The organism is Streptomyces pyxinicus, from assembly GCF_024753135.1.
Lineage (GTDB): Bacteria > Actinomycetota > Actinomycetes > Streptomycetales > Streptomycetaceae > Streptomyces > Streptomyces pyxinicus.
Genome location: NZ_JANUGP010000004.1, coordinates 229,697 through 286,685, shown reverse-complemented (window position 1 = coordinate 286,685; position 56,989 = coordinate 229,697). Strand labels below are relative to the sequence as shown.

Genomic DNA, 56,989 nt, shown 5'->3' with positions numbered 1-56,989 from the left:
GGGCGACGTCTCCGGACAGGCCCGGCATGTACTGGTACACCGGCACCGGCGGGAGCCCGGCCTCGGCCAGCGCCTTGTTGTATTGCGCGAGTTCCTCGGCGAACGGGTTGTCCGGGGTGTGGCACAACACGTCGACGAGCGGTACCAGCCACAGGTCACAGGCCAAAAGAGGACTCCTCGCATCGGCAGCGCATGATCACGCACGCAGCAGGTGGTCAGGGCAGGGTAGTCGCTGCGGCCCGGGCGCGGCTGCCCCCCGGACCGTACCGGTCACTTACCCGGCCGCCAGCTCTTCCAGCAGCGTCAGCGCGTGCGCGTTGGCGGCGGCGACGACCGCGCGCGCGGCCTGGGCGTCGCGGCGGGCCAGCGCGTCCACCAGGTCCGGGTGCCCGGCCCACAGCCGGCCGCGCAGCTCGGGCAGGCGCAGCAGGTGCTGGACGGCGCAGACCCAGGACCGCACGCGCAGCCGGTCCAGGAAGTCGCCGAGATGGGGGTTGCCGAACAGGGCGCTCAGCTCGCGCCAGAAGCGCAGGTCGTAGCCGATCAGGACGGTGAGGTCGCCGGCCGCGGCGGCCCGGGCGGCCTCCTCGCCCCGGCGCCGCACGGTGGCCAGCGCCGCCGCCGTACGCGGGTCACCGGCCGGGGTGGCGAAGGCCGGGTGGCCCGCGGTGAGGGCCCGGAACATGCCCTCCGTGACCAGGCCCCGGGCCTCCAGCATGCTCCGGTAGTCGGCGAGGGAGTACTCGGGCACCCGGAACCCGCGGTGCTGGTCGGCCTCCAGGATGCCCTGCGCCGACAGGTCCACCAGCGCCTCGCGCACCGGGGTGGCCGAGACGCCGTACTGGTCGGCTATCTCCTTCACGGTGAACGCCCGGCCCGGCCGCAGCCGCCCGGCCAGCACCTCGTCCCGGAGCGCGTCCGCGATCTGCTGGCGCAGCGTGCTGCGGGTGACGGGGCCGGTGCCGGGCATGGCCGGATTCTCCTCACACGTGTGGGTGACGTACTCGCACGTATTCACCAACGTCTACGAGCACGTCACCTTACGCGTTCGGCCCCCGCCGGCGGCAGGTCCGTACCTGCCGCCGCCGGTACCGGTCCGGACCCGCTACACCGTGTACTCGTCGGCCACCGTGAGCGCGGCGTCAAGGGCGGCCAGGCCCTCCTTCAGCTCGGCCTCGGTCGCGTTGCACGGCGGCACGACATGCGTCCGGTTCATGTTCACGAAGGGCCACAGGCCGTGCTTCTTCGCGGCACCGGCGAAGGCGGCCATCGGCGCGTTCGCGTCGCCGGCCGCGTTGTACGGCACCAGCGGCTCCCGGGTCACCCGGTCCCTGACCAGCTCAAGCGCCCAGAACATGCCGACACCGCGCACCTCGCCGACGCTCGGGTGCCGGGCGGCCAGCTCCGCGAGGGCCGGGCCGACCACGCTCGCGCCGAGCCGCCTGGCGTTCTCCACGACGCCCTCCTCGGCCATCGCGTTGATCGTGGCGACGGCCGCGGCGCAGGCCAGCGGGTGCCCCGAGTAGGTCAGCCCGCCCGGGTAGGGCCGCTTGCCGAAGGTCTCCGCGATCTCTGGCGAGATGGCGACCCCGCCGAGCGGCACATAGCCCGAGTTGACCCCCTTGGCGAAGGTCATCAGGTCCGGGACGACGCCGAACAGGTCGGCCGCGAACCACTCGCCGGTACGGCCGAAACCGGCCATCACCTCGTCCAGGACGAAGACGATCCCGTACGTGTCGCAGAGCGCGCGCACGCCGGCCAGGTAGCCGGGCGGCGGGACCATGATCCCGGCCGTGCCGGGGATGGTCTCCAGGATGATCGCGGCGATCGTCGACGGGCCCTCGAAGGCGATCGTCGTCTCCAGGTGCTCCAGGGCCCGCGCGGTCTCCTGCTCCTCGGTCTCCGCGTAGAAGCGGGAGCGGTAGAGGAACGGCGCCCAGAAGTGGACGACCCCGGCGCTGCCGTTGTCGGAGGCCCAGCGGCGCGGGTCGCCGGTGAGGTTCACGGCCTGCTGGGTGCCGCCGTGGTACGAGCGGTACGCCGAGAGCACCTTCGGGCGGCCCGTGTGCAGCCGGGCCATGCGCACCGCGTGCTCGACGGCGTCCGCGCCGCCGTTGGTGAAGAAGATCTTGTCCAGGTCGCCGGGGGTCCGCTCGGCGATCAGCCGGGCCGCCTCCGAGCGGGCCTCCACGGCGAAGGCGGGCGCGAAGGTCGTCATCCGCGCGGCCTGCTCCTGGATCGCCGCGACGACCTTCGGGTGCTGGTAGCCGATGTTGGTGAACACGAGCCCGCTGGTGAAGTCCAGGTACCGCGTGCCGTCGTAGTCCCAGAAGTACGACCCCTCGGCGCCGGCGACGGCGAGCGGGTCGATGAGGTCCTGCGCGGACCAGGAGTGGAAGACGTGCGCGCGGTCCGCGGCCTTCACTGCGGCGCCGGCGTCGGGGTTGGGCTGAGGGGTCATGCCCGCGAGCGTAAATGTCCGCGATGCGGAAGGGGTATCGGCGTCCTGTTCCGTGGGCGGGGGCAATCCGCGACAGGTTGTCGACGGTGCGCGACGGCGGGGGCGGGCAGGGTACGGGGCTGCTGGGGCTTCCGGGCCGTTACGCAACCGTGGAGGCCTCGGCCCCGCGCCGGTCCGTACGGCCGCACTATCCTCGGTCCGTTGCGAGACCTGTGCGGAACCTCTGGGGAGAAGGCGGCGCGAGGTGGAGAGACTCGGGGCGGGGGATCCGTCGCGCATCGGGGCGTACCGGCTGCTCGGCCGGCTGGGCGCGGGCGGCATGGGGAACGTGTACCTGGCCCGGTCGGACCGGGGCCGTACCGTCGCCGTGAAGCTGGTCCGCGCGGAGCTGGCCGAGCGGGAGGAGTTCCGGGCCCGGTTCCGGCAGGAGGTGGGGGCCGCGCGCCGGGTCGGCGGGTACTGGACCGCGCCGGTGCTGGACGCGGACACCGAGGCGGCCGTGCCGTGGGTGGCCACCGGGTACGTGGCCGGGCCGAGCCTCCAGCAGGTCGTGGGGCACGACCACGGGGCGCTGCCCGAGCGGTCGGTACGGATCCTCGCGGCCGGGCTCGCGCACGCGCTCCAGGACATCCACGCGGCCGGGATCGTGCACCGGGACCTCAAGCCGTCCAACGTGCTGGTCACCATCGACGGGCCCCGGGTCATCGACTTCGGCATCGCGCGGGCGCTGGAGACGACCTCGGCGGGCGAGGAGGGGCTCACCCGGACCGGGTCGCTGGTCGGTTCGCCCGGGTTCATGGCGCCGGAACAGGTGCGCGGGGACCGGATCACACCGGCCTGCGACGTGTTCTGCCTGGGCTCGGTCCTGGCCTACGCGGCCACCGGGGCACTGCCGTTCGGCTCCGCCGACAGCGGGGTGCACGCCCTGATGTTCCGGATAGCCCAGGAGGAACCGGACCTCACGGGGGTGCCGGAGGGCATCGCCGAACTGGTCCGGCACTGCCTGCGCAAGGACCCCGGCGCCCGTCCGTCGCTGCCCGCGATCCTGGAGCGGACCGGGGCGCAGGACACCGTCTCCGGCGGCCGCTCCCTGGACCCGTGGCTCCCGAGCACCCTGGTGGCCCAGCTCGGCCGCCACGCGGTACGACTCCTGGACACGGAGGACCCGGAGGGGGCTGAGGCGGGGGCCGGGGTGGGGGTGGTGCCGGGCGCCGGCGCGGGCGGGGCCGGCGCCGGGTCCGGGCCCGGCGCCGGGTTCGGATTCGGTTTCCCACCCTCGCCGCCTGTGCGGGACGCGTCGCCGGGTGCGGGTGGCCCTGGCGGGGGGTTCTCGCAGTCGGCGGGTGCGAGTGCGAGTGCGGGTGCGGGTGCTGGCGCGAGCGGGGCGGGTGCCGGGTTCGGGTTGCCGTCCTCGCCGCCTGTGCGGGGTTCGTCGCCGGGTGCGGGTGGCCCTGGCGGGGGGTTCTCGCCGTCGGCGGGTGCGGGTGCTGCCGAGGGTGGGGGCGGCTCCGGTGCTTTCGCGGGGAAGGGTGACGGCGGTGCCGAGCACGGGGCGGTCTCGGACGACGGGGCCGGTCCTTCGCCCACCGTCGTCGGGCAGTGGGGCCCGCCTCCTGCCCCGGACGGGTACGGGTACCCCCGGCAGCGCTCCCAGCCGTGGGGCACGTACCCCTACGACGACGGCGGGCTCGGCACCGGGCAGGAGCCCGAGCGGCGCGACCGGCGCTCCACCGCGCTGCTCGTCGCGGCCGCCCTGGTCGTGGCGGTCGGCGCCGGGGGCACGGTGTACGCGCTGATGCGGAACGGGGCCGCCACGGACGGCAGCAGCGGCGGCGGTACGGCGAGTCCCGCGCCGGTCTCCTCCTCCGCGCCGGCGGAGGGCGGGGCCTCGGGGCCGCCGACGCGGGAGACTCCGTCCCCCTCAGGGTCCGTCCCGGACGCCTACCTGGGCACGTGGGAGACCACGATCGGCGGGGCCGGCACCCGCGAGCTGACCATCCGGCAGGGCGAGGTGGGCGACGCCGTACTGACGCTGGTCGCGGACGGCTCCACCGAGGGCGGCGGGTCGTACCACTGCGTCTTCGAGGCGACGCTCAGCGAACGGCCGGACGGGCAGGGGCCGTTGGAGATCGGTCCGTCCACCGTCACCAGCGGCCGCCCGGCGTCCTCCTGCGCACCGGGCGAGCCGACCGAGGTCACCCTCCTCCCGGACGGCACCCTCAAGCGCACCAAGCGGAACGGCGGCGAGAGCCTGACGTACACCAAGCGGTGAGCACGGCTAGCGTGGCTCCGGAGGGCGTTGGCGGGGCATGTTCGGGCGGTTGCCGTTGGGCGGGGGGAGGGGGAGGCGGCCGAGGTGAGTGCCGTGGTCCTGGCGGGGGACCGTGGCCGGGGCCGTCTGGAGGGCGAGGGGGGCCGGACCGGTGCGGAACTGCACCATCCAGTCGGTCGTCTCCGTGCGGACCAGCTCGGTGACGTCCTCCGAGAAGCGCCGCAGCACGCCCAGGCACCGCTCCGCCGCCTCGCTCGCCGTGCCCTCCGCCGGACCCAGCATCTCGCGCGCGCTCTCCGCCGCCCAGTCGAACTGGAGGGCCTCAAGGCGCCGCTGCACGGCCTGGGCCGTCGCCACGTCCCGCATCCAGCCGGACGTGACCCCGAAGAACCGGTCGACGCCGACGCAGGCGGCCCCCAGCAGCAGGGCGAGGCAGCCCCAGGGCGCCACGCCGGGCACCACGCCGGTCAGGTCCAGCAGCGGCAGCGCGGCACCGGCGACCGCGCCCGCCGCCGCGCCGGCCCGCAGCACCCGGGCCGTACGCCGCTTCCACACCCGGTCGCGCAGGTACCAGGCCGCCGTCCGCAGCGCCCCGTGCTCCACCCAGCGGTACAGCTCGTCGAGCCGCTCGGCGGGCTCGCCCCAGTCGCCGAGCGGGACGTACCGCCCGGTCAGGTCGCCCGGCCGGGGCCCGGCCGCACCCTCGCCCCCGTGCTGAGGGGGGTTCTCGGGCTGCATCTCCGGCTGACCCACCCGGCTCTCCCAACTGATCCACGACCGTCACACCGCGTGACATTCCCTGTCGACGCGCGGCCCCCCTTCCTACCGCCCAATGGGTGGCCCGGACGGAGCTTTACCGCCTTTTCCGCCCGGAAGGGCGCCTTGATCAGGTATAGGGCGCCGGACGTTCTCACTCGAAAGAGTGGCGGAGCGATGGGCGCGTGGACCACGTAGGCTCGTGCACAGCGAGAAAGACGCGCGAGAGACGCGAATGACGGCGAGGAGCTGATCGTGATCCCCGGTGGTGGCCAGCCCAACATGCAGCAGCTGCTCCAGCAGGCCCAGAAGATGCAGCAGGACCTTCAGCGGGCCCAGGAGGAGCTGGCGAACACGGAGGTCGACGGGCAGGCGGGCGGCGGCCTGGTGCGGGCCACCGTGACGGGCTCGGGCGAGCTGCGCGGGCTGAAGATCGACCCCAAGGCGGTGGACCCGGAGGACACCGAGACCCTCGCCGACCTGATCGTGGCGGCCGTCCAGGCGGCCAACGAGAACGCGCAGGCGCTCCAGCAGCAGAAGCTCGGCCCGCTGGCCCAGGGCCTCGGCGGCGGCAGCGGCATCCCGGGCCTGCCCTTCTGACGCCCGGCGCCGCGGTGTCCGCCTCCGGCCGCGACACCCCCGCCGCCTTCCGGACACAGGCGGCGGCCGACTAGCGTACGTACCGAAAGGTCTCCAGGAAGGGCAGTCCGTTGTACGAAGGCGTGGTCCAGGACCTCATCGACGAGTTGGGGCGGCTGCCCGGCGTCGGTCCCAAGAGCGCGCAGCGGATCGCCTTCCACATCCTGCAGGCCGAGCCGACCGACGTGAAGCGGCTCGCGCAGGCCCTCCTGGAGGTGAAGGCGAAGGTCCGCTTCTGCGCGGTCTGCGGCAACGTGGCGCAGGAGGAACTGTGCAACATCTGCCGTGACCCCCGGCGCGACCCCTCGGTCATCTGCGTGGTCGAGGAGCCGAAGGACGTGGTCGCCGTCGAGCGCACCCGGGAGTTCCGCGGGCGCTACCACGTGCTCGGCGGGGCGATCAGCCCGATCGAGGGCGTGGGTCCCGACGACCTGCGTATCCGAGAACTTCTCGCGCGGTTGGCCGACGGGACGGTCACGGAGCTGATCCTGGCCACGGACCCCAATCTGGAGGGCGAGGCCACGGCGACGTACCTCGCCCGCATGATCAAGCCCATGGGCCTGAAGGTCACCCGCCTGGCCAGCGGCCTCCCGGTGGGTGGCGACCTGGAATACGCGGACGAGGTCACCCTCGGCCGCGCCTTCGAGGGGAGACGACTCCTAGATGTCTGACGCCACGCTGCACGACACGACGCAGGACCCGGACGACTTCGTGGTCCAGATCGCGGACCAGGTCGAGAGCTTCCTGGTGGCCGTCACGGAGGTGGCGAGGGGCGACGAGCCGGAGTCGGCGGTGCCCTTCCTGCTCCTGGAGGTCTCCCAGCTGCTGCTGGCCGGCGGCCGGCTGGGCGCCCACGAGGACATCGTCCCCGATGAGCGCTACGAGCCCGATCCGGGCCCCGAGCCGGACGTGGACGCGCTGCGCGAGTCCTTCGCCCGGCTGCTGGACCCGATCGACGTGTACTCCGAGGTCTTCGACCCGTACGAGCCCCGCACCGCCCCGGTGCCGGCCCGGATCTCGGACGACCTCACCGACATCATCACCGACCTGCGGCACGGCATGGCCCACTACCGCGCGGGCCGCACCAGCGAGGCGCTGTGGTGGTGGCAGTTCTCGTACTTCTCCAACTGGGGTCCGACCGCCTCGGCGGTGCTGCGCGCCCTCCAGTCGGTGCTGATCCACGTCCGCCTCAACCAGCCCCTCCAGGAGCTGGACGGCCTCGACACCGACCAGGCCGACATAGGCGACGAGACCCTGGAGTTCGAGGCCGGCCGGGTGATGGCCCAGGAGATCGGCGGTCCGCTGGGGATCCGGCAGGGCAAGTAGCGCGCTCGCCCGGCCCGCGACTGTGAGCCGGGGCACTTTCCGCGTGTCCGGCCCGGAGCTGGGCAGATGCCGGTTGCGAGCGGTCGAGGTCACCACGGTGTTCCCGCAGGTCTCACGTATGTCTCACCATGCGGGAGCCGGGTGGTGGTTTTCGGACGCTGGATAAACTGAGCCGACACAAACGAACCGAGCGAGGAGCGCACGTGGGCCTTGTCGTGCAGAAGTACGGAGGCTCCTCCGTAGCCGATGCCGAGGGCATCAAGCGCGTCGCCAAGCGGATCGTGGAAGCGAAGAAGAACGGCAACCAGGTTGTCGTCGTCGTTTCCGCGATGGGCGACACGACGGACGAGCTGATCGATCTCGCCGAGCAGGTGTCTCCGATGCCTGCCGGCCGGGAGTTCGACATGCTGCTGACCGCCGGAGAGCGTATCTCCATGGCCCTGCTGGCGATGGCGATCAAGAACCTGGGCCACGAGGCGCAGTCGTTCACCGGCAGCCAGGCAGGCGTCATCACCGACTCGGTCCACAACAAAGCCCGGATCATCGACGTCACGCCGGGCCGTATCCGCACCGCGCTGGACGAGGGCAACATCGCCATCGTCGCCGGTTTCCAGGGCGTCAGCCAGGACAAGAAGGACATCACCACGCTGGGCCGCGGCGGGTCCGACACCACGGCCGTGGCGCTGGCCGCCGCGCTGGACGCCGAGGTCTGCGAGATCTACACCGACGTGGACGGCGTGTTCACCGCCGACCCGCGCGTGGTGAAGAAGGCGAAGAAGATCGACTGGATCTCCTTCGAGGACATGCTGGAGCTGGCGGCCTCCGGATCCAAGGTGCTCCTGCACCGCTGTGTGGAGTACGCCCGCCGCTACAACATCCCGATCCACGTGCGGTCCAGCTTCAGCGGACTGCAGGGCACGTGGGTCAGCAGTGAGCCGATTGGGGACCAGAAGGTGGAGCAGGCCATCATCTCCGGTGTCGCGCACGACACCTCCGAGGCCAAGATCACCGTCGTCGGTGTGCCGGACAAGCCGGGCGAGGCCGCCGCGATCTTCCGGACCATCGCGGATGCCGCGATCAACATCGACATGGTCGTGCAGAACGTGTCGGCCGCGTCCACCGGCCTGACCGACATCTCCTTCACGCTGCCCAAGACCGAGGGCCGCAAGGCCATCGACGCGCTGGAGAAGAACCGTCCCGGCATCGGCTTCGACTCGCTGCGCTACGACGACCAGATCGGCAAGATCTCCCTGGTCGGCGCGGGTATGAAGACCAACCCGGGCGTCACCGCCGACTTCTTCACGGCGCTGAGCGACGCGGGCGTGAACATCGAGCTGATCTCGACCTCCGAGATCCGTATCTCGGTCGTCACCCGCAAGGACGACGTAGCGGAGGCCGTGCGCGCGGTGCACACCGCCTTCGGACTGGACTCCGACTCCGACGAGGCCGTGGTCTACGGAGGCACCGGCCGATGACCGCGAAGCCGACGCTCGCGGTCGTGGGAGCGACCGGAGCCGTCGGCGCGGTCCTGCTCCAGATCCTGTCCCAGCGCGCGGACATCTGGGGCGAGATCCGACTGATCGCCTCCCCGCGCTCGGCCGGCCGCAAGCTGGCCGTGCGCGGGGCGGAGGTCGAGGTGACGGCGCTGTCCGAGGACGCCTTCGCGGGTGTGGACGTCGCCCTGTTCGAGGTGCCCGACGAGGTCGCCGCCGCGTGGGCGCCGGTCGCCGTCGCGCGCGGCGCGGTCGTCGTGGACAACTCCGCCGCCTTCCGGCTGGACCCCGACGTGCCGCTGGTGGTGCCCGAGGTCAACGCGCACACGGTGCGCACCCGCCCGCGCGGGATCGTCGCCAACCCCCACTGCACGACGCTGACGATGATCGTCGCCCTGGGCGCGCTGCACGCCGAGTTCGGCCTGCGCGAGCTGGTGGTGTCGTCGTACCAGGCGGTGAGCGGGGCCGGGCGGGCCGGGGTGGCGGCGCTGCGGGCCCAGCTGTCGCTGGTGGCCGGCACCGAGCTGGGCACCGGCCCGGGTGACGTGCGGCGGGCCGTCGGGGACGACACCGGGCCGTTCCCGGAGCCGGTGGCGCTGAACGTCGTACCGTGGGCCGGGTCGCTGCGGGAGGACGGGTGGTCCTCGGAGGAGATGACGGTACGGGACGAGACCCGCAAGATCCTCGGACTGCCCCGGCTGCCGGTCGCCGTGACCTGTGTCCGGGTACCGGTGGTCACCACCCACTCGCTCACCGTCCACGCCCGCTTCCAGGGCGAGGTGAGCGTCGACGGCGCCCGGGAGATCCTCGCCACCGCGCCCGGGGTGGTGCTGTGCGACGACCCCGCCGCCGGCGAGTTCCCCACCCCCGCCGACGTGGTGGGCACCGATCCGACCTGGGTGGGGCGGGTACGGCGGGCGCTGGACGACCCGGCCGCGCTCGAACTCTTCGTCTGCGGCGACAACCTGCGCAAAGGAGCCGCGCTGAACACGGCGCAGATCGCGGAGCTGATCGCCGCGGAACCGGCCTGAGCCGAGCCGCGGAACCGGCCTGAGCCGAGCCGCGCGCCGGAAAGAAGTCGGCGTACGGCCGATCCATTCGTAGGATCTACGTAAGAAATGTGGCCAGAAGCATGGTCCACACCACTTGAACCGGACCATGCGGCCAACAGAGGATTTTCCTCCCCGCCCCGCGCAACCACGCGCCGGGCGGGGAGCGTCTTTGCGGTCACCCTTCGCGGGGACCCGAGGACGTGATGATCCTGGCGTGGGGACGCCGTGATCGGGGCGTGGGGACGCCCGTTCAAATGGGACACAGCGGAAGAGCGGGACGCATGACGGCACTTGAGGCACCGCCGGTTGTCGCACATGTGACGCCCGGCACGTACAACCCTGGCGGGGGGAAGCGTGTCCAACTGGCGTGGCAGAGGTACTCGAACTCCCAGCGGCCCGTGGCGCGGCCCTCCGGCCGCCCCGTCCGGCGCTCCGGCCCCGCACGGCCGGCGGCATGCCGGTGATCGCGCCCATGCCCGCAGCGCGACCGCGCATCCCCAGTCAGCGTGACGGCGCCGAGGACGCGGGTGCCACGGAGGCCGGCGAGGCCGCCGGCACCACCGTCGACCACCTCACCGAGACCTACCGGGCGCACTACCGCTCGCTGCTCGGCCTGGCCGCGCTGCTCCTCGACGACACCGCCTCCTGCGAGGACGTCGTCCAGGAGGCGTTCATCCGCGTCCACTCGGCCCGCAGGCGCGTCCGCGACCCCGAGAAGACCCTCGCGTACCTCCGCCAGACGGTCGTCAACCTCTCCCGCTCCACGCTGCGCCGCCGCATCCTGGGCCTGAAGCTGCTCTCCAAGCCGATGCCGGACATGGCGAGCGCGGAGGAGGGGGCCTACGACCAGCTGGAGCGGCGGGACCTCATCAAGGCGATGAAGGGCCTGCAGCGCCGCCAGCGCGAGGTCCTGGTGCTGCGCTACTTCGCCGACATGACCGAGGCCCAGGTCGCCGAGTCCCTCGGCATCTCGCTGGGCTCGGTGAAGGCGTACGGCTCGCGCGGCATCGCGGCGCTGCGGGTCGCCATGGAGGCCCTGGCATGAGCGGCGGCCACGCCGAGGGCGGCGATCTCGGTGACCCCCGGACGCCCCGGAGCGGGGCCCCCGAGCGCGGTGCCGGCGGGGAGCCCGCACGGCAGCGCCGGCACGACCACCCGTCATCGCACGCTGGGAACGGAACTGTGAACCACCGCCCCGACGCCAAGGGTCCCGAGCCCACCGGCCCGGACCGGGAGGGGTTCGGCCCTGACCGGGAGGGGTTCGGCGCGGACCGGGAGGGGTTCGGCGTGGATTCGGGCGCGTTCTGCGCGGACTCGGACGGGTCCGGCGCGGACGAGCCGGCCCTGCGGCGCCTGCTGCACACCGCGGTCGAGGACGTCACGCCGCGCACCGGCACCCTGGACCACCTGCGCCGCGCCGTCCCCGCGCGACGGGCCCGCAAGCGGCAGGCGGTGGTCGGCATGGCGGCCGCGGCCCTGTTCATCGGCACCGCGATCCCCGCCCTCGTGCACGTCTCCGGCGCCGGCGGCTCCGACCCGAACACGGCCATGGCCGGCCAGTCCTCGCAGGCGCGCGGCGGCACCGGTCAGGACGCGGACAAGGGCGGCACGGCCGGCGGCGGGCAGGGCGGCGGCAGCACCGACGTCAAGCCCGGCAAGGAGAGCGGCAAGCCCGGCGAGAAGAGCAAGGGCGCGGACGGCCGGAGCGGTGCCGTCGGCGGCGTCGGCCCCTCCGCGTCCGTCGCCTCCGGTGTCGCGTCGTGTACGGCCGAGCAACTGGGCTCCGCCACCGGGGCGGCCGACGCGCCGGACACGGCGGGAGTCGTCTACGGCACCTTCCGCGTCACCAACGTCTCCGCCGCCGCCTGTACCGTCGGCGGGCCCGGCAGCATCGGCGCGACCGCGCAGGGCGCCGCCGACCCGGCCAAGATCACGCAGGCCCGGCATGTGGCCGGGGACGCGGCGACGAGTCTGCCCGACCCCTCTCTAGAGGTGACGACGCTCGTCCTGCAGCCGGGCGCGGCCTACGAGGAGAAGTTCGCCTTCGTCCCGTCCGAGACCTGCCCCACGACCGGCGGCGGCGACAACGGCGGCGGCGACAGCGGCGGACCGAGCCCGGACCCGACGCCCACCGGTGACGCGGGTGCCGCCGGCGGTTCGGCGGGGGCGGCCGGTGACACCGCGGGCGAGGCACCGCAGCTCCGCACGGAGGGCAGCCCGGCCGACGGCAGCGTCCTGGTCTCCCACACGGCCCAGGCGGGCGGCCCGACGGCCACCGCGGTCGTGCCGGGCGCTTGCGCGGGGACGGTTTACTACACCGGGGTGCTGGCGGGGGCGTGACCCCCTCTTTCCTGAGGTTTCCTCAGGCGCTCGGTACCGGTTGGTGGTGGTCGGTGTCCTCGGGCAGCAGGCCCAGGGCCGCGTCTCGTCGGGCCTCGGTCTCGCGGCGCAGGAGGCGGAACCACATGAAGACCACGAAGCCGGCGAAGACGAACCATTCGCCGGTGTAGCCGAGGTTCTGGAAGGCCTTCAGGTCCAGGCCGGTGCCCTCGGGCGCGCTCGCCGGCACCGCCTTCATCCCGGAGTCGCCCTTGTCCAGGGTGACCCACGCGTCGTACAGCCGGTACGGCACCAGGTTCACCAGGGACGCCGAGCTGATCGCCGCCGTCTGCCCGGCCGGCAGCCCGCTCTGCGCGCCGGCCCCGTTCTGGCCCGGCGACTCGGACGCCTGCAGGGCGCCGGTGACGGTCACCTGGCCGGTGGGCGGCGCGGGCGCCTTCGCCGGGTCAGCGGTGCCCGGCAGCCAGCCCCGCACCACGGGCAGCGCGCGCCCGGATTCGGTGCGCAGCAGCGTGAGCACGTAGAAGCCCTGCCTGCCGTCCAGCTCCCGGTCCGGCACCAGCAACTGCTTGCCGTAGTGGCCGCTCGCGGTGACGCGCCGCCCCGAGGTGCTCTTGTCCACGGGCAGCATGCCGGCCAGTGGCCGCGCCGCCTCGTGCCCGTCGGAGGCGGCCTGCTCGGTCGCGGCGCGGTGGTCCTGCACCCGCCCCTCGAACCGGCTCAGCTGCCAGGACCCCATGAAGACGCAGAACGGGATGGCGAGCAGCACGAAGACGTTGATGCCCCACCAGCGGGGTGTCAGCAGAAACCGGTACACGCCCCCACGGTACGGCGCCGCCCCGAGCCTCCCTCCCGCGGGTCGGCACCTTCGCGGCGGTCCCCTCCGCCAAGATCGGAAAGTTATCCACAGGCCGCGCACACCTGACACCCAATTGTCGCCGCGGCCAGGCAGTATGGGCGCATGACTGGGGCCATGAGTGAGAGCAGGACGCCGGACACCGAGGGTATGCCGGACTGGGAGAAGCGTTTTCGGGCGCCGCGTGTGTCGCTGCCCGACTGGGCGTGGGACGCGCCGGACCGCGCCCTCTTCGTGTCCAACGCGACGGGCACGTACGAGCTGTATGCCTGGGACCGCGCCACGGGCGAGCAGCGGCAGGCGACCGACCGGCCGAACGGCACGACGGACGGTGTGCTCTCCCCGGACGGCGCCCACATCTGGTGGTTCGACGACAAGGACGGCGACGAGTTCGGCGTCTGGCGCCGACAGGCCTTCACCGGCGGCCCGCACGAGGCGGCCGTGCCCGGCCTCAAGCCCTCCTATCCGGCCGGCCTCGCCCTGTCCCGGGACGGCCGCGTGGCGGTCGTGGGCCGGTCCACGGACGAGGAGGGCACGACCATCCACCTGGCGCGGGCCGGCGCGGACCCGGTGGAGATCTACCGGCACCGCGAGTCGGCGGGCGTCGGCGACCTCTCGCACGACGGCTCGCTGATCGCCGTGGAGCACACCGAGCACGGTGACGCCATGCACGCGGCGCTGCGCGTGCTGCGCCCGGACGGCTCGCCGGTCGCCGAGCTGGACGACACCGAGGGCGGCACCCGGGAGCTGGGCCTTGAGGTGCTGGGCTTCGCCCCGGTCGACGGCGACACCCGGCTGCTCATCGGCCATCAGCGCCGGGGCCGCTGGGAGCCCCTGGTGTGGGACGTGGCGACGGGCGAGCAGACCGACCTCGCCCTCGACCTGCCCGGCGACGTCAGCGCCGAGTGGTATCCGGACGGCTCGGCCCTGCTCGTCGTGCACGGCTTCGAGGCCCGCAGCGAATTGTTCCGCTACGACCTGGCGGCGGGCGGCCTGACCCGCATCCCCACCCCGCCGGGCACCGTCTCCGGGGCGACGGCCCGGCCCGACGGCAGCGTGGAGTACCTGTGGTCGTCGGCCGCCGAGCCGCCGGCGGTGCGCTCGACGTCCGGCGGGGTCGTCCTGGACCCGCCCGGCATGGCCTGCCCGCCGTCGGTGCCGGTGCAGGACGTGTGGGTGGAGGGTCCCGGCGGCCGGATCCACGCCCTGGTCCAGAAGCCGGCCGGCGCCACCGGCCCGCTGCCCACCGTCTTCGACCTGCACGGCGGCCCGACCTGGCACGACAGCGACTCCTTCGCCGCCGGCCCGGCCGCCTGGGTCGACCACGGCTACGCGGTGGTCCGGGTCAACTACCGCGGCTCCACCGGCTACGGCCGCGCCTGGACCGACGCCCTCAAGCACCGGGTCGGCCTGATCGAGCTGGAGGACGTGGCCGCGGTGCGCGCGTGGGCGGTCTCCTCCGGGCTCGCCGACCCCGGCCGGCTGGTCCTCACCGGCGCCTCCTGGGGCGGCTATCTGACCCTGCTGGGCCTCGGCGTCGAGCCGGAGGCCTGGGCGGTGGGCATCGCGGTGGTGCCGGTCGCGGACTACGTGACGGCGTACCACGACGAGATGGAGGCCCTGAAGGCCATGGACCGCACCCTGCTGGGCGGCACCCCGGAGGAGGTCCCCGAGCGCTTCGAGGCCTCGTCCCCGCTGACCTACGTGGACCGGGTCGAGGCCCCCGTCCACATCTCGGCCGGCGTCAACGACCCGCGCTGCCCGATCCGCCAGATCGACAACTACGTCACCCGCCTGGAGACCCGCGGCGCCGCGCACGAGGTGTACCGGTACGACGCGGGCCACGGCTCCCTGGTGGTGGACGAGCGGATCAAGCAGGTCGGCCTGGAGCTGGACTTCGCCGAGCGGCACCTGCCCGGCTAGCCGGATCGGCGCGGCCCGCCCGGCCCGTCCGGCCGGCCCGGCTCAGCGCAGCTCGGCGAGGCCCCGGCGGGTGGCGGCGACGACGACACGGTCCCCCTTCTCCAGCACATGGCCGGGGGCCGTGTCGGTCCGGCCCGACAGGGCGAGCACCCGCCAATACCCGGCCCGGAAGGCCTCGCGCACGGTGCGGCCCTCCAGCTGGGGGTGCCCGTCCACGTCCACGGCGGCGAACAGCAGCACCGTCCGCTCCACGGAGATCGCCCCCATCACCTGCCGGCCGATCATCGCCCCGGCGAACGCGGGCGCGGCCAGATGGGTCACGCTGCGGCTGCGGGTCAGGGCATGGGGGTGGGCGGCGCGCAGGGTGCGGTAGACGGCGGTGGCGAAGTCGTCGTCGTACAGCCGCAGCACCACCCGCAGGTCGGGGCGGACGGTGCGGGCGTAGAGGACGGCCTCCAGGTTGGTGGTGTCGGCGCTGGTCACCGCGAGCAGCGCGTGCGCCCGGTGGATCTTCGCGGACTCCAGCACGCCCTCCTGGGTGACGTCCCCGAGGACCACCGGCACCCGCAGCCGGCGCGCGGTCGCCAGGCCCCGCGCCTCCGGGTCGGACTCGACGCACACCACGGGCACGCCGAGTTCGCGCAGCCGGGTCAGCACCCGGGTGCCGATCTTGCCGAGCCCGAGCAGCACCACGTGCCCGCCGAGCCCGCGGGGCGGCTTGCGCAGGCCGGAGGCGGTCCGGAAGGTGCCCAGCGCCTCCAGGACGGCGGCCAGCAGCACCGGCAGCAGCAGCAACCCGACCAGCCCGGACAGGAGTTGCAGGATCTGCCGGCCGAGCGGCGCCCCGATGGCCGGGTCGTCGATGGCGAACATGTCCAGCAGGGTCAGGTAGAAGGCGTTCAGCGGGTGCACGTCGTCGGTGACCAGCCACAGGGACACCGCGAGCGCCACCACGCAGCCGACGAGCCCGGCCAGCGACCAGCGCAGCCGGCGGGAGAACAGCGAGGCGAGCGGCGGCACCGCCGACATCCCGCGGGCCGGCGCGGCCGACTCGGGGCCGCTGGTCGACGTCACCTGCTCCAGCACCAGGACCGGCCGCCCGGCGGCCCCCCGCACCTCCGCGTCGTCCGGGAGCAGCCGGGGCTCCTGGTCGCCGGTGCCGCCGGACCCGGCACCCGGCTCGGAGCCCGCGGCGGAGAGCAGCGCGAGGGCGCACAGTCCGGTGCCCGCGACGGTGCCGTCCGGGCCCGGCTGCCGTTCCACCGCCCGCAGCAGCAGCCCCTCGGCCTGGACGACCTTGCCCCTCCCCGCGACGGCGGTGGCGGCCAGCGCGGGCGCGGCGGTGTCGGCGTCGGACAGCACGGTCGTGGAGGCGTCCGCGCCATCCCCGTCCCGATCGGACAACCGGGTCACCTGGTCGAGGAGTTCCTCGATGTGCTGGCCCAACCGCCGGTTGTAGAGCCGCAGGACGAGGCGCAGGCGCGGGTTGAGCCGGCGGGCGATCAGCGCGGCACGGATGTTGGTCTCGTCGTCGTCGAAGACGAGGGCGAGGGCCGCGGCCCGCTCCACACCGGCCTCGGCGAGCACGGCCTCGGAGAGTTCCGGCGCCTCCAGCACCCGTGCCTCGTCCGGGAGTTGACCCGGGGTGCCGTTCGGCGCGGGCGGCTGCCCGGTGCGGCCGACCGAGCCGACCGCCGCGTTGACCACCCGGTCGAGCAGCGCCGACGCGGTCCGCGCCCGCCCCACCACCGGTGGCCGGGCCGTGCGTTCGCTGGGCGGCACCACCAGGGTGACCCGCTCGCCGTACACCCCGCGCAGCTCGGCGGCCAGCCGGTGCGCGAGGCCGTCGTCACCGCACACCACCATGTGTGCCGGCCGGGCCCCTGAACTCGCCTGATTCGGAACGCTCGCCACGAGGGAGAAGACTGCCCCAAGAAGAAGGGCGGTTCCAGCGGCCGGGTGAACACGCGGGGCCCGCCGTGAACACGCGGGGCCCGCCGCCCGTATCCAGGGGGAGGCCGAGACCAGCCGGAGGGACGCGACCCGTGGCCATCACCGAAGACGCCCCGCCCGCCGCCTCCGAGGAGTGCCCCGTCCAGGAGAAGGCGGACCGGCGCCTCAGCTCCCCCCTGCTGCTGACCCTGCTGCTGGTCCTCGCCGTGCTCGCCCAGTCCCCGATCCGGGGCCTGCTCGGCACCCCGCTGATGCAGAGCTGGACGACGGTGTTCGTGGCGGTGACCGTGCAGGCGCTGCCCTTCCTGGTGCTGGGCGTGCTGCTGTCGGCGGCGCTCGCGGTGTTCGTGCCGCCGTCCTTCTTCGCCCGCGCCCTGCCGAGCCGTCCCGCCCTCGCCGTGCCGGTCGCGGGGATCGCCGGCGCGGTGCTGCCGGGCTGCGAGTGCGCGTCCGTGCCGGTGGCCGGCGCCCTGGTCCGCCGGGGCGTGACCCCCGCCGCCGCGCTGGCCTTCCTGCTCTCCGCGCCCGCGATCAACCCGATCGTGCTGACCGCCACCGCCGTCGCCTTCCCCCGCGACCCCGAGATGGTCCTGGCCCGGTTCCTGGCGAGTCTGCTGGTGGCCTGCGCGATGGGCTGGCTGTGGCAGCGCCTGGGCCGCACCGACTGGCTGCGCCCACCGGCCCACGGCGCGCACGAGGGCGCCACCAAGGGGGAGACGTTCTGGAACGCGGTGCGCCACGACACCGTGCACGCCGGCGGCTTCCTGGTGCTCGGCGCGATGGCCGCGGCCACCCTGAAGGCGGCGGTCCCGGCCGGCTGGCTGCGGGCGGCGGCCGGCGACCCGGCCGTCTCCGTCCTCGCACTGGCCGTCCTGGCCGTGCTGCTGTCGATCTGCTCGGAGGCGGACGCGTTCGTCGCCGCCTCCCTCACCCAGTTCTCCCCGACGGCCAGGCTGGTGTTCCTGGTGGTCGGCCCGATGATCGACCTGAAGCTGTTCGCGATGCAGGCCGGCACCTTCGGCCGCGGCTTCGCCCTCCGGTTCGCGCCGGCCACCTTCGCGCTGGCCGTCGCGGGCGCCGTACTGACCGGGGCGGTACTGCTGTGAACCGCCCCGCCCAGGCGGCCGTCCTGTTCCTGCTCGGTGCCGCCCTGCTGCACACCGGCACCACCGGCCTGTACCTGCGCTACGTCAAGGCCGGCCTGCGCCCCCTGCTGCTGGCCGCCGGCGCCGTCCTGATCGCGGCGGCGCTGGCGACGGCCTGGTACGAACGCCGGCGCGCCCGGAGCCGGGAGGGGCCCGCGCATCCCTCCCGGCGCGCCCGGCGTCAGGAGAGCCACCCGCACCCCGAACCCCGGGTCGCCTGGCTGCTGTCGCTCCCCCTCCTCGCCCTCATCCTGGTCGCCCCGCCCGCCCTCGGCTCCTACAGCGCCCTGCGCTCCGGCACGGCCCTGCGGAAGCCGTACGGCTACGGCGCCCTGCCGGCCGGCGACCCGGTGCCGCTCTCCGTGGTCGACTACGCCTCCCGCGCCGCCTACGGCCACGGCCGCTCCCTGCACGGCCGCGCGGTCCGCGTCACCGGCTTCCTCGCCCTGGACCGCTCGGGCCGGCCCTACCTGGTCCGGATGGCCCTCAACTGCTGTGCCGCGGACGCCCAGCCGGTCAAGATCGCCCTGACCGGCGCCCTGCCCCCGGTGCTCCGGCCGGACGCCTGGCTGGAGGTCACCGGCACCTACACGCCCCGGCTCGCCCACGACCCCGTCAACCACGGCCCCGTCCCCTACCTCCGGGTCACCGCGACCCGCCCGGTGCCGGTGCCGCACGACCCGTACGACGAGACCTGGAACACCTGAGCATCCGGGTCCGGACCCGGCAGTCCGACGGCCCCGGGACTGCCGTACCCGGTACAAGACGCCCGGTCGGCCCAGCGGCACAATCGCGCGCATGAGCACCAGGAAGGGCGGCCGGCCGTTCCGGCTGGGCCTCGCCGCGCTGCTGCTGCTGGCGGCGGCGGCGGTCGCGGCCTGCTTCGTACCGGCGGCGACGGCGTACGAGCGGGCGTGGCGGTCGGCGGTCCCCTGCACGGCCGAGACGTCCAGGGCCGGATCCGACGACTGCCTGCGGACCGTCCCCGCCGTGATCGAGCGCGTCGAGAAGCGCCCGCCCAAGCAGAACAGCCGGCTCTCTTTCGAGGACGGCCGGCAGGCGGTGTCCGCCGAAGCGGCCGGTGCCTTCGAGGCGGGCGACCGGGTCCGGCTGACCGTGTGGCGCGGCGAGGTGATGGAGGTCGCCGGGCAGCGGTACGTATGGCACGAACACGTGACGACCGGCGGCAGCGTGGCCGCGCTGGCGGCCGGCCTCGCCCTCGCGGCGGGGCTCCCGCTGGCACGGCTGCTGCTCGGGCGCCGACGGCCGGACGGCGAGGTGCCGTCGGTGCCGCGGGATGGCGGGGTGCCGTCGGTGCTGCGGGATGGCGGGGTGCCGTCGGTGCGGCCGGACGGTGAGGTGCCGTCGGTGCTGCCGTACGCCGGGGCCCTGGCCGGTACCGCGCTGTGGCTGCTGCCGCTCTGCTACCGCCACCCCACGACCCCGCTCGCCACGGCACAGTCCCGCGTCTGGCTCGCCCTCGGGGTGCTCGCGACCGCCGCCCTGTTCACCCGGGCCCGGCACACGACCCGCGCCCACCGACCGGGCACACCTCAACCAGCCGCCGCGGGCGAGGTGTTCGTCCGCGCCCGCTTCCTGGAGCACACCGACTACAACCCGCACGGCTTCGGCACCCACATCGTGCTGGGCGGCGACGGCCCGGCGGTGACCCCGCACGCGGGACCCGGCCGGTTCGCGGCCCGCCCGATACCCCTGGAACGCCTCACGGTGGGGGCGGTACGGCGGCCCCGGCGCACCGACGACCTCGTCCCCGGCGACTGGCGCGTCGCCGAACTCGACGACGCCGGCACCCCGGTCCGGCTGGCCGCCGCCCCCGACGACCTCACCCGCGTCCTGGGCGCCCTGCGTCAGCCGGCCTGAGGCCTCCCGCCACCCCGCTGCTCGGCCGCCGCCGCCTCGAAGTCGAACCGCTCCAGATCCCGCAGCCACACGTGCGCGTTGCCGTCGGAGGGAGCCCGCCAGTCGCCGCGCGGGGAGAGCGCGCCGCCGGCCGAGACCTTCGGCCCGTTCGGCATGGCGGAGCGCTTGAACTGGGCGAACGCGAAGAAGCGGCGGCAGAACACCTCCAGCCAGTGCCGGATCTCGGTGAGGTCGTAGGCGCCCCGCTTGGCTTCCGGGAAGCCGGGGGGCCAGGCGCCCGCCGCCGCGTCGTGCCAGGCGTGCCAGGCCAGGAAGGCGATCTTCGAGGGCCGGAAGCCGTGCCGCAGCACCTGGAAGAGGGTGAAGTCGTGCAGCGCGTACGGCCCGATCTTGGACTCGGTGGACTGCATCTCCTCGCCCGGCACCAGCTCCGGGCTGATCTCGGTGTCCAGGATCGCGGTGAGGATCTCGCCGGTCTCCTGGTCGAACTGGTCGCTGCCGACCACCCAGCGGATCAGGTGCTGGATCAGCGTCTTGGGCACGCCCGCGTTGACGTTGTAGTGGCTCATCTGGTCGCCGACGCCGTACGTCGACCAGCCCAGCGCCAGCTCCGAGAGGTCGCCGGTGCCGAGGACGATGCCGCCGCGCTGGTTGGCCAGCCGGAACAGGTAGTCGGTGCGCAGGCCGGCCTGGACGTTCTCGAAGGTGACGTCGTACACCGGCTCGCCCTCGGCGAAGGGGTGGCCGATCTCCTTCAGCATGAGGCGCGCGGTCGGCGTGATGTCCAGCTCGGCCGGGGTGACGCCGAGGGCCCGCATCAGCTTGTGCGCGTTGTCCTTGGTGTGGTCGCTGGTGGCGAAGCCGGGCAGGGTGAAGGCGAGGATGTCGCCGCGCGGCCGGCCCGCCCGGTCCATCGCCCGGGCGGCGACGATCAGCGCGTGCGTGGAGTCCAGACCGCCGGAGACGCCGATGACGACCTTCGGGCCGCCGATCGCCGCGAGCCGCTGCTGGAGGCCCGCGACCTGGATGTTGTAGGCCTCGTAGCAGTCCTGGGCGAGCCGCTCGGGGTCGGCGGGCACGAACGGGAAGCGCTCGACGCGGCGGCGCAGGCCCAGGTCGGCGGCGGGCGGGGCGAGGGTGAAGGAGACGGTGCGGAAGTCGTCGGTGCGCTCGGCGTGCGTACGGCGGTTCTCGCCGAAGGTGCCCATCCGCTGCCGCTCCTGGCGCAGCAGGTCGAGGTCGACGTCGGCGACCGCGTACTGCTCGTCCAGCGGGAAGCGGTCGGTCTCGGCCAGCAGCACCCCGTTCTCGTAGATCATGGTCTGGCCGTCCCAGGACAGGTCCGTGGTCGACTCGCCCAGACCGGCCGCCGCGTACACGTAGGCGGCGAGGCAGCGCGTGGACGCCGAGCGGCACAGCAGCTCGCGGTCCTCGGCGCGGCCGACGGTGATCGGGCTGCCGGAGAGGTTCAGCAGGACCGTCGCGCCGGCCAGGGCCGCCTCGGCGCTCGGCGGCACCGGCACCCACATGTCCTCGCAGACCTCGGCGTGCACCACCAGGCCGGGCACGTCGGCCGCCGCGAACAGCAGGTCCACGCCGAACGGCACGCTCTCGCCGCCGACCAGGATCGACCCGCCGCGTTCGGCGTCGCCGCCCGCGATCTGCCGGCGCTCGTAGAACTCGCGGTAGTTCGGCGGGTACGACTTCGGGACGACGCCCAGGACCCGGCCGCGGTGCACGAGCACGGCGCAGTTGTAGAGGTGGCCGCGGTGGCGCAGCGGGGCGCCGACCACCAGCACCGGCAGCAGCTCGGCCGAGCCGGCCACCACGGTCGCGAGGGCCGCCTCCACGTCGTCCAGCAGCGCGTCCTGCAACAGCAGGTCGTCGATCGCGTACCCGGTCAGGCCCAGCTCCGGGAAGACGGCGACGGCGACGCCCTCCTCCGAGCACCGGCGCCCGTGCCGCAGGACCGCCTCGGCGTTGGCCCGCGGGTCGGCGATCACGGTGTGGCCCGTGCACGCGGCGACCCGCGCGAAACCGTGCTGATAGATCGACCAGAAGTTCAACGGGACGTCCTTCATCACTCCACCAGGCTCCACGGACCGCCTTCCGGGCGGACGCGGCGCGTCTCTACGGGGAGAGCCTAGATCCACGCCTTCCCCTGCCCCCGCCAGGCTACTCAGACGGACTTGAGTACCGCGCCCCTGGTGGCCACCCCCGGCACGGGGAACGCTGGAGGCATGGGACACGAGGGCACGATCCGAGGACAGGGCAGGACGCTCCGCCACCTGGTGTGGGCCGTCGTCACCGCCGCCGTGGCGGTCGCGGCCTGGGCCGGCTGGCTGGGCTGGGACCAGCACCGGGACACGCACGCGGACGGCTCGACCACCGGGCCGTACGAGGTGTGGCAGGTGGCCGGCCTGGTGCTGACGCTGCTGGTGCCGGTGTGCTGGGCGGCGATCCGGCGGCACTCCGTGGCGGCGGTGGCGGGTACGACGGCCGGGCTGACCGCCGCCGCCTGGTGGGACTGGTCGGACGACTCCAGCGGCCTGTTCGCGATCGGGGTCGCGCTGGTCATGCTGGGCACGCTCGCGGGCACCGCGGTGGTCAGCGCCGGCGTCGCGGCCGCCACCCGGCGCCGGGCGGACGGGCCGCCGTACGCCGGGACGGGGAGCCGGCTGCCGCACGCGGGCCGCTGACCCGGACGACGACGCCGGGCCGGCACGGTTTCCGTGCCGGCCCGCTGCTCATGCGCTGTCAGTCGTCGTCGTCCGTCTCGGTGTGCGTGACCTTGCCGTTGGCCGCGTCGACGGTGACCTCGTGCTCGGTGCCCTTGGCGTCCGTGACGTCGACCTCCCAGACCGGCTTGCCCCGGTGGTCGTCCAGCTCGGCGCCGGTGACCGTGCCCGGCACGGACTTCGTCGCGGCGTCGGCGGCCTGCCCGATGCGGACCGTGGAGACCTTCAGCAGGGCGCTGTCGTCATCCCGATCGGTGTCCGTGTCGGTGCCGGTGGTGGCGGTGACCCGCTGGTCGCCGTGGTCGCCGTGGTCGCCGTCCGCGGCGTAGGCGGCGGCGGTCGCGGCCCCGGCGCCGCCGAGGACCACAGTGGCCGCGAGCAGGGTGGCGACGGTACGACGACGGCCGGTCAGGGTGCGCGGACGAGCCTTCATGGGAAGGTCCCTTCTCTCTTCGGACTTCGTACGGTGGTCGTCCGGGCGGTGCTGCCCGGACGACCACCACCCTGCGGGACCGACCCTGAAGCCCCGCTGAAGCTTCCTGAAGATCACTTCAGGAAGGGTCTGCGACGCTGGGACGCATGCGCCTGCTGATCGTGGAGGACGAAAGACGCCTCGCCACCGCCCTGGCCCGCGGCCTGCGCGCGGAGGGCTTCGCCGTGGACCTCGCCCACGACGGCGTCACCGGCCTGCACCAGGCGGGGGAGCGGGACTACGACCTGATCGTCCTGGACATCATGCTGCCCGGCCTCAACGGCTACCGCGTCTGCGACCGGCTGCGCGCGGCCGGCGACGACACCCCGATCCTGATGCTCACCGCCAAGGACGGCGAGTACGACGAGGCGGAGGGCCTGGACACCGGCGCCGACGACTACCTCACCAAGCCGTTCTCCTACGTCGTCCTGCTGGCCCGGATCCGCGCCCTGCTGCGCCGCCGCACCCGTGCCGGGACCCGGCTGCTGCGGGTCGGCGACCTGACCGTCGACCCGGCCGCCCGGCGTGTGGACCGGGCCGGTACGGAGATCACGCTCACCGCCAGGGAGTTCGCGGTCCTGGAACACCTCGCCCTGCACGCCGGACAGGTCGTCTCCAAGGGCGACGTCCTCGACCACGTCTGGGACTTCGCCTACGACGGCGACCCCCACGTCGTCGAGGTCCACGTCAGCGCCCTGCGCCGCAAGATCGACGTGCCCTTCGGCCGCCGCTCGATCGTCACCGTGCGCGGCGCCGGGTACCGGCTGGGGCCCGACGGGCACCGCGATGCGTAGGCCGCCGTGGCCCAGGCCGTTCTCCTCGGTCCGGGCGCGCGCCGCGCTGGCCGCCACGCTCGTGGTGTGCGTCGCGCTGGTCGTCGCGGGCGCGGCCGTCGTCGCCGTACTGCGCCACAACCTCACCGGCCGCGCGAGCCTGGAGGCGGAGGTCACCGCCCGCACCGTGGCCGGCTCCCAGGCCGCGCTGAACGGGGACTTCGGCGCCCTCGACCTCCCCGACGACGAGGACGAACCGGTCCAGGTGGTCGGCGCCGACGGCAAGGTGCTGGCGGCGGGCGACGCCCTGGAGGGCCGCGCCCCGGTGACGGACCACACGCCGGCGCGCGGCACCCATGACGATGACGATGACGGCGATGACGACGGCGACGACGGCGATGCCCCCGCCCGCGGCAGGGTCGGCACGGACGTGCACCGCGCGACCCGCACCCTGACGTCCGAGGACGGCGAGACCCGGACGTACCGCTTCGCGGCCGTGCACGGCACCACCTACGACGGCCGCACCTACACCGTCCACGCGGGCGCCTCCCTGGCCGACGAACAGGCCACCGTCGACCAGGTCACCCGCGCGATGCTGACCGGCCTGCCCTTCCTGCTCGCCGTGGTCGCGGCGGTGACCTGGCTGGTCACCCGCAGGGCGCTGCGCCCGGTGGAGGGCATCCGCGCCGAGATGGCCGAGATCACCGGCAGCGGCGACCTGGCACGCCGGGTGCCCGAACCCGCGGCGCGCGACGAGATCGCCCGGCTCGCCCGCACCACCAACGAGACCCTGGCCGCGCTGGAACGCTCGGTGGAGCGCCAGCACCGCTTCGTCGCCGACGCCTCCCACGAGCTGCGCAGCCCCATCGCCTCCCTGCGTGCCCAGCTGGAGGTCGCCGGCCGGCACCCCGGACTGCTCGACACCGCCGACCTGCTTCAGGACGTCGTACGGCTCCAGCACCTGGCCACCGACCTCCTGCTGCTCGCCCGCCTCGACGCCGGCGAACGCCCCACCGGCACGGTCCTCGACCTGGCCGCCCTGGTCCGCGAGGAGGTGTCCCGCCGGCCGCCCGCCGACCGCATCACTCCCACGGTCGTCGCCCCGGACACCGCCCTGGAGGTGCGGGGGAGCCGCAACCAGCTCGGCCGCGTGCTCGGCAACCTCCTGGACAACGCCCAACGGCACGCGTCCGCGAGCATCACGGTCACCCTCACCTCGACCCCCACCACGGTGACCTGCACGGTCGCGGACGACGGCCACGGCGTGGCACCGGAGGACCGCGACCGCGTCTTCGCCCGCTTCGTGCGCCTGGACGAGGCCCGGGGGCGCGACGAGGGCGGTGCGGGCCTGGGGCTCGCCATCGCCCGGGACGTCGTGCGCAACCACGACGGCACCCTGACCCTCACGGAGGGCCCGGAGGGCGGCGCGGCCTTCCGGATCACCCTGCCCAGGGCCGCCTGAGCGCTCCGGGCCGAGTGCGGGCCCGCTGCCGTCGGCGTTAGGCTGGTGGGCGGCCGTGCTCGGTGAGCGCCGATCGCGGCACGGCGGTGGGGCTCGCCGTACCCGAACCGCGGCACCGGCGCCGCCAACAGTCCCTACTTGCGTTGGCGCGTGCCCGTGCGCGCGGGCACCGGCGAGTAGGAGACGTACGTTTCATGACAGCCCCCGAACCCGAGGTGGCGGCAGCCCGGATGACGGCCGAGCCCACGGACCCCGATGTCGATCTGCACGTACCCGCGCAGCGCCGGCAGTCCTGGCGGGCGCAGGGCCCGATCGTGGCGGTGGTGGCGCTGGGCGGCGCGATCGGAGCCTCGGTGCGCTACGGAGCGGGTCTGCTGTGGCCGACGGCGAGCGGCGCCTTCCCGTGGACGACCCTGTGGGTGAACGTCGTCGGCTGCGCGGTCATCGGCGCGTTCATGGTGCTGATCACCGACGTCTGGGCGGCCCACCGCCTGGTCCGGCCGTTCTTCGGCACCGGCGTCCTCGGCGGCTTCACGACGTTCTCGACGTACGCGCTGGACATCCAGCGGCTGGTGGACGGCGGACACCCCCGTACGGGGCTCGCGTATCTGGCCGCCACGCTCTGCGCGGCACTGGCGGCGGTGTGGCTCGCGGCGACGGTGACGCGCCGCCTGGTGGCCGGGAGGCAGCGATGACACGACTGACGGGCAACGCCCTGCGCGTGACCATCTTCATCGGCGAGAACGACGTCTGGCACCACAAGCCGCTCTACGGCGAGATCGTCCACCGCGCCCACCAGGCCGGCCTGGCCGGCGCCTCGGTCTTCCGCGGCGTGGAGGGCTTCGGCGCCTCCTCCCTGATCCACACCACCCGCCTGCTCTCGCTCAGCGAGGACCTGCCGGTGGCGATCGTCATCGTCGACACGGAGGACCGCGTCCGCGCCTTCCTCCCGCAGCTGGACGAGTTGGTCGATGAGGGCCTGGTCATCCTGGACGACTGCGAGGTCATCCGCTACGTGGGCAGGGCGAAGGACGAGAAGGCGCCCGGGAGGCGGAAGCGATGAACTGGCTCGACTGGCTCCTGGTGATCATCGGCGCCATGGTGGGCGCCCCGCTCCGCTACCTGACCGACCGGGCCATCCAGAAACGCCACGACACGGTGTTCCCCTGGGGCACCTTCACGGTCAACGTCTGCGGCTGCCTGATCCTGGGCCTCGTCACCGGAGCGACCGCCGCCGGCGCCGCCTCCCCCCACGTCCAGCTCCTCCTCGGCACCGGCCTGTGCGGCGCCCTCACCACCTACTCCACCTTCTCCTACGAGACCCTCCGCCTCACCGAGAACGGCGCGGGCTTCTTCGCCACGGCCAACGTCGCGGCAAGCGTGGTGGCGGGCCTGGGCTCGGCCTTCATCGGCGTGACACTGGCGGAGGCGCTGTTCCGGTGACGCGGTTGGCGGGCTTCTCCAGGGACCTTCTGTGTCTTGGGCGGCTCATCGGTCCTCACGGACGGCGACTTCGCATGGCGCGCGGACCTGCCGGCGTACGTCGCACACCACCACATCGCCCTGCCGGATGACTTCGTCTCCACCGCCCGAGCCCACACCTACCGCATCCCCCAGGTCGCCCGGCAGAAGCTGCTCGACATCTCCCTCGGCGTGAGCCGGGAATTGGGGTTCCGGTCGGGGCCGTAGCGGGGCAGGTACACCCGGGGGGATTGCTTGTGCGTGGCCTCTCCATGGCCTTCTCTTGACCTCTCTCCCCTAGGGTCGATTGCGCGACTGCGAACGGGGGTTCATGGATGGGTGACGGCAAGGTCCCCGGCAAGGTACTGGACATCAGGACCGCCGACATCAAGGCGGCGGCTCCGGCCTTCCACCAGGGGGCCGTCGACCTGAGCAAGGCGCTGACCACCCTGGTGAAGACCCTCGACGGCCTCGGTGAGCCCTGGGGCCATGACGAACAGGGCGACCAGTTCGGCAAGGCCTACAAGCCGCAGCAGAAGAAGATCGAGAGTGCGGCGGGCGTCCTGGTGCTCGGGCTGACGAGCATTCACGAGGCCCTGGTCGACCTGTCGGACGGGCAGGTCGACAACGACCAGTTGATCGCCGGGATGTTCACCGAAGTGAAGGCCGGCAAGCAGCAGAGTGACGGTGCCGGTGAGCGTTGAGGACAAAGCCCGCCACATCCTGCTCAAGATGGGTCTGTGGTGGCCCGAGGCCGACTCCGACAAGCTGCGGGACGCGGCGAAGGCCTGGCGTACTTTCGCCGACTCCGTGGACGACGTCCGCTCTCCCGTGCACCGCAGCGCGTCCTCGATCATCCACCACAACACCGGTGAGTCGGTCGAGGCGTTCGACAAGTTCTGGGGCCGCTACGCCAAGGACCAGGGCGGCGGCTGGCTGAAGAGCCTGGCGGACTCGGCACGGGGGATGGCCAAGGCCCTCGACAAGTTCGCCGACGCCATCGACGACGCGGTCAACAAGCTGTGGACGCAGATCGGGATCGACGCGGCGGTGATAGCCGGCGGCGTGGCGCTGGCCTTCTTCACCGCGGGCCTGGCCTCGGGAGCGGCCGTCGCGGCGGCGGACGCGGTCATCGAGTTCGGCGCCACGATGGGCGTCGCGGTCACCACCACGGTCGCCGAGATCGCCGGCGGCACCCTCGTCGCCGCCGCGTTCGGCGGGGTCGAGTCGGTCACCGTGGACCTCGCCGTGGCCCAGCCGCTGAAGATCGTGACCGGACTCCAGAAGGGCCTCAGCCTGGACGAGGTCAACCAGGCCGCCAAGGACGGCATGATCTTCGGCGGCGCGCTGGGCGCGGGCGGAGGCCTGCTCAAGGCGAGCATGGAAGGCGGCCTCACCGACACCACCCCGCTCCTGCTGCGCCCGCCCGCCCTCCGCCCGGACCTGGTCGAACTGGGCCCGGCGGCCCGCAACGGCGAGCGCACCCCGTGCGTGGGCGAGCCGATCGACGTGGCGACCGGCGCGATGCTGATGACGCAGACGGACCTGTCCCTGCCGGGCAGCCTGCCCCTGGAGTTCACCCGCACCCACCTCTCCTCCTACCGCGGTGGCGTCTGCTTCGGCCCGACCTGGACCTCCCTCCTGGACGAATGCCTCCAGATCGACGGGGAGGGCGTCGTCTTCGCCGCCTCCGACGGCATGCGCCTGGTCTACCCGGTACCGGAACCGGGCGTGCCGACCCTCCCCGTCAAAGGCCCGCGCTGGCCACTGGAGTGGGACGGCAAGCCCGACAGCGCCATGACGGTCACCGACCCGGCCACCGGCGTGACCCGCACCTTCGCCGCCCCCGTCCCCTCCCCCACCTTCGGCGTCTTCCACCTGGCCCTGGACTCCTGGAGCGACCGCAACGCCCACCGCGTCGACATCGAACGCGACGACCAGGGCATCCCGTTCGGCATCCGCCACTCCGGCGGCTACTACCTCGCCGTCGACACCCACGGCCCCCGCGTCACCGCCCTGCGCCTCCTGGACGAACCCCCCTCCCGCTACCACCCGCACACCCCGCCCGACGAGGGCACCGTCGTCATGCGCTACGCCTACGACAGTGCCGGCAACCTCACCGAGGTCATCAACTCCAGCGGCAAACCCCTGCGTTTCAGCTACGACACCGAGGGCCGCGTCACCCGCTGGACCGACCGCAACGGCACCTGGTTCTCCTACACCTACGACGACCGGGGCCGCGTCACCCGCACCGAGGGCATCGACGGCATCCTCTCCGGCACCCTCACCTACGACGACACCACCCGCACAACGACGTACACCGACTCCCAGGGCCACACCTCGACCCACCGCCACAACACCAACGGGCTGGTGATCGAGGAGACCGACCCCCTGGGACACACCACCCGCACCGAATGGGACGAATACGGCGACCAACCACTGACGATCACCGACGCGCTCGGCCACACCACCCGCTACACCTACGACGACACCGGCGATCTCACCCAACTGGTCCTGCCCGACGGCTCGGTCGCACGAGCCACGTACAACGCAATCGGACTGCCGACCGAGGTGACCGAGCCGGGCGGCGCGATCTGGCGGCACACATACGACGACCGCGGCAATCTCCTGCACACCGTTGATCCGCTCAACGCCGAAACACGGTATGAGTACGACGACACGGGGCGCCCGAAGGCGATCACCGACGTGCTCGGCCACACCCGCGAAGTGACGTACGACGCGGCGGGTCTTCCGCTCGCTCTGACGAACGAACTCGGTCACACGACGGTGGTCCGCCGCGACTCGTTCGGCAGGGTCATCGAGGTCACCGACCCTCTCGGCCACGTCACTCGTCTGGGCTGGACCACGGAAGGCAAGCTGTCGTGGCGTCGTCTGGCCGACGGTACGGAGGAGTCCTGGACTTGGGACGCCGAGGGCAACCTGCTCACCCACTCGGACACCGTCGGGAACACCACGCAACACGCCGCGGGTCACTTCAGTGTGCCGGCCGCACGCACGGACCCGGACGGAGCACGGTACGAGTTCCGCTACGACACGGAGCTCCGTCTGGCGACAGTCACAAACCCGCAAGGCCTGACCTGGTCATACACCTATGACGAGGCAGGCAGGCTGGCGGCGGAGACGGACTTCAACGGCCGAACCCACCTCTACACCCACGACGGCAACGGGCGTCTGGTCGACCGCACCAACGGCGCCGGAGAGACGCTGCGCTTCGCGAGGGACCGGCTCGGGCGGATCGTGGAGCAGCACTCGAAGGCGGGAGAGCTGACGACCTTCGCCTACGGCCCCGGCGGTGAGCTGTGCCGTGCGGCGAATGGGGACGCCGAGCTGATCTACGAACGGGACGCGCTCGGCAGGATCCTTTCGGAGACCCTGAACGGTCGGACGACCACTTACGTCCACGATGCCGCCGGTCGCCGCACTCGGCGGGTGACGCCCTCCGGAGTGGCCTCGGAATGGAGCTACGATCCCGCAGGGCGCCCTCTCGCCCTGCGTTCGTGCGCAGGAGCACTGGACTTCGCCCACGATGCCGTCGGCCGCGAGACGCGGCGAAGCCACGGTACGGAGGTGTCGCTCTCGCAGAGCTGGAGCGCGACGGGGCTGCTGACCAAGCAGAGCCTCACAGCCGCAGACAGAGTCCTGCAGCACCGGACGTACGCGCACCGGGCCGACGGCTACGTGACCGAGATCCGGGAGCTGACTTCTGGAACCCGCCGCTTCGAACTGGACGACATGGGCCGGGTTACCGCGGTCCGCGCCCACGGCTGGAGCGAGAACTACGCCTACGATCCTGCGGGCAACCTCGTGCACGCCACATCGCCGTACCACCAGGCGGATGGTGAACGCCGGTTCGAGGGCACGCTCATCCGCGCGGCCGGTCGCACCTCGTACGAACACGACGCTGAAGGCCGTCTCATCCGCAGGACCCGCAAGCTCCTGAACGGCCAGACTCGTGTCTGGAGGTACGCGTGGAACGCTGAGGACCGTCTCACGGGCGTCGTCGCCCCGGACGGCAGTCAATGGCGGTACGCCTACGATCCGCTCGGCCGACGCCTCTCCAAGCACCGCGTGGCCGCCGACGGCTCTGTGGCCGACCGCACGGACTTCGCCTGGGACGACCTGTCCCTGGCCGAGCAGACCACGCCGGACGGCTGGGTGACCACCTGGGACTACGCACCGGACGGTCCTCGTCCGGTCGCCCAGACGTGCCACAAACCGACCGCGACGGCCGCCAATCCTTCTTCTCTGGCGCAGCTGGCGGAAGAGTCGGACCCGGAGCGGGGAGCCCGGCTGTACGCCGTCGTCACCGACGTCGTGGGTACGCCCATGGAATTGGTCACCGCTACGGGAGATCTTGTCTGGCAGCGCCGTACGGGCCTGTGGGGGACTCGCTTCCCCTCCCCGGAGGAGGCTGGTCCACGAGTGGACTGTCCCTTGCGTTTCCCGGGGCAGTACGCCGATTCCGAATCGGGCCTGCACTACAACGTCCACCGGTACTACGACCCGGAGACAGCGCGATACGTCAGCGCAGACCCGCTGGGTCTCGTTCCGGCGCCCGATCACCACGCCTACGTCCCGAACCCGCTGGGCTGGAGCGACCATCTCGGCCTTGCCGGGAAGGGCCCGAAGAACCCGCTGGACTTCGGCCAGGGGTACACAGGCCGACGCGACATCTTCCCGGTGAGCAACAAGGGAAGGGACGTGGAAATCCACGTCTACGACAAGTCCGGTCGTGAGGTTGGGCTGTTCAACAGCAACGGGTGGTTCAACAAGCACGGGATCAAGGCCTCGGAAGTAGAAGTGCCGCCTGGGGTGGAGAACGCCATCAAGGGCCGGATGATTTACGAATTGCGGAAAGTCGGTCGCATCGGCGACAAAGGGACCGAGGACATCACCGGAGACAAATGGAGGCGACCGCCTCTTGCCGCGGAAGGGTGCAAATGAAGTACGTCAAGGCAGTCTGGGACGACGGCGGGTTCGAGGTGGATCCGACGGCCTATCTCGCCGAGCTGCCGCGGCTTGGCCCCGACCTGCCACCGGGCGCCCGATCCTTCGCCACCGATCCGGGCCACTACGACATCGCGGGTGCCACCCGTTGTGTCAAGGACCTGGAACTGGCCCAAGTGCACGTCACCACCGACAAGAGCGGCGGGCTGGTCCTGGACTTCACGCCCAATCAGTTCAAGCACGACTCCGGACTGCGCATCAGCTATTCGGGCGTGACGCATTTCTCCATCGACTATGAGAACTCCATCGACTGGATGAGCGCCGACGCCGTGCTTCTCGATGAGATCCTTCCCGAGGAGGACGGCGGTTGCCGGCACGAGATCGCACTCACCGATGCGTCGATCACCGTCCGGTGCGCTGATCTGCAAGCGGTGTGGGAGGACGCGACCTGAACAACACGGCACCGGCCGCCGATGGCAGCCGGCCCCGGTGTCACATCACCCTTCGTCTCACAGCAGGCTTGGCCGATGAAGCGTTACGGATTCTTCCGCTACGCTCGCGCCATGGTCGAAACAGGTCGGTGACGATGTCAGCGACTACAACACCGTGTTCGGGCCCACCAACGTCGGCTTGCACGAAGTGGTCGTCGCGCTCGGGCCTGCCCGCAGAGTGGTAGACGCGATTCCAGATCGGCATGGCTAGAGCCTGCACCCAGCGCTGCCAAGTCGCTGACGCCGTATCGGTGCTGCTGAGCACGCGTGAGCTGTCGCCGGAGAGGTGCGACCCCTGCTGATGGTCAAGCAATTCGTGGCGGACCTCCTGACCGCAAGTCAGCCGTCCTCTGTCGTAGCGGGATAAAGCCGACGGACGGACGCCTCGGGAGCCGGGCACAGCTTCGGCTCGCTGCTCTCCGACCGGGACGTCGCGCTGGAGGGGGTACCTTCCCAGTGTGTAGCGGTGCACGGTGAAGCCGTCGCCTCCCTTCCAGGCTGAACACCGTCTCGCGCCGCTCGTCCCCGAACCCCGGGAAGTGCGGCTGCCCCGGCCGGAAGGGGTGGGTGAGGTCGGTGCGAACCGCCGTTCCGATCAGGTCGCGGTGTGCCGACCACAGCCGGTGCTCCGGTGCTCGGGCGCTCATCGGGCTTCCCCCGGCAAGGTGGTGGCCGCCGGGGCGGGGGCGGCACCCGCCAGGACCCCGGCGACCGCTGCGCGGCCCGCGGGACCGGGTTCGCCGACGGCAGGTTCCGCGGAGTCCGCTTCCCCGCGTGCCGGCTTCCCGGTGTTCGCCGGGGCGGGCCGCCGAGTCATCCACACCCCCAGCAGGACGACGGCCATACCCAGCACCACCCGCATACCGAGGTCCTCGCCGAGGACGACGGCGCCGAGCAGCACGGAGACGACGGGCAGCAGATAGCCGACCACGGCGGCGTTGGTGGCCCCCTCGTCGTTGATGATCCGGTAGGTGAGATGGAAGGTGATCGCGGTGCAGAGGACGCTGAGGGCGACGGCGGCCGTCACCACCGTGAGGCTGGGGTGGATCCGCTCCAGCCCGCCGACGGGCATCGCGACGCTGGTCAGCCCGGTGGCGGCGAGGAGTTGGGCCGCGGAGAGCGAGATGGTCGGAGTCCCCTTGCGGACCAGCGTGCGGCCCATGTAGGTGAACGCGACAGCGTAACTGGCGGCCGCGCCGAGGATGGCGAGGGCGCCCCAGCCGGCGCCGCCGGTGGTCTGCCAGGGGGCGAAGATGACGATCGTGCCCGCGAAGCCGAGCAGCAGACCGGTCAGCCGCACCCGGTGGATTCCCCGCTCCGAGCCGAGAGCCAGACCGAGGGCGATCGACCAGAGCGGTGTCGTCGCGTTGAGGGCGCCCGCGAGACCGGAGTCGACGGTCTGCTGACCGAGGCTGAACAGCGCGAAGGGGAGGGCATTGCAGAAGAACGCCGCGACCGCTATGTGCCGCCACACGGCAGCGCCCCGGGGCAACCGGTGCCCCGTCGTGTAGCAGGCGACCAGGAGGACGAGGGCTCCCAGCCCGCACCGGACGAACGTGACCTGGAGCGGTGAGAGCCCCCTCAGTGCCAGTTCGATCCAGAGGAACGTGGAACCCCAGAGCAGGGCGAGCACGGCCACCCGCAGGCCGCCCCGCAGACTCTGTGCGCTGCTGTTCACGATGCTTCCTCCACCGGGTTCGTCCGTCGTCGCGGGGCGGTGCCCGCTCTTCGAAGGTGCCTCAGCCGAGCCTTACGGACAAGCGAATGGTTCTACTCATTCTGTTAAGCTGTGCTACATGCTCGATGTGAGGCGACTGCAAGTCCTGCGTGCGGTGGTCACGAGTGGCACGGTCACCGCCGCCGCGGCCAATCTCGGTTACACGCCTTCGGCCGTCAGTCAGCAGGTGGCGGCCCTGGAGAAACAGGCCGGCACCCCCCTGCTCGAACGTGCCGGCCGGGGAGTGCGCCCCACGGCCGCGGGGCTGCTGCTGACCGAGCACGCGGCCCTGATCGGCGCGGCGGTCTCCCAGGCCGAGACGGCGCTCGCCGATCTCCGGGCCGGGCGGACCGGCCGTCTGGCGGTCCGCTACTTCGCCACGGCGGGATCCACGCTGGTGGCGCCCGCTCTGGCCGGGGTCCGGGCGGAGCATCCCGGCGTCCGAATCGACCTCGAACTCAACGACGCGGACGAGCCGTTCCACGACGTGGCGCCGGGCCGGACCGACCTGGCCGTCGTCGTGCAGGCGCGGGACCGTGTCGGCCCCGGCTTCCGGGTCGTCCACCTCCTCGACGATCCGTACGACGCCGTCCTGCCGCTCGGTCACGTGCTTGCCGCCAGGGAGGTCGTCGACCTGCACGAGCTCTCCGGCGAACAGTGGGTCGGCAGTGAGCCGCCCGGCCCGTGCCTGGAGCCGGTGATCGACTCCTGCGCGGCAGCGGGCTTCAGCCCGGACTTCGTGATCCGGAGCGAGGACTACGCCACCGCCCAGGGATTCGTCGCGGCCGGGCTCGGAGTCGGTCTGATGCCGAGGCTGGGACTCCGCAACCGGCACCCCGGTGTCGTCGTGCGCCCGGTCCGTAACCCCGAGCCGCTCCGGGTCATCTCGGCCGTTGTACGGGAGACGGCACTCGAACAGCCCGCGCTGCGGAGGCTGTTGGAGGCGCTACGGACCGCCGCCGACCCGTCCACCGGGCCGGGCCTGTCCACGGGGACCGACTCGTCCGCGGGGTAGCTCGCCCCGAGCGCCGCTGCCGAGGTGGACCGAGTCCCGCGCACAGGCCGTGCCCCGCCAGCGCGGGTGGCGGTCGTGGTCGTCAGACAGCGCGGGAGGAGTGGGCGGGCCGTGCGGCCGGCGTGACCACGGCTGAGAAGATCTCCCGGCCGTGCTGGTGCGCGCCGACCCGGACCCGGCCGGGCTCCGCCGTCGGCACGGCTCCAGTCGGCAGGGGGCGTCCATCTCGGCGTACTTCACGAAGTCGGAGTCCATACCGCTGATGAACTCGGCTGTGGGTGCGCCGTGGCCAGGGTGGCCTGACGGGCGGCCTCCAGGAGCAGCATGCCAGGGACATCGCCGTGTGGCGCTCGGTCCGGAGGAGCGGAGACACCACGACCCGGAAGTCCCGGCGCGCTGCGTCGGAACTCTCTGGCAGCAAGTTCGAGGATCGGGACTGGGATCGACTCGCCGCCGATGACACCTGGGAGGACCACGGCCTCGCCTTCTCCTCGGCCGTCGGCAAGCCGCTCGATGCCGCCAACGCCCGCCGCGCCTTCCGCCAAGCGCGCAAGGGCCTCGACGGGACCAACGCCGACGGACGGACGCCTCGGGAACTGGGCACAGCTTCGGCTCGCTGCTCTCCGACCGGGGCGTCCCGCTGTAGGAGTCTCTCAGCCAGTCGGGCACTCGGGTACGGGGCCATGACCGCCCGAGGAGATGTGACGGAAGCAGATCCGGCTCGTGATCCAGACCGGCGCGTGGTCATGGACGGGATCTTCGACACGCAGAAACAGATTAGGCACCGACTCACGTGAGTCGGTGCCTAATCTGCTGTTTCAGCTGTCGGGGTGGCGGGATTTGAACCCACGACCTCTTCGTCCCGAATGAGGTTCGAAGAGGATCGACACCTGCGAATCTTGTAAAAGTGCAGGTCAGGTAGGTGTTTTGAGATGGTGCGGCAGGGTTCCGGTTGGCCTCTGGGAGAAGATCATCTCCCAGGAATCTCCCAGCGAGGAGTGCTTTGCCTTCGAAGCCTTAGTTCCGAGCTGCGTAGCGCAAGCAAGTTTGCACGACGGCGAACGCAACCAGGACTGCAACCACGGAGCGAGGTTGGCGAGGCATGGTGACCTGCATGAAAGGCAGTTGCCGGCCGCTGTGAGAATCACACCGACCACAAATGGACCACCAGCGAGCCATCCGGTCCACGGGTCAGTGACCGCAGTGATCGCGAATGACCGTCGCCCGCCGACTGAGGAGGCCAAGTCACCGAACCAGCGCGGTGTGCTTAGCACGCCCTCACAGTCGTCCCCCTGATCCGGCAACGAGCCGACAGCGGGGTGAACGTCAGGCCGCGCCGACACGGCGCGAGATGACGCAATGCCCAGAAAATCCGCTTCGGCCTATCAGAATATGCTGCAAGATCAGTATAGAGCGAGCGCCGGGATTAGCTATGGAAGATGATCTGTCCATTTTCATTCAAACGGCGGGAACCACCGTAGTGGCCCTTATGGCGTCGACCGCTTTCAGTAGCGCGAAAAGCGCTGTTCTCGGACTGTGGGCCCGTCTGCGCCCCGGCGAGATGGCGACGATCGCTGCGGATCTGGAAGCGACACGAGCGACCCTGATTCAGGGAGCATCAGATGCCCTGACCGTCCAGAATCTCGCACATGCCTGGCAACAGCGGCTCGCACCACTGCTGTCCGTCGAATCAGACGCCGCTGCCCTGCGCCGTGCGCTGGCTGCGGTCAGCACGGACGATCCGGTGCAGGAGCGACTGCTAGCTAGGACCATTCGGATGACCGCCAAGGCTAACCATGGCACAAACTTCCAGGCCGGGCGAGACCAGTACAACGTCGTTGGTCACTGACCTCTGTGACTGGTCAACAAGTAGGGCGCAGGTTATGAGGCTGACTCCTGCAGGGTCCTGCGCCGGATAAGCGGAGTGAGCAATGCGGTATCGCGATGACGGCCTCATCTACATCAGGCAGAACGCGGAGTCCGCTGGGAGCGGCACCAACATTCAGGCGGGTCGCGACCAGTTTGTGTTCGACTCAGGGACGGTGAATGTCCACTTCAACGGCTTGCAGTCGCCCAGTGCCCCTCCAGTATCACTGCGGCCACCAGTCAATCTCAGACCGCCGCAACTGCACGGGCGAGAATCCGCCTTCCGCGACCTGGGCGGCGGAGACTTGGCAGCACTGATGGGCTGCATTACCGTCCTCAGCGGCCTAGGCGGCATTGGGAAGTCCGCTCTGGCTCTGACCCTCGCTAACTACGCGCAGAGCGCCGGAGCGACTGTGCTGTGGGTTCACGCTTCCGGCGGGTCTGAGGTAAGCGAAGCGTTCCGGCAGATTGCAACGAAGCTCTGCCCGCAGGGTGCAGAGGGCGGCGAGACACTGCTGGATCGGCTGAATACTGCGGACCTTGCTTGGGAGGCCCTCCATGCCAGCGAGAAGCCCTGGCTGCTGGTCTTCGATAATGCAGACGACCCCGCACGGCTTCATCAGGACTTGGGGCCCAACTGGCTGGAGCCATCTGCGTCCGGGGCGGTTTTGGTCACCACCCGCCAAGCGCACCTGGACGTCTGGCCACCCGGTACGCGGTTGAAGAGGCTCGGCCCGCTTGACCATGAAGACGGCGCCGATATGCTGCTCGCTTTGTCCGGCAGTTCCGCACCGGATCCTGCGGAGCGCGGCGCCGCACGGGAACTGTCCGAGCGGTTGGGCGGCGTGCCCCTCGCGTTGCGGGCTGCTGGACTCTGCGTGGCGCAGCCTTTCTCTCCCATCCAAGACCTCAAAGCCTTCCGTCAGGCGCTCGACCGTGACTTCCCGAATGTGGTTGATCGGGCCGCCACCACTTCACCGCACTCGTCCACGATCGAAGACGCCCGGAGCCTAGTGATGCAGACCTGGGAGGTGTCTCTGGACGCGCTGGAACAGCAGGGCTTACCTCAGGTCAGGCCGATCATGCGGACCCTGTCGTGTTGGGCATCCCGGCCAGTACCGGTGGCCCTGCTGTCGCCCAAAGTGCTGGCAAGGACCCACCGCTTGGAAGCCGGCAGGTGGGACAGCGTTGCCGTGGAGCGTGCGCTGAATGCTCTCAGTGCCGTCGGCTTGATCGACGTCGCAGACGAGAACTCCGACGGTCCCTCCGCGGAAGCCGACGCGTTCTACCACCGCAGGAGTGACATGAGCTGGCGCCGGTGCGTCATTGTCCATCCGCTGGTCGCCGAGGTGAACGCAGTGCATCTGGAACGGTCCCCTCACCGCGCCCGCACTTGGGCCGCCGCAGTCCGCTGCCTTGGGGCTCTGCGAGACACCGAGGACCAAGAAGCCGCTGCCCAATGGCCCTTCGCGGTTCCTCACATGATGGCAGTGGCCGGGCGACTCCCCCCATCGCTCGAGGAATTGTTCGAGACCGTCGTTAATACGCACATGTACTTGAGCCGTTACCTGAGAATGGTCGGCCGGTACGACATCGCGCACAAGTGCGCTATGGCTCTTCGTGCGCGACTAGCCACCTTCACGCCCAATGACCGAATCCGTTATCTGGTCGAACTCAACGCGGCGGAGTGGGCCTGGAACATGTCACGCTTGGATGAGGCCGACACCATGTCTGCGGCCGCGTGCCGCCTGGCCGTCTCTTCGCGCGGACCAGATAGCGTCGAATTCCATGTGGCCCGCGCGCTGGCCGTCGCGATCCATTCGGAGCTTGGCTCCCTGGAGTCGGGAGCGAAAATGGCACGCGAACTGTGCGCGGAGATGGACGATAAGCCGCATCTCCCGTACCTCGGCATGCAGGCCCATCATCACTTCGCCACCATTCTGCGTCAGTCAGGGCGTCTAGACGAGGCGGAAAATCACTCTCGTCGAGCCGTCGAGTCCTTGGACCGCCTGGAGCCTGGGCCCTTCACTCAGGCCATCATTCGCCACGAACTAGGCGTCATTCTGTGGCATCGCGGCCATCTCGACCAGGCGCTTACTGTCCTGTCGGAGGTGCTGAGGCAGCAGCGCTCCTTCCTGCCTGCCTGGCACCCGTCAGTCCTTGTCACTCGATATGACATCGCGTCCATCCACAGCCTGCAGGGAAACTCAATCAGGGCCTTCACGGATCTCATGGACATCTGGCTTGCCGAGCGGGATCTACTAGGGAAAGATCACTATAAAACGCTACAGACCCGGCATCAGGTGGGTCAAATTCTGGTGGAAATCGGGGAAGTCGATCAGGCCGAGCCGCTCCTCAGCGAGGTGGAAGCGGAGTACGAAACACAGGGACTACAAGGTCGCCTCACCGATCTACTGTCCACCCGGCACGAGAGGGTGCACATCGCGGCACAGCGCGGCCAGCATGTGGAAGCCCATCAAGGGTGGCGCCGGATCCTCAATGAGGAGCAACGCAACCTGGGCGCGCGGCACCCGTCCACCCTCCGCACTCACTACAACTGGGCATTCTGTTGGGCGGTCCTCGGCTTTCCCTCTGTGGCCCGTGCGGAGATGAGGAAGGTGCTCGTTGCTCGCCGCGACGTGCTCGGCATCAACCATTACGAGACGAAGCAAGCCGCAGACATGCTCACCGCACTGGCCCGTCAGCAGTCACAGAAGTGGCGCTTCGATGGAAACCGTAGACGCAATGTGCCCGTGAACCGCGCGGCACGCAGAAACGCTAAAAGTCAGGCCAGTGACATCTGAGACGGGCAGCCATTCCGGATGGCGACGGTCTTCGCCTGGGCGGTGGAAGCCCCCTATGTCCCGCATAATCGCGGTGCAGCCTGCCGCCCTCGTCCCGAACGTCTCACACATCGACTACGACGTCGAGGAGCGGACCTGGACCGGCTTTAGCGACTCGCCAGGTTAGGCAGCCGCCCTGGGCCGCGCAGGGTCTGGGCGCGTGAACGATGCCCTGCTCAAACACCTCGCCGGACCTTCCGGGCAGGTCCCACGTGCGACATTGCCCCCGACGTGACCGCCTACACCCGCCCGATGCTGGACGCGAACCGATACGGTGACCTTCGCGTGGTCACGGGGGACGGTGCTCTAGGCGCCGAGGAGTTCAGTTCCTACTGCCGCATGATCGTCGCCGTCGGCATGTGGGACCTCTCCGGAACTTGGTGGGACCAACTCGCCGTCGGCGGACTCCTCGTCCCGCTGCGATGGCGCGGGCTTTCGCGGTCCTCGGCGTTCCGACGCGAGAAGGATCGGATGACGTCCGAATCCGTGAAGATGTGCGGCTTCCTCGCGGTGATCGGCCAAGACGGAGAACGGAACGGCCACATCGACGACGACCGGCCTGTCTGGCTCTACTGGGACGAGGACCAACCCATCGAGTCTTCGTAGACCTCGCTTCTGCGGCATGGCCAATACCAGCCTTCAGCACCAGCTCACTCGAGCCGCGATCAACCTCATTCGGATCATTGCCTGGCTCAGCAACATTCCCGTGGCGCTCCGCTCCAGCTCCAGCCAGGCGGAGTAAGACCGGCTGGCATGCTGCGCGTGCATCGCCACGCCTATTGGGCGAGCAGGACCTCTGTGATCGGTCCGCCGCTGACACCTGGCTCAAGCACGAGAGCTGGGGTGTAGCGGGGCCTCCCAGGGGTCGCACCGTCCCACTCGTAGACGACGGTGCGCAGTGTGTTGAGGTATCGCCCTACGAGTAGAGCCATCGTGTAGGGGCCGTGGAAAGCGAGATGCACCTCCGCACGGCCGCTGTGTGCGGCAAGAGCTTTGATCTGTTGCGAGGCAGCCGTGCTGAGGCGTGCGGCCTCGCGCGGGTCGAGTCGGTCTTCGCCGGCGACGGAGATCACGGCGGCCGCGGCGAAGCCGTCGCTGGACTCGTGCAGGAGCTGCTCGAATGCGGTCTGATCTGGACTGGCAGTCAGGCTGAGGAAGATCGCGACGCGGTCGTGGCTGTCGGGTGTCTGCGCTTGTTCGAGGTCAACTGGTTGCGTATGAAGTTCGCTGATCAGTGGGTCGTCACCACTTTCTGCAGACGTCCACTGAGCGCCGCGGGTGTCGACCACCTCGACATTGCCGATCTTGGTCTCGGGCAGGGCGGCCCCCAAGGCCAGGGCTACCGACAGGTGAGCTCCGCCAAAGATGCGTACGGTTTGCGCGCTGGCGGCATAGACGGCGTCGCTGGTCAAGGGCAGTGTGGTCTGCAGGAGCTGAAGTCCCTCTCGCAGCGGCAGACGCCCGTCGCTGGCGGCCCTGATGCGGATGTGCAGGTCGTCCTCGCCCGCGTCCATGGCGAAGGGCGCGGGGCGGGTCTGGACTCGGATCGTGAAGGCGCGGTTCTGGCTGTGAATGGCGGGCTTGCGTTGTTCGACTCGGTGCATCAGCAGGTCGCGCACTATCTCGCTCTCGCCGGACGCCTGGAGCATGTTGCTTTGCTTCTTGTCGGCGAGGGTCCGGGAGGGAGCGAGTCTTAGGAGTCGGTCCGGTGCGCCGTAGTCGCACCGTGTGTCGCTTCCCGCTCTGGCGGTCTTGTTCGCGATGCACAGACTGAAGGCGGGGTCCTCGTCCAGTTGCAGTAGCCGAGGCAGCTCACGTTCTCGGACGATGTCGCTGTGGACGATGTCCGGTGTCACGACGAGCACGGCTGCTGAAAGCCCTTGGGTCAGGGCTTGTTCGAGGCGATCGGTCGTTGTGCCCGCGCGCAGGTCGGTATGGTCTCTCCACACGACGAGACCGGCTGCCCTGAGCAGATTCTCAATCGACTCGGCCTGCGGGGACCCGTCAGACTGCCGGTAGGAGATGAACACCGCACCGTCAGGCCGGACTGCGCCCTTGGGCAGTGGCCCCAGCTCCTTGAATCTCTGTGGTGGCGGAAGGACCGTTGCTGCCTTGCCGGTGACGCGTCCCCATCGTTGGCGCCGGGTGATCAGTCCGGAGAAGGGGTCCGTCCCGCCGGGAGCGTAAACGAGGAGCGCGATCGGGCCGTCGTACTCCCGGGCCATTGCCCGCATCGCGGCAAGGTCCGTCGGGCTCGGTCCGGACGGTGCGGGATGGCTGTGCCACTCGCCGACGTAGCCGGTTGGATCGTCGTCCGCTCGCTGGGCCAGGAACTCTGCGAGCAGAGTGTTCGCCTTGACGTCATCGCGCACGTACCTGTGGGTGGACGCTCCTTGTTCGTCGACCACGAGGGCATGGGTGACAACGACGTTGGCGTCTTCCTGATAGCCGAGGAGGATGCCACCCGTTTCCCGCGGCAGCTGCTGCGCGGTCGCGGACGCGATGACCTCGTATGCCGCCTGGCGCAGCTCGATCCGTGGTGCCGGCCGGGTCACTGGTGGTGGCTCCCTTGTGGCGCGGAGTGGAGGTGGCGCGTTTCCCCTGCAGGATGGAGGGGGCGATCCACGAGGAGTCCGACGGCGTGGCGGACGGTTGCCGCTGCTGCCTCGATCACCGCGTGGGGCGGCGTTGGGGAGATCGGGCTTCCGCAGCCTGCTTCGAACAGTTGCGGCGCCTCGGTGCCGGCTCTGGTCGTCGAAGGCGGCAGCGGTGCTGCGGCGTCGATCGGTGGCAGTACGTCGATGCGATAGGTCCTGCCGTCGTTTTGAAGCGCCGCGGACACGACCCGTGTGCCCATTGTCAGGGCGCTTACATGCAGGAGCGCGGTGGTGACGAAGTCGGCGGTGGCGTTCACGACGAGGTCGTGGTTCCGCAAATGGTCGACCGCGTCGGCACCCGAGGTAAGGGCGCTATTAATGGTGTCGATGCCTGCGGCCGGCGCCTCGTTGTGCCTGACGAGGTGTCGCTTGACCGCTTCGGCTTTCGGCAGTCCGACTGCGTCGGGGCCGACGAGGTGGCGGACGAGGTTTCCCGGCATGACCACATCATCGTCGATGAGAGTGAGGTGACGGACACCGGAGCGCACCAGCATGTCGGCGATGAACGAGCCCAAAGCGCCGACACCGACCACGGCAACCTTGGATTCACACAGTTCGGTAGCGAGGACGCCTGCGCGAGCGGACCGGGCGGCCTCGGTGTCTGCGCCTGAGCGTAGACGTGTGACGGCCGTGCCGCCCTCCTTCGTGGGCGTTACGTCCAGCACGAGCGCGCCCTCGTGAGTGCCTCGTCGGTAAACCAGCACGACGACCGCGACCGACTGCTGGCGAATTCTGCGCTCCAGATCCGCGTTCGAGCCGAGCCGCGCACAGATGTCTGCCCAGGTTCGCGGCGGCACGTCGACCTCGCCGAGATCTGCCACGAACCCAAAGCGGTCCTTGCTGTGCTTGAGGGCCTTCCTGGGACGGATGCCGTGTCTGATCCGCATCGTGTTGTTGCTGGCCGGGCTGAAGCGGACGGAGCGGTTGAGGTACTGCCCGAGGTCGTCGTAGAGGTAGAGGCGCCGGTCCGCGGACTGATGGAAGTACCGGTCGAGGTCGAGGTCGGGCCGATCGTCCGTCCATCCGGTGTCCGCGTGTTCGAACCATGCTGTGACGTGTTCGAGGAACGCCGGTGCCTCCATCCACCACAACCCGTCGTGATCTTCTTCAGCAACCAGGCACAGCGCGCCGTCCGAGTCACGGTGCCAGGACCAGGGCACCGCGTCGTGATCGACCGGCACCACCCTCGGCGGTCGAAACGGGAAGCGGGGCGGCAGGTCGATCACTACACGGGTCGTGCCCGCCAAGTGCGGGACAGGCCCTTCCCACCCTGCTTCCACCTCGTGGAACCCAGCGCGGATCAGGCCCTCCTCGAAGTGCAGCCGCGCGTAGGCGACGTACTCGTCGAAGCTGACAGAGGTCACCCGAAGGTCCTCTTGCCGGCAGGAACGACGCGGGCGCCGGGCGAGATCGCGGATGCCTTCTTGCTGCCGTCCTCGTTGAAGCCGGGGGGCATCGGGAAGACCGTATCTCCATCGCCGTTCTTTCCCAGCAGTTTCCGGAACGCCAGCGCGGCCTTGCCCGCGTCCTCCTCGGCGAGCGCAGCTTCTGCCGACGTCGCGGCGTCGTTGAACCGCGTACGCGCGGTGTCCAGTTCATCGTCGGTCGCCCGGATGTGGATGGTGTGTCCGGGCAGGGTCGGGTCGGTCACCGCGATGCCGTAGGTCACGAAGTTTTCTATGATCTTGCTGACCTCCCGGAGAGCGGAGACGTAGTACTCCGCCTGGTCGTTGCCCGAGACTGCGCCTGAGTCGAACGCCTGGTAGGCGGCCATTTCAATGAAGAATCCGCCGGGCTTCTTCGTGCCGAGCAGGGCGCGACGAGTCTGGCGAAGCAGTTTGACGGTCGGTACGTAGTACTCGTCGTGGTCCGCGTTCATCGTGCTCGAGAGGTCCGTCAGCCCGTCTGGGTTGGTGCGCACCCACTCGTTCTCGTCGCCCTTCTGGGGGATCTCCCAGGTTCCGTCGCCGTAGGGGCGGGCGGGCACCGCGTCGACGTAGAGGTCGTACTCCGGGAAGGAGACCTGCAGGCTCCGGTCCTGACGCTTGGTGCGCCGGTGCCCGTCGGCGTCGGTGCCGAACTCTGCATGCAGGACCTTGAAGAACCTGTCGAGGATGTCCGTCGACGTGACGTCGCTCGGAACATCGGGCAGGCGCACGAACACGTCGACGTCCTTGATCCTGCGGATCGACACGTTGCGCTTGTAGGAGCCGATCAGGATCGGGCTGACGCCGTACTCGGCGAGCTTGGAGTCAGCCTTGAGGGCGTCACGGACGAGGCGATGCGCCTCTGGCGCGTTGGTCTTGTCGTCGCCGGGCTCGATGGAGCTCAGCGCGTCCTTGAACTGCTGCTTGAGGTGAGCCATCGGGCCCTCCGGTCTGGTCGTGACTGCATTGGTCTGCTGAGCCTGCCTCACACCACTGACAATGCGAGGTCCGTCGTGAGGGGCTGGCGGCCTACTTCTTCCTGCCGCCCTTGCCGATGCTCTCGTTGGTCGTTGTCTTCGGGTGCCGCTTCACGGTGGCCTGCTTCACGAACCGGCCCGTGATGGCACTGCGGCCCCGCTTGCCGTTGGATGCGCTGCTCTTGCCTGCCATGGGCTGTCCTTCCGATCTTCTGCGGTGGCCTGCGGGAACACACGCCACACCCTACTCCAGAGTTTCATTTACCCAGTAGGTATATGAAATCTTGTGTACCTTGATCGGGAGGATAGCATGGAAGCAGTAGGTACACGGAAAAGGATTCTGAGGTCGCTGGTGGAGATCGTCTTCGAGGACGCCGAGCTCGCCCGTGTCTGCAACAGTGGCCCTGCCCGCAGGGACCGTTTAGGCCCCGATGGGGCGACCACCCTGCTCCGGCGTCTTGGCCAGATGGAGGCCGCCCACCACCTGGCTGACCTGCGCCACGTTGCGGCCGCGCGGCTGCGGCCCGCAGCCAACGGGGACTGCTTCACTCTGCTGGTGTCGCTCGGTGATCACGGCGATCTCGTGGTCCGCCCGCGCGACGACCCGCCCGGCACCCTCGACGACGGCACCCTCAACGAGCACGCCGTACGCGCTGTGATCGTCGCAGCGATCCACCGCCCCTGATCCCGCCACCAGGCCCGCCCCGCAGCCTCGCCGACCGAGAGGCACTCACGTGACTCCGCCCTCCGCCCCGCACCCGTTCGCACCGGATGAAGTCCTGCCTCCGGGCGACACCCTGAAAGAACAGCTCGACGCCCTTGGTATCCCCCAGGCGGACCTTGCCCGCCGCACCGGGCTGTCGACCAAGCACGTCAACCAGATCGTTCAGGGCAGCGCTGTCCTCACCCCCGAGACTGCTCTTCTGCTGGAGCGGGCCGTCGGAATCCCGGCTTCGCTGTGGAACCAGATGGAAGCCGCCTGGCGCACCCATGTCAGCCGCACCCAGAGCCGTGAAGCCCTCAGCCACCGCCTCGACTGGCTCGACCGCTTCTCCCTGCAAGAGTTGGTCAAGCGGGGCATCCTGCCGACCAAAGAGCGCACGGTGGACAATCTCGAGCATCTGCTGGCGTTCTTCGGGGTCGCCGACCCCGAGGTTGCAGAGAACGTGTGGGGCAGCTACCGGACTGCCTTCCGGCGTTCCACCGTCCTCACGCCGGACGACTACGCCACCGCCGTCTGGCTGCGCCAGGCCGAACTCAGAGCACGCGAAATCCCCTGCGCACCCTACGACCGCGCGGCCCTGCTTGAGCTACTTCCCCAGCTGCGAGCCCTGACCGTCAAGGAACCCGCCGTCTGGCGCACCGAAATCCCGCGCCTGTGCGCCCGAGCCGGCGTCGCGGTGGTGTTCGTTGCCGCGCCCCCCAACAGTCGCGTCTCCGGCGTCACCCGATGGCTCACCCCGGAAAAGGTCGGAGTCGCCCTCAGCGGCCGGTTCAAGAAGGACGACCATTTCTGGTTCACCGTGTTCCACGAGCTCGGCCATGTCCTCCTGCACGGCAAACGCCTCACTTTCATCGACAACACAAGCCGTGACGACGACACGACCCCCGAAGGAGACCGCAGCGAGGACGAAGCAGACGCCTTCGCCAGGGAAACCCTCATCCCGCCCGAGCACGCGGCCGCCTACAAGCAACTTGCCCAGCGCCCCATGCCCTTCACCAACATCACAGCCTTCGCCCGCCGGGCTGGCATCGCCCCAGGCATCGTCGTCGGGCGCCTCCAACACGACGGCGTCCTGGACTGGAAATACGGCAGCAAGCTGAAGCGCCCCATCGAGATCAGCCTCTCCGGCGATCTCACCGCGGGCTAGCCACCCCTGGACGTTTCACTGAATCCCACCCACCGCGTAAGCAGGCAGCCAGGAACTGCTTGCTTCAGGCGAAGGCAAGCGACCGGAAGTCGTACGGCGCTCAGGTGGTGGTCACGGATGGGCGCGGGTCAGCGGTGACGGTGCCCTTGTTCAACAACCGAAACCTGTCCTGCTGGGTCGCCATTGCCTTGATCGAATTCAATGGTCCAGGCGGGGTGGAGATCCGGCATGTGGAGAAGTACAGCGGAAACCACGTTGGGGCCCGACCCTCGCTGTACTCGAGTGGGAACTTCCTCATGAGTACCGGAAAGATCGAGTTCAAGACGAGGTAGATCCGACGGCGGGCGTGGACCCGCTGAGGAGCACGAGCCTGAACGCAGCGGCCCGCTTGGCCATCCGCTGCTTCCAGGGCGTTGGATCCTCCTGGGCGATTTCTCGCCACAGCGCCGCAGATGCGGAACCGAATGCCGCCAGTGCCTCCGGATCGGTGTTCCGCCACGACGGGAAGCGGCCTGCGAACACGATCGCGTCCTCCGCCGGGTGGCCAGCCTCCATGAGCCTCAGCGCCAAGGCGCCTGGATCGATCCACGCCGCCCCGCGCGTAGGCCACGCCCAGTCGATGAGACGGGCACGCCCGTCGGCGATCAGGACATTGTGCGGTGCGAAATCGGTGTGCAGCAGGGTGTTGCCGGTGAAGTGCTGGAGCGTTCCGGGCGGAGCGTAGTCCGCCCAGCGGTCCACCGCGTCCTTGATCTCGATGTCGGCCGGAACGGTGATCCGTTGCAGTTCGGTGAGCGCGGCTTCTACGAGCTCCAAGTCGGCCGAGCTGGGGCTGTAGTCGGCGTGGCGACCGCTGAGGACCTCGTATCCGAGAAGGCTCCATCCACCGACTTCCAGGTGCCAGTACAGGCGGGGACAGGACGTGGGCAGGTGGGGGGCGATCTCCGCCTCGCGGCGCTGTGCTGCGACCTGCGGATGATCACTCGCGATGCCCTTCACGAAAACGCTACCGCTCTCGGTCTCCAGGACGGAGGCGACGCCGGAGTTCATGCCGCCGGTCATGGTCACCGCCTGATGCACGGGGCCGGTCTTGTCGGTGACAGCTTGGCGGACGTCGGCGGGGAGCTGCTCGAAGGGAATGCGAGACATGGACACGCGCGGTTCCTCATGGGGCTCGGAGACAAGGGAGTGCCGCCCCAGACAGGGTATGACCGGGGCGGCACTCATGGGGCGCGTACGCGAGCGGTGCGGCGCCCGCCTGCGGTGTGTCTAGTACGGCTGGTCGTCGCCGGCCGAGCAGCTGCACTCGGCGCCTTCGGCGGCCTCGTCCAGGTCGGCGATGATCTGGACCTCGTCGTCACGGATGGCTGCGGCCGGAAGTGGCACGGCCAGGGCGCCGGTTGCACCATCGGTGGGGCGCCGTCCGATGGTGAGCAGCACCGGTTCGCGTGGCGGGGTGAGGGTTGTGGTGGGTGGGGTCATGATCCGTAGCCTCCGTGTTGGCAGTAGAGCTCTCGACGGTCCCCCGCCTCCTGGTAGAGCTTGGCCAGCGGCCGGCAGGTACGGCAGGTGCCGACCTTCGTGCAGCCGGAGCATCCACCGGTGCGGAGCTGTAGGGACTCGGCGATGGCGCCGAGCCGGGGGAGGGCGGCGACGCCCTCGGTCACGAGGTTCACGCTCGGGTCGCGGCCGACCTTGCAGACGGACGCGATCCCGTGCGGGTTCACGTGGAAGAAGGTCCGGCCCGCGTTGCAGCCGGCGAAGACGCTGCGGGCCTTGATGTGGCCCTCGGCCTGGGTCGCCAGTGGGTTCGCCTCGCCGTCGATGGTCGGCGACATGTTGGTGAAGACCTGGTGCGGGAAGCCATAGCGCTCGCACAGGGCGACCATGGCGTCGAGTTCGTGTGCGTTGTCGTCGGACACGATCACGTTGAGCCGGACCGGCAGCTGATCGTGGTGGGTGGCGTCGAGGCCCTGGATGAACCGGTCGAACGCGCCGCGGTTGCGGGTGACCTTGTCGTACGTGCCAGCGCTGGCGCCGTAGACGCTGAGGGTGAGCCGGTAGGGCCGGTGGCGGGCGAACATGTCGCGGATGGGCTGCTTGCGCAGGGACGAGCCGTTCGAGGAGACCTGCACCATCATCCCGAGCTGGTGGGCGTACTCGTAGGCCGCGCCGAACTCGCGGTCGATCAGTGCCTCGCCGCCCGTGATCTGCAGCCAGAGCACCCCCGCGTCCCGCATCGTCCGCAGGAGCTGCTGTTTGCCCGTCCAGTCCAGGCCCTCGAAGCGCTTCTCGCCGAGGGAGCAGAACTCGCAGTCGTAGTCGCAGCCGAGGTTGATCTCCCAGGATGCCTTCGCGTACCCGTACGGCGAACGCTCGCGGACGAGGACGAGATCGCCGACCGGCCCGTCAGGCAGTTCGATGCCCCACGCCTGCCGCGCGGCATCGGCAAGCCAGGCGGGCAGGGGGTCTCCCCCGTGGCTCGCGGCGCGCAGCTCCTCGTAGCGGATTTCAGGAATGCGCACACCGACCGCACGGCCTGGCTGAAGAAGGAGGTGCTGGGCGAGGAACGGGCTGGCCACGAGACGCGTGCTTGCTGCGGCAGGCGCAGCCCGATCCGGTGTGTCGGTTGTGGTCATCGGACCTCCACAGGGCGGTCGTCGCGGTCTGAGCCGGGAGGGCTGATCGGGGTTGCGTCGTCGCCCGCGGTCTTGAAGCAGGACCAGATGACCTTTCCGAGCGGGGTACGGTCCTTCACTCCCCAATCGTCGGAGAGCGCGGCCACTAACATCAGGCCCCTCCCGGAGGTGTCTGTGACGGCCGGCTCGCGTACGACGGGCTGCTGGCGACGGCTGTCGTGCACTTCCAGGCGTACGCAGTTGTCGTCGATGTCGAGCCGGACGAGGAAGCCGTGCCCGCGGGCGGTGCCGTGGACGACGGCGTTCGTGGCGAGTTCGGAGACGCACAGGCGGATGTCCTCGGTGCGGCTCGTCAGGCCCCAGCCGTCCAGCGCCCGGGTGGCGAACTCCCTTGCCTTGCGGACGGACTGGTGTCGAGCGTCGAAGAACTGCTGAAGCGACTCGGGCATGGGGTGCCTCATGACTCCGTGCTCAGGGGGCGAAGTGGTGCGGGGAAGCGGCGGTGGGCGATCTGGTGGCGAGGTACGTGGACGGGTCCGATGCGGGGACGGCGGGCCAGCAGCAGGCGGGCGCCGGTGGCCTCGATACGGCGCGTGCGTTCGGTGGCGAGGTGCTTCGGTCCCAGGTGGGACAGGGCGGGGACGATGACGCCGTAGACATCGGGAAGGGCCAGCGCGTCCAGCAGACCGGTGAAGGCGGTGGAGGTCGGATCGGTCGTCGCGCGCCTGTCCTTGAAGACGCCGGAGAGCTGCAGCTCATGGATCCGGCAGTACTCCGTCAGTGACGCCTGTAACGCCGTTTGACGGGCTACAGAGACGCCGACCAGCCGCAGGAAGCCGTAGACGACGGGCCCGTTGACCGGGCGGTGCTCGGTAAGGAGTTCCATGCTGGTGACCGTCCAAGGGACTCGGCGAAAGAGTGACCCCTTGAGCGTCGCCGTACCCCAACGCGCAGGGAATCGCCCGCTGTTCCACTTGCGCTCTACTTCCGCCCCACCGGCCGCACGCTTCTGCTTCCATGGCTGGTGGAAGGGAGCGACGCGTGGCGACCGTGCACCATTGGACCGGCCTGGAGGCCAGAGCCTTGCGGCTCGCCCTCCGCCTGAGTGTGCGGGCTTTCGCCGAGCGACTCGGTCTCGCCGTCGCGACCATCTCGAAGTGGGAAAAGCTCCGGTCCGCGACCGAGCCCCGCCCCGACACCCAGGCCATTCTCGACACCGCGCTCGGCCGCGCCGATGCCTCCGTGCACCTGCGCTTCGAAACGCTCCTGTCGGAAATGGCCGGTCCCGGGCAGCCGGCAGCCGGGCGCCGGGTGACGGCTGCCGGACCCAGAGCCTGGGAGTACGAGTCGTGGACCGACGACCTGGATCGTGCCGTTGTCGCCTTGTCCCGGCAGAACTTCACCTTCGCGGACAACCTGCTGGGCCGATGGCTCAACCGTTTCACGGCCGCCGAACTCGACGACAAGGGCCTGTACCTCTACGCCCGCTCCACCGCGTTACTCGGAGACCTCAAGCGTGATCGGGGCGCCGTGCTCGGACCACTGTCCGCACGCCACTCCTACGCGGGCGCGCGCTCGATCTTCACCCAGCTCGACATCCCCCGCCGCGTCGCCCAGCTCGATCTGTCCCTCGCGGTCGTCGCGGAGATGTCCGGTGACCTGGAGGCGTCGGCCCGTACGTACGAGACGCTCGCTGTCGACGACCGGCTCTCTCGCCGTGACCGGGCCAGAGCCCGCCTGTGGGTGGGCACGGCACTCAGCAAGGACGGCAACCACGACTACGCGACCCGCGTGATGCGGGCCGCGACCCGTGAGTTCGAAGACCTCACCGAACCCGACGACTGGTCGGTGGCCCATCAGAAGCTAGCCCTGGCCCGCCGGGGCGTCGGAGACCTCACCCAGGCCCTGCACTTCATCGACATCGCCCGAAGTAGCGGGAGCACCGACTCACCGATGCAACGTGTACGACTGGACACCGCTCACGGCCACATCCTGCTCTCCGACGTGGCGACCCGCGATGATGGGCTACGCGTTCTCGGCCAGGCCGCTCGGACGGCCGCGCAGTACGGCCTCGTGCACCAACTGCGCAGTATCGAGAACGTCAAGGCCGGCAGTGAGGGGCCGCCCGGGGCCTCGCCGACGGTGATCAGGGAGACGAACGCGTGAGTGACAACCAGCAAGCCATCACCGAAGACCAGTGGCACCAGGCCAAGGCGATCTGGGACTACCACCAGATGCACCACCAGGCCTGCCCCGTGGACGTGGCGATCGGCCTGGGCAGCCACGACCTGGGGGTGGCCACGCGCGCCGCCGAGCTGTACCACGCGGGTCTCTTCCCCACGCTGGTCTTCACCGGCGGCAACAGCCCGACCACCGCCAAGGTCTTCCCCCGCGGCGAAGCGGTCCACTTCCGCGAGCACGCCATCGACCTCGATGTCCCCGCCTCCGCGATTCTGCTGGAGCCCCACGCCGCGAACACCGGACAGAACATCACCCTCGCCCGCGAGGTCCTGGCCGCCGCCAGCATCACCCCGAAGAAGGTGCTGCTGGTCTCCAAGCCCTACATGGAACGGCGGTCGTACGCCACCGCCCGCAAGCTGTGGCCCGAGGCCGAGATGGTGTGCGCCTCGGAAACCCTGGAGTTCGACGACTACCTCAAGTCCATCGGAGACGAGAAGCTCGTGGTGGACATGCTCGTCGGCGACCTCCAGCGGGTGATCGAGTATCCGAAGCTCGGGTTCGCCATCGAGCAGGAGGTCCCGGAGGACGTGCATGCCGCGTACGAATCCCTCATCCACGCCGGCTTCACCAGCCGCCTCATCGCTTCCTGAACGCTCCTCCCCGGGCGGCCTGTGCGCCATCCACCAGCCCAACTTCATGCCCCGGCTGACCACGCTGGCCAAGCTGTTCGCGGCGGACCACTGGATCGTCCTGGACGACGTGCAGTTCGCCCGCCGCGACTACCAGAACCGCACCCGTATCGCCACGCTCGACGGCCTTGGTTCGAACCGGTGGCTGACCATCCCCACTCACCGCCCCTCCGGGCGTGCCACTCTCATCAGAGACGCTCTGATCGCCGATCCTGTTGCGGCCCGGCGCAGAGCCTCGTCGATCCTGCGCCAGCAGTACGGGACCAGCCCTCACTGGCCCGCACTCGACCGTGCCCTTCAGCCGGTCTGGAATGCGTTCGACACAGGAAGGGTCGCGCCGGTCGCCACGGCCTCGACTCGCGCCCTGCTCGAACTGCTCGGCTGGCGAGGACAGGTCTTCACCAGCAGCGCCTTGCCCGCACGCACGGGCCGGTCCGAGCGGCTGGCCGACCTGGCCGACGCCGCCGGTGCACGCGCGTACCTGTGCGGCACCGGCGGCATGACCTACCTGGACCACGCGCCCTTCACCGAGCTGGGCGTAGCCGTCGTCCCGTTTCTCTCCCCGGCCACTGGGCTGTGGGCCTCGGGGCGACAGGTCAGTGCTCTGCGGGCGCTGGCCTTCCGCGGTCCCGACGCTGTGGGAGCTCGATTCCGGGCTCTCGCGTTCGCCCATGATGCGCTGGGGTGCGCGGCCTGACACCCGCTTCGGGTACGGAAGCGGGTGTGATCAGCGTCGACGTGCCTGTGGCGGCTGTGGCTGCGAGGCCGCGACCGCTGCCGGGCTGACCGATGTGCCTTGCCGCCGTGCCGCGCTCCGCATCCGTGCCACTCGTGCACGGTCGCTCGGAACCGGCCTGGTGCTGAGCCGCTCGGTGCGCCAGGTCAGTACCCGTGCAGGGCTGCGGGCGTCGTTGAGCGCCCGTTCGTCGGTGGCCTGCTGCAGTAGCTGCTTCGGATCATGCCCGGCTTTCTCGGCGGTTGCGAGGGCGGCGGTGAGGGCGTCGAAGGCCGGGTCCTCGACCACCTGCTCGGCGTGGGCAGGCATGGCCTGTCGGATGAGGAGGATGTGCCGTTCCACGATCTGCTGGGGTGGCCGGCGCTGGGCGAGGGCGGTCAGGGGTGCGGTGGCTGTCTGCTCGGAGGCGGCTTGCAGGTGGATCAGGGTCTGGTGGGCTGCGGCCACCTGTTGGTCGTGGTGGCGGAGCTGGTGCCAGCGGGCGGCGGCGATGACGGCGAGGATCGCGGCGTCGAGGAACATCGCCAGCAGCGTGCCGTCCTTGGGGGCGGGCTCGCGGACCATGGCTCGTACGGCGCTACGCAGGGCGCGGGCGTGCTGGTGCTCGGCCTGGACGCGGGAGCGGGTGGCGCGCTCGAACGCCTCGGCTGCCTGCCATAGCTGGGGACGAATCCCCTGGGGTGCGCGCATCGGCAGGGCGTCGAGGGCTTCGCCGAAGGCGGCCAGGTGGGCCTGAGCGGCTGCATCGTCATCGCCGTCGAGGTGGTGGGGGATGCGTTCCGCGGCGGCGGTTGCCTGGTGCCACGGGTTGACCCGACGGGGGCTGTGCTGGGGTTCGGTGGCTTCTAGACGCTTGCGGATCTTGGGGAGGGACAGGTCGGGGGAGAGTTCGGAGCCGGAGTACCAGATCAGCTCCTGCTGGGCGTTGACGTCGTGGTCGAGGGCGACGGTGTAGCCGCGTACATCACCGGACGGGAAGTGCTTGATGTGCACGAGGATGCCGTCGGTGTGCTCCAGCAGGTGGACGAACTCCTCGGTGCTGGTGGCGGCGGCCACGGCGGTGCGCACGGTGGTGCGCAGGTGTTCGCGGGCGGTGCGGGCTTGGCCTGCGCGCTTGGCCTTCTCTTGCTCGGCACGGGTGGGCCGTTTCGCGGCTGTGCGATCCCCGCGTATGGCCTGGAAGAGACCGTACTCCTTTTGGACGGCTGCGAGTTCGCGGTCGGTAGTGAGGTAGTCGTTCCAGTGCCGGGCGGTGCGCAGGTCGGCGCGAACTGTGCTGGCGGCGATGTGGATGTGGTCGGGGGCGTGGCGGACGGCGACCCAGCGGCAGCCGTCCGGATCGCCGTCGGGTGCGATGCCGGTTGCGGCGACGATCCGGCGGGCGATGTCGCCCCATTCCTCGTCGCTGAGGTGGCGGTCGGTCTTGGTGGCGCGGATCGAGCAGTGCCACACGTGCTTCTCGGGTGCCCGGCCGAGCCTCGCGGCCTGTTTGACGTGCAGGTCGAGGTCGGCGACGAGAGCTCGCTTCGTGGCGTCGAAATCGGGGGTGCGGCCGGGGTCGGGGGCGAAGCCGTCCCAGGAGGCGACCAGGTGCGGGTTGGTGTGGCCCTTCTTCTTCGTGTCGTAGAGGTAGCGGATCAGGTTGGCGGTGTCCTTGCCTCCGGTGATCTTCGCGATCATCGGGCCGCCTTGTGGCTGACGGCCTGGTTCGCGGCGGTGGCGATGCGGCGCACGGCCTCACCCACGGCGTTCAGGCTCCGGTCGGTCTGGGCGAGGAGGGCGCTGTCCCCAGGGTGTGGATGGCCGCCGGAGTTGAGCTTCTTGGCGATCTGGTTGACGTTGCGGCCGATGGCGGTGACCTGCTCGCGCAGGGCATTGATCTCGTCGATGTAGTCGTCGAGCTGGGTGCGCTGGCCGGCCAGGGTGAGGTCGCCGTGGACGTGGGCCAGAGTGGCTGCGGCAACGTAGTGGGCGCCGCTGAGGTTCAGCGACGCTGCCTTGGCGCGTATGTCGGCCTCTTCCTCTTCGCTGTAGCGGACGTCGACTCGTCCCTCGCGACGGCCGTTGGGGTCGGGCTTGCGACGTTGGGCGACGCGGTGCAAGGCGGCTTCTTCTGCGGCACGCGGCAACAACGGCATCTCGACGGCAGCAGTGCTGTCGGCGACGGCGGTGGGCTGTTCCTGCTCGGGCACCCCCTGGTGCCCGAGTGCCTCCGCCACCCCCGGGGCGGAGGCTTCCCCGTGAGGCCGGCCCTTGGACGGTCCAGCGGGATACCTTGCTGCGCTGTTGAGGTCGGTGTTCATCACCTGGTGGTGGATGGGGAGTTCGTGGTACGGGTCGTGCATGAGTTGGTTCTCCGAGGAGTGCTTGGGTGTCGGGGTGCATCGCTGCGCCGGCCCCGCTGTCCCCTTTGCCTGACTGCACGGGGGACACGGGGCGAGCCCGGAGGTGGGGCGACCGGCGTGGACGCAGGGGCTAAGCGGCGGTGCTGACGGCGACCGCTTCGAGTTCCTGCGGCCGCTCGGAGGCGGCTGCGTCGAGCTCGGCCTGCAGGGTGTCCTTGAGCTTGTCCGCCTCCGCCCTGCCGATGGTCAAGTCCCTGCTGCGGAAAGTGGCTTCGATGTGGCGGCGCGAGGCGCGGCCCTTGCGTCCCAGTGGCGCGGTGCGCGCGAGGGCGAGCCGTTCGGGAGAGATCTCACGGGCCTCGTGATCCTGCGGATTGGTTGAGGGCGCAGGGGTCTCAGCCACGTCGGCGGAGTCACGCGCCACGTCGGTGTGGCTGCGGGAGGAGGGGTGATGGTGGACGACGATGTAGAGGTGTACGGCGCCGGCCAGAGCGAGCGGGGCGATGGCGGAAAGGGCGCCGACGGTGACGTCGTCGAGACGGAGCCCATCACCATGACGGGCCAGCTCGTTGAGGCGGACAGCGTGTACGGCGTTGGCCCAGATGCTTGTCATCGTGGCCGCGCCGACGAGCAGCCACACGTACAGCCGGGAGTACCAGGGTGCGGTGCGCAGCATGAGCAGGGCTCCCACTCCGACGGCGATGAACCCGTCGATCACGAGTGGGAAGGCGTAGGTGAGCAGCCCGCGGATGTGGATGGCGACTCCCATCTGGCGCAGGGCGTCGTAGGAGAGGGCGAAGGCGAATACGGCGAGCAGGGCGATGCCGAGGCGGATCAGGTCGGTGCCGCGTATGGCGGCGATGCGTGCGAACAAGCGTGGAGCTCCAGGTGGTTTGGGGCGGCGGCTTCGGCACAGGGGGAGGGCAGGATGTGGCCGCCGTGGGCGTGATGTCTCGTACCACTCGTTGCGTGCCTGGTCAGGGCAGGTACGAGTGACGTGGTGATGTCGACTCGACTCGTTGCGGCTCTCTCACTCGTCCCCGCGCTGACCTGCACGGGGACGAGTGATGCGAGTGGAGTCGAGTCAGGCTGCGGTGCCGGGCAGCGGACCGTCGGCTGACGAGGCGGGCGCGTCCGTCGCCTTCGGCTCGGGGCAGTAGCGGGCCCAAGTGTCGAGGAATTGGTTGCGTGCGAAGCCCTTGGCCTGGGTGCCGTCGGGGAAGCGGCGGTTGGCCGAGCCGATGCCGTAGGGCTTCAGGAGTAGCTGGAGGCCGCGCGGGGTCAGGCCGTTGGCGCCGTACTCCGCCCACGGCGCTTCTTTGTCCGCGTTGAGGGACTCCAGCAGGTGCTTCGTGCTGAGCACGGCCGGATCGCCGACGGCGGCGAAGGCGCGGCGGATGCCGACCAGGAGGCGGGTGCGCAGGCCGCCTTCCTCGTCCTGGCCGGCCTCGTAGTCGGTCATGGCGCGACAGGCGGCGCGGGCCAGCACCGGCCAGTCGTCTCCGGCGAGGTCGGCGATGATGACCAGGGGTTCCCAGGTGTCCGCCGCGCGGTCCTCGACCGG

Annotated in this window: 54 protein-coding genes and 1 pseudogene (2 of these 55 cut by a window edge); 32 read left to right on the top strand and 23 right to left on the bottom strand. The window is 70.7% G+C overall.

The window, feature by feature from the left end; all coding sequences use genetic code 11:
- The 3 genes from NX794_RS08205 to NX794_RS08195 form a co-directional block, all read right to left on the bottom strand.
- On the bottom strand, positions 1-166 hold the beginning of the coding sequence (locus NX794_RS08205) for a phospholipase D-like domain-containing protein (RefSeq protein ID WP_258777579.1). Its footprint begins 485 nt before the window's first position; the window shows 166 of its 651 coding nt (coding positions 1-166); it begins with the start codon at positions 164-166; its stop codon lies off the left edge, out of view.
- 108 nt (positions 167-274) lie between these two features.
- Complete coding sequence (locus tag NX794_RS08200; RefSeq protein WP_258777578.1) at positions 275-970, bottom strand: GntR family transcriptional regulator; 696 nt, start codon at positions 968-970, stop codon at positions 275-277.
- A gap of 135 nt (positions 971-1,105) precedes the next feature.
- A complete protein-coding gene (locus tag NX794_RS08195) occupies positions 1,106-2,461 on the bottom strand; it encodes an aspartate aminotransferase family protein (protein ID WP_258777577.1) in 1,356 nt (451 codons plus the stop codon).
- Between the two features lie 244 nt (positions 2,462-2,705).
- Here NX794_RS08195 and NX794_RS08190 point away from each other — a divergent pair, with 244 nt between their 5' ends.
- Complete coding sequence (locus tag NX794_RS08190; protein WP_258777576.1) at positions 2,706-4,733, top strand: serine/threonine-protein kinase; 2,028 nt, start codon at positions 2,706-2,708, stop codon at positions 4,731-4,733.
- 6 nt (positions 4,734-4,739) lie between these two features.
- On the opposite strand, the gene NX794_RS08185 is transcribed toward NX794_RS08190, so the two are convergent.
- Positions 4,740-5,486, bottom strand: coding sequence for an SLATT domain-containing protein (locus NX794_RS08185; RefSeq protein WP_258777575.1), 747 nt, complete (start codon positions 5,484-5,486; stop codon positions 4,740-4,742).
- Between the two features lie 258 nt (positions 5,487-5,744).
- On the opposite strand from NX794_RS08185, the gene NX794_RS08180 reads away from it, so the two are divergent.
- From NX794_RS08180 to NX794_RS08150, 7 genes are all read left to right on the top strand, one after another.
- A complete protein-coding gene (locus NX794_RS08180) occupies positions 5,745-6,089 on the top strand; it encodes a YbaB/EbfC family nucleoid-associated protein (protein ID WP_258777574.1) in 345 nt (114 codons plus the stop codon).
- Between the two features lie 110 nt (positions 6,090-6,199).
- Entirely contained in the window at positions 6,200-6,799 is a 600-nt protein-coding gene (recR, locus tag NX794_RS08175; RefSeq protein WP_258777573.1) for a recombination mediator RecR, read from the top strand.
- Positions 6,792-7,454: a DUF5063 domain-containing protein gene (locus NX794_RS08170; RefSeq protein WP_258777572.1), complete on the top strand. Its 663-nt coding sequence runs from the start codon at positions 6,792-6,794 to the stop codon at positions 7,452-7,454. Before recR ends, NX794_RS08170 begins: the two co-directional genes overlap by 8 nt.
- A gap of 203 nt (positions 7,455-7,657) precedes the next feature.
- On the top strand, positions 7,658-8,929 hold the full coding sequence (locus tag NX794_RS08165) for an aspartate kinase (RefSeq protein ID WP_258777571.1): 1,272 nt from the start codon (positions 7,658-7,660) through the stop codon (positions 8,927-8,929).
- The gene (locus tag NX794_RS08160; protein WP_258777570.1) at positions 8,926-9,978 is read left to right on the top strand and encodes an aspartate-semialdehyde dehydrogenase; all 1,053 of its coding nucleotides are present in this window, start codon (positions 8,926-8,928) and stop codon (positions 9,976-9,978) included. The genes NX794_RS08165 and NX794_RS08160 overlap by 4 nt, the downstream gene beginning before the upstream one ends.
- Positions 9,979-10,366: 388 nt before the next feature.
- On the top strand, positions 10,367-11,044 hold the full coding sequence (locus NX794_RS08155) for a SigE family RNA polymerase sigma factor (protein WP_258777569.1): 678 nt from the start codon (positions 10,367-10,369) through the stop codon (positions 11,042-11,044).
- 137 nt (positions 11,045-11,181) lie between these two features.
- On the top strand, positions 11,182-12,339 hold the full coding sequence (locus NX794_RS08150; protein ID WP_258777568.1) for a hypothetical protein: 1,158 nt from the start codon (positions 11,182-11,184) through the stop codon (positions 12,337-12,339).
- A gap of 22 nt (positions 12,340-12,361) precedes the next feature.
- On the opposite strand, the gene NX794_RS08145 is transcribed toward NX794_RS08150, so the two are convergent.
- Entirely contained in the window at positions 12,362-13,156 is a 795-nt protein-coding gene (locus tag NX794_RS08145; protein WP_258777567.1) for an SURF1 family protein, read from the bottom strand.
- 156 nt (positions 13,157-13,312) lie between these two features.
- Between NX794_RS08145 and NX794_RS08140 the strand changes: the two genes are divergently transcribed.
- Positions 13,313-15,118 (top strand): S9 family peptidase, encoded by a 1,806-nt coding sequence (locus NX794_RS08140; protein ID WP_258777566.1) that lies wholly within the window; start codon positions 13,313-13,315, stop codon positions 15,116-15,118.
- A gap of 42 nt (positions 15,119-15,160) precedes the next feature.
- Here NX794_RS08140 and NX794_RS08135 read toward each other — a convergent pair whose 3' ends face one another.
- On the bottom strand, positions 15,161-16,984 hold the full coding sequence (locus NX794_RS08135) for an NAD-binding protein (RefSeq protein ID WP_258777565.1): 1,824 nt from the start codon (positions 16,982-16,984) through the stop codon (positions 15,161-15,163).
- 179 nt (positions 16,985-17,163) lie between these two features.
- Here NX794_RS08135 and NX794_RS08130 point away from each other — a divergent pair, with 179 nt between their 5' ends.
- The 3 genes from NX794_RS08130 (at position 17,164) to NX794_RS08120 (ending at position 20,097) form a co-directional block, all read left to right on the top strand.
- On the top strand, positions 17,164-18,177 hold the full coding sequence (locus NX794_RS08130) for a permease (protein ID WP_258777564.1): 1,014 nt from the start codon (positions 17,164-17,166) through the stop codon (positions 18,175-18,177).
- Positions 18,174-18,923, top strand: a complete 750-nt coding sequence (locus NX794_RS08125; protein WP_258777563.1) for a TIGR03943 family putative permease subunit — start codon at positions 18,174-18,176, stop codon at positions 18,921-18,923. Before NX794_RS08130 ends, NX794_RS08125 begins: the two co-directional genes overlap by 4 nt.
- A 91-nt stretch (positions 18,924-19,014) precedes the next feature.
- Positions 19,015-20,097, top strand: a complete 1,083-nt coding sequence (locus tag NX794_RS08120; RefSeq protein WP_258777562.1) for a hypothetical protein — start codon at positions 19,015-19,017, stop codon at positions 20,095-20,097.
- On the opposite strand, the gene NX794_RS08115 is transcribed toward NX794_RS08120, so the two are convergent.
- Positions 20,085-22,178, bottom strand: a complete 2,094-nt coding sequence (locus NX794_RS08115; RefSeq protein WP_258777561.1) for an NAD(+) synthase — start codon at positions 22,176-22,178, stop codon at positions 20,085-20,087. The genes NX794_RS08120 and NX794_RS08115 overlap by 13 nt on opposite strands.
- A 159-nt stretch (positions 22,179-22,337) precedes the next feature.
- Here NX794_RS08115 and NX794_RS08110 point away from each other — a divergent pair, with 159 nt between their 5' ends.
- Positions 22,338-22,796: a hypothetical protein gene (locus NX794_RS08110; protein ID WP_258777560.1), complete on the top strand. Its 459-nt coding sequence runs from the start codon at positions 22,338-22,340 to the stop codon at positions 22,794-22,796.
- Positions 22,797-22,854: 58 nt separating this feature from the next.
- Here the strand turns inward: NX794_RS08110 and NX794_RS08105 are convergent, their stop codons facing one another.
- Entirely contained in the window at positions 22,855-23,268 is a 414-nt protein-coding gene (locus NX794_RS08105; RefSeq protein ID WP_258777559.1) for a PepSY domain-containing protein, read from the bottom strand.
- 146 nt (positions 23,269-23,414) lie between these two features.
- On the opposite strand from NX794_RS08105, the gene NX794_RS08100 reads away from it, so the two are divergent.
- From NX794_RS08100 to NX794_RS08060, 9 genes are all read left to right on the top strand, one after another.
- The gene (locus tag NX794_RS08100; RefSeq protein WP_258777558.1) at positions 23,415-24,101 is read left to right on the top strand and encodes a response regulator transcription factor; all 687 of its coding nucleotides are present in this window, start codon (positions 23,415-23,417) and stop codon (positions 24,099-24,101) included.
- Positions 24,094-25,542, top strand: a complete 1,449-nt coding sequence (locus NX794_RS08095; protein ID WP_258777557.1) for a sensor histidine kinase — start codon at positions 24,094-24,096, stop codon at positions 25,540-25,542. Before NX794_RS08100 ends, NX794_RS08095 begins: the two co-directional genes overlap by 8 nt.
- A 194-nt stretch (positions 25,543-25,736) precedes the next feature.
- Positions 25,737-26,237 carry a fluoride efflux transporter CrcB gene (crcB, locus tag NX794_RS08090; protein ID WP_258777556.1) on the top strand — a complete coding sequence of 167 codons (501 nt, stop codon included), beginning with the start codon at positions 25,737-25,739 and terminating at the stop codon, positions 26,235-26,237.
- The gene (locus NX794_RS08085) at positions 26,234-26,605 is read left to right on the top strand and encodes a DUF190 domain-containing protein (protein WP_258777555.1); all 372 of its coding nucleotides are present in this window, start codon (positions 26,234-26,236) and stop codon (positions 26,603-26,605) included. Before crcB (NX794_RS08090) ends, NX794_RS08085 begins: the two co-directional genes overlap by 4 nt.
- Positions 26,602-26,985, top strand: a complete 384-nt coding sequence (gene crcB, locus NX794_RS08080; RefSeq protein WP_258777554.1) for a fluoride efflux transporter CrcB — start codon at positions 26,602-26,604, stop codon at positions 26,983-26,985. The genes NX794_RS08085 and crcB (NX794_RS08080) overlap by 4 nt, the downstream gene beginning before the upstream one ends.
- Positions 26,986-27,021: 36 nt before the next feature.
- Positions 27,022-27,231: a hypothetical protein gene (locus NX794_RS08075; RefSeq protein WP_258777553.1), complete on the top strand. Its 210-nt coding sequence runs from the start codon at positions 27,022-27,024 to the stop codon at positions 27,229-27,231.
- Between the two features lie 107 nt (positions 27,232-27,338).
- Positions 27,339-27,707 carry a hypothetical protein gene (locus NX794_RS08070; protein WP_258777552.1) on the top strand — a complete coding sequence of 123 codons (369 nt, stop codon included), beginning with the start codon at positions 27,339-27,341 and terminating at the stop codon, positions 27,705-27,707.
- Complete coding sequence (locus NX794_RS08065) at positions 27,697-31,968, top strand: DUF6531 domain-containing protein (RefSeq protein WP_258777551.1); 4,272 nt, start codon at positions 27,697-27,699, stop codon at positions 31,966-31,968. The genes NX794_RS08070 and NX794_RS08065 overlap by 11 nt, the downstream gene beginning before the upstream one ends.
- Complete coding sequence (locus NX794_RS08060; protein ID WP_258777550.1) at positions 31,965-32,423, top strand: hypothetical protein; 459 nt, start codon at positions 31,965-31,967, stop codon at positions 32,421-32,423. The genes NX794_RS08065 and NX794_RS08060 overlap by 4 nt, the downstream gene beginning before the upstream one ends.
- Positions 32,424-33,105: 682 nt before the next feature.
- Here the strand turns inward: NX794_RS08060 and NX794_RS08055 are convergent.
- A complete protein-coding gene (locus NX794_RS08055; RefSeq protein ID WP_258777549.1) occupies positions 33,106-34,140 on the bottom strand; it encodes a DMT family transporter in 1,035 nt (344 codons plus the stop codon).
- 118 nt (positions 34,141-34,258) lie between these two features.
- On the opposite strand from NX794_RS08055, the gene NX794_RS08050 reads away from it, so the two are divergent.
- Positions 34,259-35,194 carry a LysR family transcriptional regulator gene (locus NX794_RS08050; RefSeq protein WP_258777548.1) on the top strand — a complete coding sequence of 312 codons (936 nt, stop codon included), beginning with the start codon at positions 34,259-34,261 and terminating at the stop codon, positions 35,192-35,194.
- 236 nt (positions 35,195-35,430) lie between these two features.
- Here the strand turns inward: NX794_RS08050 and NX794_RS36045 are convergent, their stop codons facing one another.
- Positions 35,431-35,520 (bottom strand): hypothetical protein, encoded by a 90-nt coding sequence (locus NX794_RS36045; protein ID WP_428985867.1) that lies wholly within the window; start codon positions 35,518-35,520, stop codon positions 35,431-35,433.
- A 9-nt stretch (positions 35,521-35,529) separates the two neighbouring features.
- On the opposite strand from NX794_RS36045, the pseudogene NX794_RS08045 reads away from it, so the two are divergent.
- The 4 genes and pseudogenes from NX794_RS08045 to NX794_RS08030 form a co-directional block, all read left to right on the top strand.
- Positions 35,530-35,991: pseudogene (locus NX794_RS08045) on the top strand (site-specific integrase); the annotation flags it as partial.
- Between the two features lie 635 nt (positions 35,992-36,626).
- The gene (locus NX794_RS08040) at positions 36,627-37,043 is read left to right on the top strand and encodes a hypothetical protein (protein WP_258777547.1); all 417 of its coding nucleotides are present in this window, start codon (positions 36,627-36,629) and stop codon (positions 37,041-37,043) included.
- An 82-nt stretch (positions 37,044-37,125) separates the two neighbouring features.
- Entirely contained in the window at positions 37,126-39,864 is a 2,739-nt protein-coding gene (locus tag NX794_RS08035) for a tetratricopeptide repeat protein (protein WP_258777546.1), read from the top strand.
- Between the two features lie 270 nt (positions 39,865-40,134).
- The gene (locus tag NX794_RS08030; protein WP_258777545.1) at positions 40,135-40,509 is read left to right on the top strand and encodes a class I SAM-dependent methyltransferase; all 375 of its coding nucleotides are present in this window, start codon (positions 40,135-40,137) and stop codon (positions 40,507-40,509) included.
- A gap of 170 nt (positions 40,510-40,679) precedes the next feature.
- On the opposite strand, the gene NX794_RS08025 is transcribed toward NX794_RS08030, so the two are convergent.
- From NX794_RS08025 to NX794_RS08010, 4 genes are all read right to left on the bottom strand, one after another.
- On the bottom strand, positions 40,680-42,458 hold the full coding sequence (locus NX794_RS08025; RefSeq protein ID WP_258777544.1) for an SAVED domain-containing protein: 1,779 nt from the start codon (positions 42,456-42,458) through the stop codon (positions 40,680-40,682).
- On the bottom strand, positions 42,455-43,924 hold the full coding sequence (locus tag NX794_RS08020; RefSeq protein ID WP_258777542.1) for a ThiF family adenylyltransferase: 1,470 nt from the start codon (positions 43,922-43,924) through the stop codon (positions 42,455-42,457). The genes NX794_RS08025 and NX794_RS08020 overlap by 4 nt, the downstream gene beginning before the upstream one ends.
- The gene (locus NX794_RS08015; RefSeq protein ID WP_258777541.1) at positions 43,921-44,925 is read right to left on the bottom strand and encodes a nucleotidyltransferase domain-containing protein; all 1,005 of its coding nucleotides are present in this window, start codon (positions 44,923-44,925) and stop codon (positions 43,921-43,923) included. The genes NX794_RS08020 and NX794_RS08015 overlap by 4 nt, the downstream gene beginning before the upstream one ends.
- A 91-nt stretch (positions 44,926-45,016) precedes the next feature.
- A complete protein-coding gene (locus tag NX794_RS08010) occupies positions 45,017-45,157 on the bottom strand; it encodes a hypothetical protein (RefSeq protein ID WP_219688541.1) in 141 nt (46 codons plus the stop codon).
- 159 nt (positions 45,158-45,316) lie between these two features.
- Here NX794_RS08010 and NX794_RS08005 point away from each other — a divergent pair, with 159 nt between their 5' ends.
- Positions 45,317-45,649 (top strand): hypothetical protein, encoded by a 333-nt coding sequence (locus NX794_RS08005; RefSeq protein ID WP_258777540.1) that lies wholly within the window; start codon positions 45,317-45,319, stop codon positions 45,647-45,649.
- Between the two features lie 49 nt (positions 45,650-45,698).
- Positions 45,699-46,835: an ImmA/IrrE family metallo-endopeptidase gene (locus NX794_RS08000; protein ID WP_258777539.1), complete on the top strand. Its 1,137-nt coding sequence runs from the start codon at positions 45,699-45,701 to the stop codon at positions 46,833-46,835.
- A 318-nt stretch (positions 46,836-47,153) separates the two neighbouring features.
- Here NX794_RS08000 and NX794_RS07995 read toward each other — a convergent pair whose 3' ends face one another.
- The 5 genes from NX794_RS07995 to NX794_RS07975 form a co-directional block, all read right to left on the bottom strand.
- Entirely contained in the window at positions 47,154-47,984 is an 831-nt protein-coding gene (locus NX794_RS07995; protein WP_258777538.1) for an aminoglycoside phosphotransferase, read from the bottom strand.
- A 120-nt stretch (positions 47,985-48,104) separates the two neighbouring features.
- Complete coding sequence (locus NX794_RS07990; RefSeq protein ID WP_244451822.1) at positions 48,105-48,317, bottom strand: hypothetical protein; 213 nt, start codon at positions 48,315-48,317, stop codon at positions 48,105-48,107.
- Positions 48,314-49,417, bottom strand: coding sequence for a radical SAM protein (locus NX794_RS07985; RefSeq protein WP_428985866.1), 1,104 nt, complete (start codon positions 49,415-49,417; stop codon positions 48,314-48,316). Before NX794_RS07985 ends, NX794_RS07990 begins: the two co-directional genes overlap by 4 nt.
- A gap of 53 nt (positions 49,418-49,470) precedes the next feature.
- On the bottom strand, positions 49,471-49,923 hold the full coding sequence (locus NX794_RS07980; RefSeq protein WP_258777536.1) for an ATP-binding protein: 453 nt from the start codon (positions 49,921-49,923) through the stop codon (positions 49,471-49,473).
- 8 nt (positions 49,924-49,931) lie between these two features.
- Positions 49,932-50,360, bottom strand: coding sequence for a hypothetical protein (locus tag NX794_RS07975; protein ID WP_258777535.1), 429 nt, complete (start codon positions 50,358-50,360; stop codon positions 49,932-49,934).
- A gap of 155 nt (positions 50,361-50,515) precedes the next feature.
- Between NX794_RS07975 and NX794_RS07970 the strand changes: the two genes are divergently transcribed.
- From NX794_RS07970 to NX794_RS07960, 3 genes are read left to right on the top strand one after another with little or no spacing between them, the layout of a single operon-like run.
- The gene (locus tag NX794_RS07970; protein ID WP_258777534.1) at positions 50,516-51,640 is read left to right on the top strand and encodes a helix-turn-helix domain-containing protein; all 1,125 of its coding nucleotides are present in this window, start codon (positions 50,516-50,518) and stop codon (positions 51,638-51,640) included.
- Positions 51,637-52,305, top strand: coding sequence for a YdcF family protein (locus NX794_RS07965; protein WP_258777533.1), 669 nt, complete (start codon positions 51,637-51,639; stop codon positions 52,303-52,305). Before NX794_RS07970 ends, NX794_RS07965 begins: the two co-directional genes overlap by 4 nt.
- A gap of 46 nt (positions 52,306-52,351) precedes the next feature.
- Positions 52,352-53,041, top strand: a complete 690-nt coding sequence (locus tag NX794_RS07960) for a WbqC family protein (protein WP_258777532.1) — start codon at positions 52,352-52,354, stop codon at positions 53,039-53,041.
- Positions 53,042-53,071: 30 nt separating this feature from the next.
- Here NX794_RS07960 and NX794_RS07955 read toward each other — a convergent pair whose 3' ends face one another.
- The 4 genes from NX794_RS07955 to NX794_RS07940 all read right to left on the bottom strand — a co-directional run.
- On the bottom strand, positions 53,072-54,760 hold the full coding sequence (locus tag NX794_RS07955) for a relaxase/mobilization nuclease domain-containing protein (RefSeq protein ID WP_258777531.1): 1,689 nt from the start codon (positions 54,758-54,760) through the stop codon (positions 53,072-53,074).
- The gene (locus NX794_RS07950) at positions 54,757-55,425 is read right to left on the bottom strand and encodes a MobC family plasmid mobilization relaxosome protein (RefSeq protein ID WP_258777529.1); all 669 of its coding nucleotides are present in this window, start codon (positions 55,423-55,425) and stop codon (positions 54,757-54,759) included. The genes NX794_RS07955 and NX794_RS07950 overlap by 4 nt, the downstream gene beginning before the upstream one ends.
- A gap of 130 nt (positions 55,426-55,555) precedes the next feature.
- Positions 55,556-56,299: a DUF2637 domain-containing protein gene (locus NX794_RS07945; protein ID WP_258777528.1), complete on the bottom strand. Its 744-nt coding sequence runs from the start codon at positions 56,297-56,299 to the stop codon at positions 55,556-55,558.
- Between the two features lie 210 nt (positions 56,300-56,509).
- Positions 56,510-56,989 carry the end of a DUF3631 domain-containing protein gene (locus NX794_RS07940; protein ID WP_258777527.1) on the bottom strand. 798 nt of this gene lie beyond the right edge of the window, so the window shows 480 of its 1,278 coding nt (coding positions 799-1,278); its start codon lies beyond the right edge, outside the window; its stop codon occupies positions 56,510-56,512.

Excerpts from the sequence above, each read along its gene's own strand:
- NX794_RS08200 (WP_258777578.1), bottom strand. The coding sequence starts at position 970 with ATGCCCGGCACCGGCCCCGTCACCCGCAGCACGCTGCGCCAGCAGATC.
- NX794_RS08195 (WP_258777577.1), bottom strand. The coding sequence starts at position 2,461 with ATGACCCCTCAGCCCAACCCCGACGCCGGCGCCGCAGTGAAGGCCGCG.
- NX794_RS08170 (WP_258777572.1), top strand. The coding sequence starts at position 6,792 with ATGTCTGACGCCACGCTGCACGACACGACGCAGGACCCGGACGACTTC.
- NX794_RS08160 (WP_258777570.1), top strand. The coding sequence starts at position 8,926 with ATGACCGCGAAGCCGACGCTCGCGGTCGTGGGAGCGACCGGAGCCGTC.
- NX794_RS08140 (WP_258777566.1), top strand. The coding sequence starts at position 13,313 with ATGAGTGAGAGCAGGACGCCGGACACCGAGGGTATGCCGGACTGGGAG.
- NX794_RS08135 (WP_258777565.1), bottom strand. The coding sequence starts at position 16,984 with ATGGTGGTGTGCGGTGACGACGGCCTCGCGCACCGGCTGGCCGCCGAG.
- NX794_RS08120 (WP_258777562.1), top strand. The coding sequence starts at position 19,015 with ATGAGCACCAGGAAGGGCGGCCGGCCGTTCCGGCTGGGCCTCGCCGCG.
- NX794_RS08115 (WP_258777561.1), bottom strand. The coding sequence starts at position 22,178 with ATGAAGGACGTCCCGTTGAACTTCTGGTCGATCTATCAGCACGGTTTC.
- NX794_RS08110 (WP_258777560.1), top strand. The coding sequence starts at position 22,338 with ATGGGACACGAGGGCACGATCCGAGGACAGGGCAGGACGCTCCGCCAC.
- NX794_RS08105 (WP_258777559.1), bottom strand. The coding sequence starts at position 23,268 with ATGAAGGCTCGTCCGCGCACCCTGACCGGCCGTCGTCGTACCGTCGCC.
- NX794_RS08100 (WP_258777558.1), top strand. The coding sequence starts at position 23,415 with ATGCGCCTGCTGATCGTGGAGGACGAAAGACGCCTCGCCACCGCCCTG.
- NX794_RS08095 (WP_258777557.1), top strand. The coding sequence starts at position 24,094 with ATGCGTAGGCCGCCGTGGCCCAGGCCGTTCTCCTCGGTCCGGGCGCGC.
- crcB (WP_258777556.1), top strand. The coding sequence starts at position 25,737 with ATGACAGCCCCCGAACCCGAGGTGGCGGCAGCCCGGATGACGGCCGAG.
- NX794_RS08085 (WP_258777555.1), top strand. The coding sequence starts at position 26,234 with ATGACACGACTGACGGGCAACGCCCTGCGCGTGACCATCTTCATCGGC.
- crcB (WP_258777554.1), top strand. The coding sequence starts at position 26,602 with ATGAACTGGCTCGACTGGCTCCTGGTGATCATCGGCGCCATGGTGGGC.
- NX794_RS08070 (WP_258777552.1), top strand. The coding sequence starts at position 27,339 with ATGGGTGACGGCAAGGTCCCCGGCAAGGTACTGGACATCAGGACCGCC.
- NX794_RS08060 (WP_258777550.1), top strand. The coding sequence starts at position 31,965 with ATGAAGTACGTCAAGGCAGTCTGGGACGACGGCGGGTTCGAGGTGGAT.
- NX794_RS08050 (WP_258777548.1), top strand. The coding sequence starts at position 34,259 with ATGCTCGATGTGAGGCGACTGCAAGTCCTGCGTGCGGTGGTCACGAGT.
- NX794_RS36045 (WP_428985867.1), bottom strand. The coding sequence starts at position 35,520 with ATGCTGCTCCTGGAGGCCGCCCGTCAGGCCACCCTGGCCACGGCGCAC.
- NX794_RS08040 (WP_258777547.1), top strand. The coding sequence starts at position 36,627 with ATGGAAGATGATCTGTCCATTTTCATTCAAACGGCGGGAACCACCGTA.
- NX794_RS08035 (WP_258777546.1), top strand. The coding sequence starts at position 37,126 with ATGCGGTATCGCGATGACGGCCTCATCTACATCAGGCAGAACGCGGAG.
- NX794_RS08015 (WP_258777541.1), bottom strand. The coding sequence starts at position 44,925 with ATGGCTCACCTCAAGCAGCAGTTCAAGGACGCGCTGAGCTCCATCGAG.
- NX794_RS08010 (WP_219688541.1), bottom strand. The coding sequence starts at position 45,157 with ATGGCAGGCAAGAGCAGCGCATCCAACGGCAAGCGGGGCCGCAGTGCC.
- NX794_RS07995 (WP_258777538.1), bottom strand. The coding sequence starts at position 47,984 with ATGTCTCGCATTCCCTTCGAGCAGCTCCCCGCCGACGTCCGCCAAGCT.
- NX794_RS07990 (WP_244451822.1), bottom strand. The coding sequence starts at position 48,317 with ATGACCCCACCCACCACAACCCTCACCCCGCCACGCGAACCGGTGCTG.
- NX794_RS07980 (WP_258777536.1), bottom strand. The coding sequence starts at position 49,923 with ATGCCCGAGTCGCTTCAGCAGTTCTTCGACGCTCGACACCAGTCCGTC.
- NX794_RS07975 (WP_258777535.1), bottom strand. The coding sequence starts at position 50,360 with ATGGAACTCCTTACCGAGCACCGCCCGGTCAACGGGCCCGTCGTCTAC.
- NX794_RS07960 (WP_258777532.1), top strand. The coding sequence starts at position 52,352 with ATGCCCCGGCTGACCACGCTGGCCAAGCTGTTCGCGGCGGACCACTGG.
- NX794_RS07955 (WP_258777531.1), bottom strand. The coding sequence starts at position 54,760 with ATGATCGCGAAGATCACCGGAGGCAAGGACACCGCCAACCTGATCCGC.
- NX794_RS07950 (WP_258777529.1), bottom strand. The coding sequence starts at position 55,425 with ATGCACGACCCGTACCACGAACTCCCCATCCACCACCAGGTGATGAAC.